Here is a 53,753-nt window from a genome sequence, read left to right on the forward strand (position 1 = left end):
CCTGGGCGGCGCCGTTCATCCTCTACAACGCCAAGCTGCTGATCTGGGACAAGGTTCTGGGCCTCGACGCCACCGACGCGCTGTCTGCCGACCTGCTGGACCTGCAGCTGCGGATCGTGACGTTCTATTTCGGTGGGGCCGCGGCCATCGGGGTGGTGCGGGCGCTGCGGAGGTGACGGCGCCGCCCCGGTGACGGAGCGGCAGCTTCTGGCGGCAGCGCTGGCCGAGCGGACGGAGCGGACTGGGCGCCTCAGGGCCAACGCAAAGCTCGTGGCTATCGAGAAGATCGCGGCTCAGGTGCGGCGATAGAGCCGTCAGTTGGTGGCTGTCTCGTCCTGCTCCCAACAGTCCAAGTCGTCATCGGCCAGCGCGCTCGGGTCGCCCATGATCTCTTCATGGCCGAACGGCACGCCGAGGCTGCGGACGTAATCCAGCGCGTGGTCGGTGGCTTCGTGTTCTGTCAGGCCGCGGCATCTGTACATGTAGCGTCTCGCCATTTCCATGATAAAGTCTTTCATCCTGACCCCGTCGCATTCGGCGAGTGGGGCACGCCACACGATGTCTTGCCGATAAGGGAGCCCAGCGCCCGGAACTAGACCTAGAGGGGCTTCAGCAAGCCCATATCTGTGCGGTCTTTCTCCGACTTTCCTCCAGCATTGCCCGCAGATCCAGACGTCAAGAATGTAGTCGCCTGGGTGTTCGTGGGTGCAATTCGATTTCGGCATCATCTGATCTTCCCTGGGCGGCGCCGATTGTCCCCGCGTCTTTCGGAACGGCAGCCCAAGGCGCTCGCAAATCCGGCGCAGTGACTTCGCTGCCCCTCGGCGGTGGCGTGGCGGCATCTTGCTCATATCTCGGCCCTCCTGCGGCCTCCGGTGTTAGCTGGTCGTCCCCGCCAGCAGGGTTTCCAGTTCTTCGATCCGTTGGCGCAGGCGCTTGTTCCGTCCCCAGATTCCGGCCTGCTCGTGAAGGCGGCGATCCCGCTCATCCATCAGCCGCAGAACATGAGCCTCTGCCTCAGCCCGGCCGCGCTCTGCCGCCTCGATCCGGCTCTCCGGCACATTGCAGGTGCATTCGGCTGGGCCGCCTATTGCCGCCCCGCAGCACATCTGGATCAGGATCTCGAGCCCGTCTTCGTCGCGCAGCCAGTGGCAGCGGGTGCGGGTGGGGGCGTCATCCATGGGGAGGAATTCCGCAGATGGAATCGCCGCCCGCAGTTGGGCTGGGAACTCCGTCCTCAAAAGGCAATGTGGACCACGCCTGTTCCATCGTGGTCCACAGTCGCGATTTTTCTTTTAAAATCAGCGCATTAATCTTTGGGTGGTAGGCCCGGAGGGACTCGAACCCCCAACCAAGGCGTTATGAGCGCCCTGCTCTGACCATTGAGCTACAGGCCCGAACCTGTGGTTTCCCTAGCATCCCGGCGAGAGGGGTCAAGACAGAACCGTGCCGCTAAAGGTCTTCGGCCCCGGAACGAGGCCGGACCTTGCCTCCGCCCAAGGCGTCTTCGCGTGCAACTCGGCCCTGTTGGACATGGCGGCGGCGCTGCCACGCCAAGGGCTTGCCGGTTCGGCAGGGGCTTGCGCCGCGCTGCAGCAGGGCGGATAAACCGGCCGCACATCATCAGGAGGACAAAGGATGATCGGCCGTCTCAATCATGTCGCCATCGCCGTGCCCGATCTCGAGGCCGCCTCGGCGCAATATGCCGATACCCTGGGGGCCAAGGTCGGCGCGCCGCAGGACGAGCCCGATCACGGCGTGACCGTGGTCTTCATCGAACTGCCCAACACCAAGATCGAGTTGCTGTACCCGCTGGGCGAGGCGAGCCCGATCCAGGGCTTCCTCGACAAGAACCCCTCGGGCGGGATCCATCATATCTGCTACGAGGTCGAGGATATCCTGGCCGCCCGCGACCGGCTGAAGGCGCAGGGCGCGCGGGTCCTCGGCGCGGGCGAGCCGAAGATCGGCGCCCATGGCAAGCCCGTGCTGTTCCTGCATCCCAAGGACTTCAACGGCACGCTGATCGAGCTGGAACAGGTCTGAACCCAAAGTCCGGACACCGAGAGGCCTGCGCCCGGGCGCGGGCCTCAGCCGGTCTTGCGGCCGATCCTCGGTTCGGTCCCGGCCAGAAGGCGGCGAATGTTGGCGTGATGGCGGATGAAGATCAGCACCGCCAGCACCGCCGTCAGCAGAACGACTTCGGCGCGGTTCAGCACGATGGCCCAGATCGGCGCGAGCGCCGCCGCGGCCAGCGCCGAGAGCGAGGAATAGCGCAGCGCCGCCGCGACCGCGGCCCAGGTGGCACAGGCCGCGATCCCGACCGGCCAGGCCAGCGCCAGCAGCGTGCCGAGGAAGGTCGCGACTCCCTTGCCGCCCTTGAAGCCCAGATAGACCGGGAAGAGGTGGCCAAGAAACGCCGCGCCGCCCGCGATCTGGGCCGCATCCTCGCCCGCCAGCGCCCGCGCGATCAGCACCGCGATCCCGCCCTTGCCCGCATCCAGCACCAGCGTCAGGAAGGCGGCCAGCTTGTTGCCGGTCCGCAGCACGTTGGTCGCGCCGATATTGCCCGATCCGATCTTGCGCAGATCGCCCAGCCCGAAGAGCCGGGCCATGACGAGGCCGAAGGGCACCGCCCCCAGCAGGTAGCCGCCAACCCCGAACAGCGCCAGCAGAAGAACGGAAGTGTCGAGCATCGGCATCGGGTCAGTCTCCGTCGTAGACGCGGGTCCCGGCGACCCAGGTGCCCAGCACACGGCCCTGCATCCGGGCGCCGTCGAAGGGCGTGTTCTTCGATTTCGATTTCAGCGCGAAGCGGTCCAGCACGAAGGGTGCGTCGGGATCGAACAGCACCAGATCGGCCGGGGCGCCCTTGGCGAGCCGCCCGGTCGAGAGGCCAAGCCGCCGCGACGGGTTCAGCGCCAGAGCGCGCCAAAGCTGGGGCAGGGAGATCGCGCCCGCATGCACCAGCCGCATCGCGGCCGGCAGGATGGTTTCCAGCCCGACCGCGCCCGAGGCGGCCTCTTCATAGGGCAGGCGCTTCGATTCCTCGTCCTGCGGCGTGTGCATCGACGAGATCACGTCGATCAGTCCCGAGGCCACCGCTTCGACCAGCGCCACGCGGTCGGTCTCGGCCCGAAGCGGCGGCTTGACCTTGAAGAAGGTGCGGTAATCGCCGACGTCGAACTCGTTCAGCGTCAGGTGATGGATCGAGACGCCCGCGGTCACGTCGCGGCCATTGGCCTTGGCGCGCTCCAGCGCGGGCAGGGCGCGGGCGGTGGTGATCTGGTCGGCATGGTAGCGCACGCCGGTCAGCTCGACGAGGCCCATGTCGCGGTCGAACCCCATCCGTTCGGCGAGCGCCGGCACCGAGGGCAGCCCGCGCAGCGAGGCGAACTTGCCCGAGGTCGCGGCGGCGCCGCCCGACAGCCCCGGGTCCTGCGGATGCGCCATCACCAGCGCGCTCAGCGACCGGGCATAGGTCATCGCCCGGCTCAGCACCTTGGTGTCGGTCACCACATGATCGCCATCGGTGAAGGCCACGGCGCCCGCATCCAGCAGAAAGCCGATCTCGACCATCTCGCGGCCCTCGCGGCCCTTGGTCAGGGCGGCCATCGGCTTGATCCGCACGGGGCTTGCCTCGCGCGCGCGGCGTGTGACGAATTCCAGCACCTCGGGCGTGTCGATGGCGGGCAGGGTATCGGGCCGGGTGACCATGGTGGTGACGCCGCCCGCCGCCGCCGCAAGCCCCGCGCTGCGGAAGCTTTCCTTGTGGCGCTCGCCCGGCTCGCAGATCTTGACGCCGATATCGACGATGCCGGGCGCAAGACAGGCACCCTTGCAGTCGATCACCCGGTCGCAATCGGGCGGTGCGTCGTGCCCCTGATCGAGGATCGTGCCGCCGCCCGTCAGCATCCAGCCGGGGGCGTCGGTGCCCGCCTCGGGGTCGATCAGGCGGGCGTTGGAAAAGACGGTTCTCATGCCTCGGCCCCTCCGGGGGCGGTTCTTGCCGCGTCGATCCGGGCCTTCACCCCGGCCGGATCGGCGAGGAACTTGATCAGATGCTTGTCGCCGCTCAGCGTGATCACCTGGGTCGCCGCGCCGATCACCCGGACCCTGGCGATGCTCGACAACCGCACGCGCCGCCCGCCCGGACCCAGAAGGGCGCGGTCGGTCAGGGTCCAGCTTGCGCCCAGCTCGTCGCCCATCAGGAAGGCGCCGCGCAGCCCGATGGCCAGCAGCGCGGCCACGATCCCGGCCCAGGGGTAGGGGTTGCCGGTCAGCGCCAGCAGCCCCGTCGCGCCGATCCCGGCCAGGACCGCGATCACCACATGCGCCTTGACATAGGCGGCACGGTCGCCCTGAAAGCGCAGGCGCACCGTCTCGCCCTCTTCCAGCGGCGTCTCGGCCTTCGGATCAAACATACGTGCCCTCCCCGGCGGCGCGGGCCGCGCGCAGGTTCCGCGCCAGCAGATCCATGCAGGCCATCCGGACCGCGACGCCCATCTCGACCTGGTCCTGGATGACCGACCGGTTGATGTCGTCGGCCAGCGTCCCGTCGATCTCGACGCCCCGGTTCATCGGTCCGGGATGCATCACGATGGCGTCGTCCTTCGCATAGGCCAGCTTTTCGGCATCAAGCCCGAAGCGGTGGTAATATTCGCGTTCCGAGGGGATGAAGCCGCCATCCATCCGCTCTTTCTGAAGGCGCAGCATCATCACGACATCGGCGCCGTCGAGGCCCTCTTTCATGTCGTCATAGACCTCGACCCCCATCTCGGCGGCCCCGGACGGGATCAGCGTCGGCGGCCCGATCAGCCGTACCCGGTTTTCCATCTTGCCCAGCAACAGGATGTTCGAGCGCGCCACCCGGCTATGGGCGATGTCGCCGCAGATCGCGACCGTCAGCCGCTGCAGCCGGCCCTTGGCACGGCGGATCGTCAGCCCGTCCAGCAGCGCCTGCGTCGGGTGTTCGTGCCGCCCGTCGCCCGCGTTCAGTACCGCGCAATTGACCTTCTGGGCCAGCAGATCGACCGCGCCCGAATGCGGATGGCGCACCACCAGCAGATCGGGATGCATCGCGTTCAGCGTCAGGGCGGTGTCGATCAGGGTCTCGCCCTTTTTGATCGAACTGGCCTGCATCGCCATGTTCATCACATCGGCGCCAAGCCGTTTGCCCGCGATCTCGAAGCTCGACTGGGTCCGGGTCGAGGCCTCGAAGAACATGTTGATCTGGGTCAGCCCCGCCAGCACATCGGCGTGCTTGGTCGCGCCGCGGCTGAGGTCGACATAGGTTTCGGCCAGATCGAGGATGATGCGAATATCCCAGGGGCTGAGATGTTCGATGCCAAGCAGGTGACGCGCGCGAAATTCCATGGGGCCTCCGACCTGAGTGGCCCGCTTATAGAAACGGGGGGGCGCGCGGGCAAGGGAGGCATTGCCGAAGCCCCCTGCGGCGGCATAGCCTAGGCGCCATGGAACCCGCATTGACCCCGCAGGACGCTCTGGCGCTTCTGGCCTGGCAGGTGGAACTCGGCGCGACCGAGGCCATCGGCGAGAGCCCGGTGAACCGCTATGAGGAAGTCCGGCCCGCCCCGGCGCCCAGGCCCGTGGCAGCCGCGGCCGCGCCAGCGGCCCGGCCCGCGGCGGTCGATCCGGTGGCGCTGGCGCGCGCGGCGGCGGCCGCGGCGCAGGATCTGGAAGGGCTGGCGGCGGCGATGGCCGCCTACGAGCAGTGCGACCTGAAGAAGGGCGCGCGGAACCTCGTCTTTTCCGATGGCCATCCGAAGGCCCGCGTGATGGTGATTGGCGAGGCCCCGGGCCGGGACGAGGACCTGCAGGGCAAGCCCTTCGTTGGCCGCGCCGGGCAGCTTCTCGACCGGATGTTTTTCCATATCGGGTTGGGGCGCGCCGACCCGGCGGCCGAGCGCGCGCTTTACATCACCAATGTCCTGCCCTGGCGCCCTCCGCAGAATCGCGACCCCGAGGCGCAGGAGGTGGCGATGATGCTGCCCTTCCTCGAACGCCATGTGGCGCTTGCCGATCCCGACATCCTGGTCCTGATGGGCAACCATTCCTGCGGCGCGCTTCTGGGGCGGAAGGGCATCACCCGGCTGCGCGGCCACTGGGTCGAGGCGCTGGGTCGGCCCGCGCTTCCGATGTTCCATCCGGCCTATCTGTTGCGCAATCCCCATGCCAAGCGCGATGCCTGGCACGATCTGCTGATGCTGCAGGCGCGGCTGAGGGGCGGATGATCGGGCCGGTCGATCCCCTGACGCTGGCGGCCTTCGTGCCGGCGGCGCTGGCGCTGAACCTGACGCCCGGCGCCGACATGATGTTCTGTCTGGGGCAGGGGCTGCGCGGCGGCCCGCGCGCGGCGCTGGCGGCCGATCTCGGCATCGCGCTGGGCTGTTTCGTTCATGTGACGCTGGCCGGGCTCGGGCTCGGCGCGGTGGTGGCCGCGGTCCCGGGCGCGTTCGAGGCGATCCGCTGGGCGGGCGTCGCCTATCTGCTCTGGCTGGCCTGGGGCGCGCTCCGGCACGGGGCGCTGGCGCCGGGGCTGCCCGCCGTCACGCCCCGCCGGGCCTTCCGCGAGGCGCTGGCGGTGAACCTCACCAATCCCAAGGTGATCCTCTTCGTCCTGGCCTTCCTGCCGCAATTCGTGGTGGCCGAGCGCGGCGCGGTGCTGGCGCAATTCCTGATCCTGGGCGGTGTGCTGTCGCTTGGGGGCTTCATCGTCAACGGCGCGGTCGGGGTCTTCGCCGGGCGGGCGCGGCAGGTCCTGAGCGGCTCGCGCACGGTCGAGCGCGGGCTTGGCGTCGTTTCGGCGGCGATCTTCACGGCGCTGGCGGTGCGGCTGGCGGTTCTGCAAAAGGGGTAGGCATGGCAGGTATCGACGGGGGCATCGACGGGACCAGAGAGTTCGTCCCGGTCAGGATCGCGGTCCTGACCGTGTCGGACACGCGCGGGCTGGCCGAGGACCGTTCTGGCCAGACGCTGGCCGACCGGATCGCGGCGGCGGGTCATATCCTGGCCGACCGCAAGATCCTGAGGGACGAGCGCGCCGAGATCGCGGACCAGCTGCGCGCCTGGTGCGCCGATCCCGAGATTGACGTGGTGATCTCGACCGGGGGCACCGGGCTGACCGGGCGCGACGTCACCGTCGAGGCCCATCGCGATGTCTATGAAAAAGAGATCGAGGCCTTTGCGACGCTCTTCACCCTCGTGTCCTTCGGCAAGATCGGCACCTCGGCGGTGCAAAGCCGGGCCACCGGGGGCGTCGCGCAGGGCACCTACCTGTTCGCGCTGCCGGGCAGCACCGGTGCCTGCAAGGATGCCTGGGACGAAATTCTGGTGCATCAGCTCGACTATCGCCACCCGCCCTGCAATTTCGTCGAGATCTTTCCGCGACTCGACGAACATCGCCGACGGAAATAGGTATATTCACCGTAATGAATGTGTGGCCCGTCGCGGCCGCCCGGGCGTCTCTGCCGGGCACTGCGACAGGCGGCCTTGCGACCCGATGCGACGGGAAAGGACGGTTCGATGCGTTTCCTCCGCCGCAGCCTCACGGGGCTGTTCCTGCTGGCCCTGACGCTTGGGCTTCTGGCCTATGCGGCGGCGACGCTGCGGTCTGCCATCGACGCGCGCCGGGCCGACCGGCCCAAGGCGCCGCCCGCCGCCGAGCGGGTCTTTTCCGTCAACGTGACCCCGATTCGCCCGCAGACCGTGACGCCCGAGCTGACCGCCTTCGGCGAGATCCGCTCGCGCCGCAGCCTCGAGCTTCGGGCCGAGGCCAGCGGCCGCGTGGTCTATCTGCATCCCGCCTTCGAGGAGGGCGGGCGGGTCGCGGCGGGCGAGGTGCTGTTGCGGGTCGATCCGGCCGACGCGACCTCGGCCCGGGATCTGGCGCGGGCCGACCTGACCCAGTCCGAGGCCGATCTGCGCGACGCCAGGCGGCGTCTCGATCTGGCCCATGACGAGCTGGCCGCCGCTGAGCTGCAGGCCGAATTGCGGCAAAAGGCGCTGGGGCGCCAGAAGGACCTGCGCGGGCGCGGTGTCGGCACCGATGCCGCGGTGGAAGAGGCCGAGCTGACGGCCGCCGCCGCCGATCAGGCGGTGGTGTCCCGGCGCCAGGCGCTGGCCCAGGCCGAGATCGGGCTTGAAACCGCGACCACGTCGCTTGCCCGCGCGCGGATCGCGTTGTGCGACGCCGAACGGGCGCTGGCCGATACCGAACTTGTCGCGGCCTTTTCCGGCACGCTGATCGACGTGAGCCTGGTCGAGGGCGGGCTGGTCGCCGGCAATGAACGGGTGGCCGACCTGATCGACGTCTCGGCGCTCGAGGCCGGGGTGCGGATCTCGACCGCCGAGTTCAGCCGGCTGCTGGACGACAGGGGCGCGTTGCGGCCGCTGCCGGTGACGGTCGCGCTCGATGTCTACGGGTCGAACCTGACCGCGCGGGGGGTGCTGTCGCGCGAAAGCGGGGCGGTGCCCGAGGGGCAGGTGGGTCGGCTGGTCTATGCCCGTCTCGACGACGCCCCGGGCTTCCGGCCGGGCGATTTCGTGACGCTCCGGATCGAGGAACCCGCGCTGGAGGATGTCGCGGTCCTGCCCGCCACCGCGCTGGACGCGTCGAACGAGATTCTGGTGCTGGACGCCGAGGATCGGCTGGAGGCGGTGCCGGTCACGCTTCTGCGCCGTCAGGGCGACCGGGTGATCCTGCGCGCGCCCGGGCTTGCGGGCCGCAAGGCGGTGGCCGAGCGTTCGCCGCTTCTGGGGGCGGGGATCAGGGTGCTGCCGCTGCGTCCCGGCGCCGCCGCCGAACCGGAGGACAAGACGGAGGCGACGGTCGAACTCAGCCCCGAACGCCGCGCCGCGCTGATCGCCTTCGTCGAGACCAGCCCGGCCCTGCCCCAAGAGGCGCGCGCCCGGATCCGCGCCCAGCTCGACCAGCCGCGCGTGCCCGCGCAACTGGTCGAACGGCTCGAAACCCGGATGGGGGGCTAGGCGGGTGCCGGGGCGGGTCGCAAGCGCCGCGGGCGGGCTTCTGTCCTATTTCACCCGCCACCGGACGGCGGCGAACCTGCTGCTGCTGCTTTTGATCGTAGCCGGGCTTTTTGCCGCGCCGCGGATGCGGGCGCAGTTCTTTCCCGACGTGATCGTCGAGACGGTCTCGGTTTCGGTGATCTGGGAGGGCGCGGGACCCGAAGAGGTCGATGCCGGGATCGTGCAACTGCTGGAACCGGAACTCCGCGCGGTCGAGGGGGTGGAAGAGACCACCTCGCAATCGATCGAGGGAATGGCCACCATCACGCTCGATTTCGAACCGGGCTGGGACATGGCCCGCGCCACCAACGATGTGCAGGCGGCCGTCGATGCCGAAACCGACCTGCCCGAGGAGGCCGAAGAGCCCGAGGTCACGCGCGGCGCCTGGCGCGACCGGGTGACCGACGTGGTGATCACCGGCCCGGTCGCGGTGGGCCAACTTGGGCGGCTTGCCGACGAGCTGGTCGACCGGCTGTTCGCCGCAGGCGTCACCCGCGCCACGATCCGCGGCCTCGCCGCGCCCGAAACGCTGGTCGAGGTGCCCTCGATCGAGCTGATGCGCCACGACATCACCATGGCCGAGATCGCGGCCGTGCTGGCCGCCGAGGCCGAGACCGCGCCCGCGGGCGATGTCTCGGGCGGCAATACTAGGGTCCGGACCGGGGTCGAAAAGCGCAGCGCGGCCAGCATCGCCGCCATCGTGCTGCGGTCCTACCCGGACGGGTCCAAGCTGACCGTGGGCGACCTGGCCGTGATCCGGGTCGAGGGCGCCGACCGCGAGCGCGCCTATTTCGTCGGTCCCGACCCGGCGATTTCGCTGCGGATCGACCGGTCCGACCGGGGCGACGCCATCGAGATGGAGGCCAAGGTCCGCGCCGTCGTGGCCGGGATGACGCCGTCGCTGCCGGCGGGCGTGCATATCGATCTGATCCAGACCCAGGCCGACTATATCGCGGGACGGCTCGACATCCTGCTTGGCAACGGGCTGATGGGGCTTGGGCTGGTGCTGGGGCTGCTGTTTCTCTTCCTGAACGCGCGCACCGCCTTCTGGGTGGCGGCGGGCATTCCGGTCGCGATGCTGGCCACCGCCGCGCTGATGTTCGCGGCCGGGCTGACCATCAACATGATCTCGCTTTTCGCGCTGATCATCACCCTCGGGATCGTTGTCGACGATGCCATCGTGGTGGGCGAACATGCCGATTTCCGCGCCCGCCATCTGGGCGAGCCGCCGGTTCTGGCCGCCGAGAATGCCGCCCGCCGGATGGCCGCGCCGGTCTTTTCGGCGACGCTGACCACCATCGTCGCCTTCTATGCGCTGGTGGTGATCGGCGGCCGCATGGGGCACATGATCGCCGACATTCCCTTCACCGTGATCGCGGTGCTGACCGCCTCGCTGCTGGAATGCTTCCTGATCCTGCCCAATCACATGGTCCATGCGCTGGCGCATTCGGCGAAAGAGCATTGGTACGACTGGCCGTCGCGCCAGTTCAACCGGGGCTTCCGGCGGTTCCGCGAAGGCCCGTTCCGGCGCCTGATGCGGCTGGTGATCCGGGGCCGCTATCCGGTGATGGCGGGCTGTCTGCTGCTGCTGGCGCTGCAGGTGGCGGCGGTGATCCGGGGCGACGTGCCCTGGCGCTTCTTCAACGCCCCCGAAGAGCGGTCGGTCACCGGCAATTTCATGATGCTTTCCGGCGCGGACCGGGCCGATACCGCCGCGATGATGGCCGAGCTGCAGCGCGCGGCCGAGGCGGTCGGCGCCCGCTATGCGGCGGAACATGGCATCAACCCCGTGACCTATGCGCTGGCCGAGATGGGCGGCAATGCCGGGCGCGGGCTGGCCGGGGCCGAGATCAAGGATGCGGACCTTCTGGGGGCGATCTCGCTCGAGCTGATCGACGCCGATGCCCGGCCCTATTCCTCCTTCGATTTCGTGCGCGCGCTGCAGGACGAGGTGCGCCCCCATCCCAAGGTGGAAAGCCTCAGCTTTCGCAGCTGGCGGGCCGGGCCGGGGGGCGATGCGCTTGATGTCCAGTTCTTCGGCGCCGAGGCGCGGGTGCTGAAAGCCGCGGCCGAGCGGCTGAAGACCGAGCTTGCGCGCTTTGGCGAGGTCTCGGCGCTGGAGGACAGCCTGGCCTATGACAAGCAGGAGGCGGTGCTGGAGCTGACCGCCCAGGGCGCGGCGCTGGGCTTCACCATCGAGGATCTGGGCCGGGTGCTGCGCCACCGCATCAACGGGATCGAGGCCGCGACCTATCCCGAGGGTCCGCGCTCGGCCACGATCCGGGTCGAGCTGCCCGAGGCCGAACTGACCGCCGATTTTCTCGACCGGATGCAGGTGCGCAGCCCCGAGGGCGTCTATCTGCCGCTGGCCGATCTGGTCACGGTCGAGCGCCGCACCGGCTTTTCCTCGGTCCGGCGCGAAAACGGGCTGCGGGTGGTCACGGTCACCGGCGATCTGTCCGAGGACGACCCGGCGCGTGCCGCCGAGATCTCGGCCGAGCTGAAAGGGACGATCCTGCCGGGGATCGAGCGCGATCTGGGCGTGTCCTGGCGGCTGGGCGGGCTGTCGGAACAGGAAAAGGACTTTCTTGCCGATGCGCGGCTGGGCTTCGGGCTGTGCCTGGTCGGGATCTATCTGGTGCTCGCCTGGATCTTCTCCAGCTGGACCCGGCCGGTCGTGGTGATGGCGATCATCCCCTTCGGGCTGGTCGGCGCGATCTGGGGCCATGCGCAATGGGACGTGCCGTTGTCGATGTTCACCGTGGTCGGGCTGATCGGCATGACCGGCATCATCATCAACGATTCCATCGTTCTGGTCAGTACGGTCGACGAATATGCCGACCGGCGCGGGCTGGTGCCCGCCATCGTCGATGCGACCGCCGACCGGCTGCGGCCGGTGCTGCTGACGACCCTGACCACCGTTCTGGGGCTCGCGCCGCTGCTGTTCGAGACCTCGCAGCAGGCGCAGTTCCTCAAGCCGACGGTGATCACGCTGGTCTATGGGCTCGGTTTCGGGGTCGGGCTGGTGCTTCTGGTGGTGCCGTCGCTGCTGGCGATCGGGCAGGATGTCGGGCTGTCGCTGCGGGCGCTGCGCCGCGCGCTGCGCGGGCGCAGACGCCGGGCGACGCCGGTCCCGGCGCTGGCCGCGTTCGGGATGGCGGGGATATTCGCGGCGACGCTTCTGCCCGAACTGCTGGGGGGCGGGGTGCCGGGGATCTGGCTGGCGCTGCTGCCGCCGCTGGCGGGCCTTCCGGCGCCGCTTGCGGCGTTTCTTCTGTTCCTCTGCGGAAGCGCTTTGATCCTGGCGCTGGCCATCGCCGTCGCGTTGGCCGAGGGCCGCAAGTCCTGAGATGGCCGGGCGCCTAGCGCGCTCCGCCGCAGCCCTGAATATCGACCGCGCGGTCCTGGCCCAGAAGGGTGATCCGCACCGACGAGCGGTCGAGCGCGAAGGGCGTCCCGTCCGCGGGCACGATGTCCGAGCGCGCGACCAGCATCCCGCCCTCGCGGTCCATGTCGGTCTCGGCGACCCAGATCGAGGGGTCGGGCAGTTCGAACACCGCGGTTTCCTCGCCGCCCAGCGGCGGCACCTCGATCCGCGCGGTCAGCCGCAGCCCGTCCGAGATCGGCTCGACCTCGCAGGCCACCCGCCCGACCCGGGCCGCGCGCGCATCCAGCGGCTGGGCCTCCAGCGCGGCCCGGATCGGCGCGGCGCGGCTTTCGCCCGGAAGCCGTTCGTCCAGCCTCAGTTCCATCGGCATGCAGATGTCGTGACAGACCCCCAGGTCGATCCGCGCCCGGATCTCCATCGGGCGCCCGGGCTCGCGGGCCGTCAGCTCGATCGGCAGGACCAGATCGTCGACATAGCCGATGGTGCGCATCCCGTTCGACGAGAACACGGTGGGCCGCGGCCAGTGCAGCCGCACCGCCGCGACATTCTTCGACCCCTGCCAGTCGAACCGGGGCGGGATGCCCGCATCGCCCGGCGCCCGCCAGTAGGTCTTCCAGCCCGGCGCGAGGGTCAGATGCAGCGCCGCCATGTAGGTGCCGCGCTCGGTCTGCCAGCCGGGCAGGATCTCGCCGCTGACCACGCTGTCCGGGGGCAGGGCGGTCTCTGCCGGGGCGGGGGAGGTCAGGGCCTGGGCCGCAAGGATCAGGGCGGCGGTGATCGGAACGAACAGATTTCTTGCCATGGCGCCCAAGATAGGCGCTCGGACGGCCGCGCGGAATCACAAAGCGGCGAGAGATCGCCACAATTGCGGAACCGTGCCCTTGCGTCCCGCCCGGCTCAGGCACATGCTTGAACCGAGCAGGCGACAGGACAGGGCAGAATGCAGCTTGGAGGCAAGCTTCTGATCGCGATGCCCGGCATGGGCGATCCCCGTTTCGAAAGAAGCGTGGTCTATCTGTGTGCCCATTCCGACGAGGGCGCGATGGGCCTGATCGTCAACAAGCCGCTCAGCGAGATTTCGTTTTCGGACCTTCTCGACCAGCTCGACATCACCCGCAGCCCCGGCGCGCGCGATATCCGGGTGCATTTCGGGGGGCCGGTCGAACATTCCCGGGGCTTCGTGCTGCATTCGGGCGACTACCGCACTGATCGCGACAGCACCCTTCGGGTCGATGCCCGGTTCGGAATGACCGCGACGCTCGATATCCTCGAGGACATCGCCCAGGGCGGCGGCCCGTCCAGTTCACTTCTGGCGCTGGGCTATGCGGGCTGGGGGCCGGGGCAGCTCGAGGACGAGATCCTGCAGAACGGCTGGCTGACCTGCGATGCCGACCCGGCGCTGGTCTTCGACGGGGCCGATGGCAGCAAATGGGAACGCGCCATGCGGCTGATGGGCATCGATCCGTTGCTGTTGTCGCCCGCCGCCGGGCGCGCCTGAAAACGACCCGCCGCCGGGCGCGCCTGAAAAATACCCGCCGCCAGACTGATCCGGTTCAGGGCCGGGGTGCGGCCGCGCGGCGCAGCCGGTCGTTGATCGCCCGGCCGAGCCCGTGGTCGGGGACCGGCGCCACGGCGATGACCTGTCCGGGCGCGGCCTGCGCGTCGAGCTGGCGCAGCGCATGGAACAGCGCGGCCGCCGCCTCGACCAGATCGCCCGAGGCCGACAGGTTCAGCGCGGCCCCCGCACAGCCCGGCCCGAAGCCCAGCCAGAGCGCCCCCGGCGGCGGCGCCTCGGCCTCCAGCACGACCCGCGCTCCGGGCGCGTAGTGCGACCCCAGCTGACCGGGCGCGGTGATCGCGGCGCCTTCGGCCCGCGCGGCGATCGCCATGCCAAGGCAGTCTTCCAGTGCCTCGGCGGGCAGCCCGCCCGGCCGCAGAAGAACCGGCCCGCCGCCCGCATCGAAGCCGAGGATGGTCGATTCCACCCCCACCGGGCAGGCGCCGCCATTGACGACGGCCGCGATCCGCGACCCGAGCCCCTCGATCACATGCTCGGGCCGGGTCGGGCTGACCGCGCCCGAGGGATTGGCCGAGGGCGCCGCGACCGGCCCGCCGAAGGCCGCCAGCACGCCCTGCGCGACCGGATGATCGGGCACGCGCAGCGCCACGGTGGGCAGACCCGCGCTGACCAGCGGCGACAGCCCGGCCCCGGGCAAAAGCGGCAGCACAAGCGTCAGCGCGCCGGGCCAGAACGCCTCGGCCAGCCGCAGCGCCGGGTCCGGGAAACTGGCCAGCCGTTCGGCCGCGGCAAGATCGGGCAGATGCACGATCAGCGGGTTGAAGCGCGGCCGCCCCTTGGCCTCGAAGATCCGCGCCACCGCGCGGTCGTCGCGGGCATCCGCGCCCAGCCCGTAGACGGTCTCGGTGGGCAGCGCCACCAGCTTGCCTGCGGCCAGCAATGCGGCGGCGCGGGCCAGCCCGTCGGCATCGGGTGTCAGCAATTCGGCGCTCATGGGACATTCCCTTACGTTGCGTTTGCGCTTGATGGGGCGGGGCGTTCCGTTACCTTCTGCCCGCGAAACGAGCGGTCAGATAAATCTGCCGGACGACCCCGACAAGCGGCGGCAATGGAGGCTTGCATGGCATATCGTGCTCCTGTGGCGGAATTCCAGTTCATTCTCGACCATGTGGTCGGGCTGGACGAGGTTGTGGCGACCGACCGATTTTCCGAGGCCACGCCCGATGTGACCCGGGCGATCCTCGATGGCGCGGGGCGGCTTTGCGACGATGTGCTGGCGCCGCTGCAACGGCCGGGCGACCTGCATCCGGCGCGGCTGGAAAACGGCGTGGTGCGCACCTCGCCGGGCTATGCCGAAGGCTATCGCGCCATTGCCGAGGGGGGCTGGGTGGCGCTGTCGGCGCCCGCCGAGCATGGCGGGATGGGCCTGCCCACGACGTTGTCGACTGCCGTCAACGACATGATGAGCGGCGCCTGCCTGTCGCTGCAGCTGAACCCGTTGCTGACCCAGGGCCAGATCGAGGCGCTCAGCCATCATGCCAGCGACGAGATACGGGCGCTTTACCTTCCGAAACTGATCGCGGGCGACTGGTCGGGCACGATGAACCTGACCGAGCCGCAGGCGGGGTCGGATGTGGGTGCCTTGAAGACCCGGGCGATGCCCAATGGGGACGGCACCTATGCGGTGACCGGCCAGAAGATCTACATCACCTGGGGCGATGCCGATTTCATGGAGAACGTCGTGCATCTGGTGTTGGCGCGCCTGCCCGATGCGCCCGCCGGCACGCGGGGCATCAGCCTTTTCCTGGTGCCGCGCAACCTGCCCGATGCCGAAAGCCGGCCGGGTGTGGCGAACCGCGTCAAGGTGGTCAGCCTCGAGCACAAGCTGGGGCTGCATGGCAGCCCGACCGCGGTGATGGATTTCGACGGCGCCACCGGCTGGATGGTGGGCGAGCCCAACAAGGGGATGGCGGCGATGTTCACGATGATGAACAACGCGCGCCTCGGCGTCGGCGTGCAGGGCGTGGGCGTGGCCGAGGCCGCGTTCCAGCAGGCGCTGGCCTATGCGGCCGACCGGCGCCAGGGGCCGACGCCGCTTGGCGATGGCGGCATCGTCGGCCATGCCGATGTGCGGCGGATGCTGGCCGGGATGAAGGCCGAGATCTTCGCCGCGCGCGCCATCGCGCTGTCCTGCGCGGTTGCGGCCGACATGGGCACCGCGACCGGCGAGGCCGACTGGACGGCGCGCGCGGCCTTCCTGACCCCGATCGCCAAGGCCTGGGGCACCGAGGTCGGCATGGAGGTCGCCCAGCAGGGCGTGCAGGTCCATGGCGGCATGGGCTTCATCGAGGAAACCGGCGCCGCGCAATACCTGCGCGACGTGCGGGTGACGGCGATCTACGAAGGCACCAACGGCATCCAGGCGATGGATCTGGTGGGGCGCAAGCTGGCCGATGGCGGCGATGTCGCCTGGCGGCTTCTCGAAGAGGTCGAGCAGACCGCCGAGGCGGCGCGCGGCGCCTTTCCTGACCTTGCGGTCGAGGTCTGGACCGCGGCCGAGGCGCTGCGCGACGCCACTGAATGGATGCTGACCCGCGAGATGACCGACCGCTTTGCCGGCGCGGTGCCGTTCCTGCGCGCTTGGGCGCGGGTGCTGGGCGCGCAGCTGCACCTGGCGGCGGCGCTGGCCGAGGGGGGCTCGGGGCCGCGCAGCGCGCTGGCCCGCGTCTTCATCCGGCGGCTCCTGCCCGAACATGTCTCGGCGCTGGCGGCGGCGCGGGCCGGGGCGGACGATCTGTACGCCCTGTCCGACGCTGATCTCGGCGCATGATGGACGGCAGCCTGGCCCCGATCCGCACCCCTTTCGAAGTTCCGCCCGCCGAGGGCGAGGCGGTCGAGATCGCCGGGGGTGTGCTGTGGCTGCGCCTGCCGCTGCCGCCGCCGCTCAAGCATGTCAACGTCTTCGCGCTGGACGAGGGGCAGGGCTGGACGCTGGTCGATACCGGGCTTGCCACCGGGAAAAGCCGCGAGATCTGGCAGGCGCTTCTGGCCGGGCCGCTCGGCGGGCGCCCGGTCCGCCGGGTGATCCTGACCCATCACCACCCTGACCATGTGGGGCTGGCGGGCTGGTTTCAGTCGGCGCATGGCGCCGAGCTCTGGACCAGCCGCACCGCCTGGCTGTTCGCGCGGATGCTGACGCTTGACGAACAGGCGCGACCGCGGCCCGAGACGCTCGATTTCTACCGCGGGGCCGGGATGGACGCAGCGCTTCTGGCCGAACGCGCGGCGGAACGCCCCTTCAACTTCGCCGATGTGGTGGCGCCGATGCCGCTGGGCTTTCGCGCGCTGGCCGAGGGCGACCGGATCGCCGCGGGCGGGCGCGACTGGGACGTGCGGCTGGGCGACGGGCACGCGCCCGATCACGTCACGCTCTGGAGCCGCGACGACGCGCTGGTGATCGGGGGCGACCAACTGCTGCCCTCGATCTCGCCCAATCTCGGGGTCTATGCGACCGAGCCGCTGAACGATCCGGTCGCGGGCTGGCTGGAAAGCTGCACCCGTTTCGCCACCCATGCGCGCGAGGATCATCTGGTCCTGCCGGGTCACAAGCTGCCCTTCACCGGCCTGCCGACCCGGCTGGTGCAGCTGATCGAGAACCATCACAGCGCGCTAAACCGGCTGATCGAGGCGCTGGGCGAGGAACGCACCGCCTGCGACTGCTTTCCGGTGCTGTACCGCCGCGAGATCGGTTCGGGCGAATACGGGCTGGCGCTGGCCGAGGCGGTCGGCCATCTGAACCACCTGTACCTCACCGGTCGCGCGACCCGGCGCCGCCGGTCGGACGGCGCCTGGCTGTTTCGCAGGGTCGGCGCAGCCTGACCCCGCGCCGGGATGCGCAAGCGTGGGCGGAATGCCACGCCCCGCGCTGCATCGCGGCATCGCGGGCGCTGGCGAGGTGACAGCCCCCGGGGCTTCGACTAGGGTACCGCCAGCGAACAGGCAGGGGATACCGCAGGCATGGCAGCTTTCCGCACCGGCGCGATGCGCCTGTCCGTGCCGCCGCGCCGCGCGCATACCCCCGCCCTCTTTCCGTCCTCCTGCCGCGCCGTCCGGCCGTTCCGGCCCGCCGCCGCCCATTTCCGGTCTGCCAAATGTTCCGTTTCCTGATTGCCTGCCTTCTGCCGCTGTTCCTGCTGGGCTGCGGCGCCGAATCCGTCTGGGCCCCCGACGAAGCCGTCGCCCGGGCGAAGTACCGGGACGCCGCGCCGCCCTCGATCACGCTTTACACCATGATCAACAACCGCTCGGGTTCGGGCGCGCATTCGGCGCTGATGATCAATGGCAGCGAACGGGTGATCTTCGATCCGGCCGGAAGCTGGTGGCACCGTGCCGCCCCCGAACGCAACGACGTGATCTACGGCATCACCCCGAAAATGCTGGACTTCTACATCGACTACCATGCCCGCGTGACCTATCACGTCGTCGCCCAGACGGTGCAGGTCTCGCCCGAGGTGGCCGAGCGCGCGCTGCGGCTGGTCGAGGGCTATGGCGCGGTGCCGAAGGCGATGTGCGCCCGGTCGACCAGCGATGTGCTGCACCAGCTTCCGGGCTTCGAGAGCATCCCCCGCAGCGTCCGTCCGAAAGCGGTGATGTCGGCCTTTGGCAAGCTGCAGGGCGTCACCACCCGGGAATATTACGACGACGATCCTGATGAACACGAGGACCTGCTGCGCGAACAGCAGCGCGCCCGGTTCAACGAACTGGTCCAGGGCATCGTCGAGGGCCAGTAGGCCTGGCCTCCGGAAAGGGGCGGCGGCAGGCCCGCCGCCTCAGCCCAGCAAGAACAAAAGCGTGTAAAGCGTGACTGCGCCCGCGCCGATGGCGGCCAGCACCGATTTGCGCCACCAGCCGACGGCCACGGTGACAATGGCCGCGGCCAGCCGGGCCGGGTCGGGGTCGCCGCCGGTTGCGGGCGGCCAGACCACGGCGGGCGCGACCAGCGCGGGCAGCACCGCCACCGGCGTATAGCGCAGGTGCCGCAGCAGCCAGTCGGGCAGCCGCCGCCCGCCCATTGCGCCGAGGAAGGAAAACCGCATCAGGAAGGTGCCGATCCCGAGCGTGACGATGATTGCCCAGATCCCTGCCGTGCTCCAGCTCATCTAGCGCGCTCCCATCCGGCGCTCGATCTCGGCGCCCACGACCATCGCCGCGACCGCTGCGATCATCAGCCCCAGATTGAAGGGCAGCCCGGCAAAGACCAGCGCCAGCGCGACCGAAGTGCCGGCCGCCGCGACATGGGCCGGGGTCCGAAGCGCGGGCGCGACCATCGCCAGAAAGGTGATGGGCAGCGCGAAGTCGAGCGCAAATTCCGGCGGGATGCTGCGGCCCGCGACCGCGCCGACCAGGGTCATGCCGTACCAGGCGGGCAGCATCGGCGTGACCGCGCCTGCGAAGAAGGCGATCCGCTCGGGCACGGTCATCTTGGGGCGCGCCTCGAAGCGGGCATGCGCGACCGCATAGGTCTGGTCGAAAAGCCCGTAGGCCACCAGCGCCCGCTGCCAGAGCGGGGCCGCGCCCAGATACGGCGTCAGCGAGGCCGAATACATCGCCATCCGCATGTTGACCGCCAGCGCCGTGGCGATCACCACCAGCGTATGCGCGTTCTCGGCCATCAGCTGCACCGCCGAGAATTGCGCGGCCCCCGCAAGCACCACCATCGAGAAGCCCATCACCTCAAGCAGCGAGAACCCGGCCTCGGTCGCCACCACCCCGAAGAGAAGCGCGAAGGGCACCAGGATCAGAAGGAATGGCGCGCCCTGGCGCAGGCCGGTCAGATAGGCGGATTTCCGGGTGGAGGCTGGCATGGCGGGGGGCTAGGTTTGCGGCAGGTCCGATGGGCGTAAGGCCCGCCGGAACCGGATGCAATCGCAAAACCGGAGGCGGCATGCGGATCTTCGGAACGATCCTCGCGGGCGGGCAGGGGCGGCGGCTGGGGGGCCGCGACAAGGCGCTGGTCGAACTTGGCGGGCAGACGCTGCTGGCGCGGATAACCGAGCGGCTGGAGCCTCAGGTCGAACGGCTGGCGCTCAGCGCGAACGGCCCGGCCGGGGCCTACCGGACGGCCGGGCTGGGCCCGGGCGCGGCGGTGCTGCCCGATCCGCCGCCGGGCGATCTGGGGCCGCTTGCGGGGGTGCTGGCCGGGCTCGACTGGGCCGCGGCGCATGGGGCCGACTGGCTGGTGACCGCGGCCATCGACACGCCGTTCCTGCCCTGCGATCTGGTGCCGCGCCTGCTGCTGGCGGCCGAGACCGCGGGCACCGGGCTTGCGATGGCGGCCAGCGGCGGGCGGCGCCATCCGACCGCATCGCTCTGGCCCGTGGGGTGTCGCGACGAGCTTGCCGCCGAGGTCGCGGGCGGGCTGCGCAAGCTTGGCGTCTTCGGGGCGGCGCGCGGTGCGGCCCTGGCCGATTTCGCGACCGTGCCCGGCCCTGACCCGTTCTTCAACGTCAACACGCCCGAGGATCTGGCGACGGCCGAGGCGGCACTGGCATGAGCGTTTTGGATACGGTCATCATGGCCGACTGGTCGGCCCGGTCCGGACCCTCGCCGGCCCGTCCCTCGGCCGATGCGATCTGGATCGCGGTCGCGCGCCGGGGCTGGACGACCGCCACGGCCTATTTCCGCACCCGCGCCACCGCCGAGGCGGCGCTTGCCGACCTTCTGGACGGCGAGCTCCATGCGGGGCGCCGGGCGCTTCTGGGGGCCGATTTCGCCTTCGGCTATCCGGCGGGCTTTGCCCCGGCGCTGACCGGCACCGCCTCGGCCCGCGCGGTCTGGGCCTGGGTCGCGGACCGGCTGGAGGACCGCCCGGACAACTGCAACAGCCGCTTCGAGCTGGCCGATGCGATCAATGCCGCCCTGCCCGGAGGTGGCCCCTTCTGGGGCTGTCCGGCGGCCCTCGGCACGCGGCTGACGGATCTCACGACCACGCGTCCGGCTAACATCGTCTTCGCACCGCATCGCCGGGTCGAGCGGCTGCTGCGTGATCGTGGCGGGCCGGGGCGGGCCGTCAAGAGCGTCTGGCAGCTTTACGGCGCGGGGGCGGTCGGTTCGCAGGTGCTGGTCGGGCTGCCGATGCTGCACCGGCTGGCCGGGCGGTTCGGGGCCGATCTGGCGGTCTGGCCGTTCGAGCCGACCGGAGCGACGGAGACGCCCCTGACCCTCGCCGAGATCTATCCCGCGATGATCGGCCCGGAGGTGGCCGAGGCGCTGGCAGAGCGGCCCGGACAGATCCTCGACGAGCTGCAGATGCGACTGATGGCCGAGGCGGTGCTGGCGGCCAGTGGCGCGGGCGGGCTCGGGGCGCTGCTGGACGTGCCGGCCGGCGCCGATCTGGCGGAAGAGGCCTGGATTCTCGGGGCGAGCGCCCCCGAGGCCTTGCGCGCCGGGGCGAAGGCGTCCCTCAGCCGAACATGCCGGTGACGCGGCCCAGCAGCATGAAGGCGCGCGCGGTGCGGGTTTCGGCCAGGTCGTTGAGCTCCTGATCGCTGGCCGCGGCCTCGAATTCGACCAGAACCCGGTCGAACTGGCGCAGGAAATGGTGCGCCACGTCGCGGAAGATCGGGTCCTTCTTCATGCGCGCGGCGGTCAGCGCCAGACAGGACCGGTCGCGCACGCCGCCCAGCGCCGAGACCGGCAGCCCGCGCTCGCCCTGCGCGAATCGGCGCCAGATCTCGGGACGCGCCCGGTCGGGATGCAGATCGTCCATGTAGATCCCCTCTTCGCTGAGAAGGGTCAGGATGTCCTGGGCCGAGCGCACCAGCTTGGACGCGGTGCGATCCTCGAGCGCCCGGCGCAGCGCGCGGAACCCGGCGCGGTCCGAGGTGTCCTCGGGGAAGTTCAGCGCCCGGACGAATTCCTCGGTGCTCAGCGGGCGGACCGAATCCTCGGGCACCGTGCCGAGGGCCAGCCGCGGCTGATCGTCCGGCGGGGTCTTCGACGGGGGGGCGGGGGGAGCTGCGCGGGGGGCGGACGCACGGGGCAGGGCCTTGGTCGACAGGCTCTGCGGCACCTGGACCTCGGCGATCTCGACGGCCCGGTCGCGCCGGGTTGCGAAGGTCGCGATCGCGTCCTGGGTTTCGCGCTGGGCGCGGGCCAGATCGTCGATCCGTTTTTCCATCGAGGGGCGGACATCCATTCCCGCGCCCTGCTGTTGCGCCAGATAGGCCTGGCGAAGCGAGTCGACCGTCGCCTGCAGCCGCGCCGATTCCTGGCGCAGCACCCGTGCCGAGCGCGCGCCCTGCGCCACCACCCAGATCAGCCCGACCGGCAGCGTCAGCGCCAGCACCGTGACCGCCGTGCCAAGCGCGCCACCCCCGGTGCCGGGAACCCCGTCCGCACTGGCCAGCAGCGCGCCCGAAAGCCCCAGCCAGGCGACGCTCAGCACGCCGGCGGCGATCTCGATCCGCGACAGGCCGCCCTCGCGGCGGTGCCCCGCGAAGGCGGCCAGATCGAACGGCTTGTCCTTGTCCCTTTCCGCCATGCCAGCGGTCCCGTCCGGTGATGTCAGATGTAGCGGATGCTCAGAACTTCGTAGCTGCGCTCGCCGCCCGGCGTGCGCACCTCGACGCTGTCGCCTTCCTCCTTGCCGATCAGCGCGCGGGCCAGAGGCGACTTGATGTTCAGCAGGCCCCGCTCGATATCGGCCTCGGCCTCGCCGACGATCTGGTAGGTCTTCTCTTCGTCGGTATCCTCGTCGACCAGCGTCACCGTCGCGCCGAACTTGATCGCGCCCGACAGCTTGGCCGGGTCGATCACATCGGCCCGCGACAGCAGGCCCTCGAGCTCCTTGATGCGGCCCTCGATGAAGCTCTGCTTTTCGCGCGCGGCGTGGTATTCGGCGTTCTCCGACAGGTCGCCATGCTCGCGTGCTTCGGCGATGGCCCGGATCACGGCGGGACGCTCGACGCTTTTCAGCGCCTTGAGTTCTTCGTCGAGCGCGGTGTAGCCCGCGCGGGTCATGGGTATCTTTTCCATAGGACTCTTCGGACAGTTCACGGAACGGAATGCAGACCCCGCGGGTCCGCTTTCACGAGTAGGTCGGTCTACCCTGACCGGAGTGCGGGAGCAATTGCAATAGGCGAAAGATCTGCGGTTGCGCAGAGCCCTGCGCAGGCATCGGGCCGCCGATGGAGGCCTCAATGGGGGCGCCGGGGCGACTATTCATTTTCTTGTGCCGCGCCGCCGCGAAATGATGTTGCCGAACAATTGAATTGACGGCCCGGCTGAGTTAACGGTTTGCGGACTGCATTCAGCCAGGGCGGCCGGTGCGCCGGCCGAGAAGGGTAATCGCATGGCCGAGATCGAACGGGAATCGATGGAATACGACGTGGTGATCGTGGGAGCCGGGCCCTCGGGGCTTTCGGCGGCGATCCGCCTGAAGGAACTCGATCCCGATCTGTCGGTCGTCGTGCTCGAGAAGGGGTCGGAGGTCGGCGCGCATATCCTGTCGGGCGCGGTGCTCGACCCGATCGGGCTGAAGGCGCTGTTTCCCGACTGGAAGGAGCGCGGTGCGCCGGTCTCGGTGCCGGTCAAGGAGGACAATTTCGTCTTTCTCGGCAAAAGCGGCAGCCTGCGCTTTCCCAACTGGCTGATGCCGCCCTTGATGTCGAACCACGGCAAGTACATCGTCTCGATGGGCAATGTCTGCCGCTGGCTGGCCGAACAGGCCGAGGCGCTGGGGGTCGAGATCTTCCCCGGCATGGCCTGTTCGGAACTGGTCTGGGGCGAGGACGGCGCGGTCAAGGGCGTCGTCGCGGGCGAATTCGGGAGGCAGGCCGACGGCACGCCGGGGCCGAGTTACGAGCCGGGGATGGAACTGCACGGCAAGTATGTCTTCATCGCCGAGGGCGTGCGCGGTTCGCTCGCCAAGCAGATCATCGCGAAATACGACCTCTCGAAGGGCCGCGACCCGCAGAAATACGGGCTCGGCATGAAAGAGGTCTGGGAAATCGACCCCAAGAAGCACAGGGAAGGCACCGTCACCCATACCATGGGCTGGCCGCTGAACGGCAATGGCGGCGGCGGGTCTTTCATCTACCACGCCGAGAACAACCAGATCTTCATCGGCTTCGTGGTGCACCTGAACTACCGGAACCCGCATCTTTTCCCCTACATGGAATTCCAGCGCTTCAAGCATCACCCGATGGTGGCCGAGCTTCTGGAGGGCGGCAAGCGCGTGGCCTATGGCGCGCGGGCGATCTCGGAGGGCGGCTATCAGTCGATCCCGCAGGCGGCCTTCCCGGGTGGGGTTCTGCTGGGCTGTTCGGCCGGGCTGGTGAACGTGCCGCGGATCAAGGGCAACCACAATGCCATGATGTCGGGGATCGAGGCCGCCAAGGCCGCGGTCGCCGCGATCAAGGCGGGGCGCGCGGGCGATGTGCTTGCCGACTATGACGACGCGCTGCATGCGGGCGACATCGCCAGGGACCTGAAGAAGGTGCGCAACGTCAAGCCGCTCTGGTCGAGATATGGCGGCTTCCTCGCGACGATGCTGGGCGGGTTCGACATGTGGGTCGCGCATCTGACCGGCTGGAACCCGCTTGGCACCATCCATCACGACAAGACCGATGCCGAGGCGACCGGCAAGGCCGCCGATTTCCCGAAGATCGACTACCCGAAACCCGACGGCAAGATCAGCTTCGACCGGCTGACCAACGTGGCCTTCTCCTTCACCAATCACGAGGAAAGCCAGCCCTGCCACCTGCGGCTGGCCGATCCCGCGATCCCGGTGCAGGTCAACCTGCCGCAATTCGCCGAACCCGCGCAGCGCTATTGCCCGGCCGGGGTCTACGAGGTGGTCGACGAGGGGCAGGACCCGCGCTTCGTGATCAATTTCCAGAACTGCGTGCATTGCAAGACCTGCGACATCAAGGACCCGAGCCAGAACATCACCTGGGTCACGCCGCAGGGCGGCGACGGGCCGAACTACCCCAACATGTGAGAATTTTACCGGGGCCCGACGCGGCCCCGGCATCGACGCGCGGCGCAGGGGTCGGATGGCTTCTGCGCCGTCGGTCTTTCGGGCCGGGCGCCCGCAGGGGACCGCGACTGTCACATCCGCGCGACGGCAGGGGCCTTTGCGCCGCGCCCTGGCGCCGGTCCATTGCCTTGGACGGTTCGCGGCTCTACCCTGCCGTCCAAACGAACAGGAGTGCATTCTTGGCCAAATCGCTGCCGCGCCTTGCCGCCCTGGCCATTCTGGGGCTTGCCGCGCTGAACACGGCGGCCCCCGCCCGGGCCGATCTGGGCGTGTCCGGTCCGTATCTGGCCGCCCGCCAGGCGAGCTTCCTCAGCGACTACCGTGCTGCGGCGGCCTATTACACCGAGGCGCTGGTCAGCGATCCGTCGAACCCGCGGCTACTGGAAAACGCCATGACAGCCCTCGTCGGGCTTGGCGAGGTCGAGAAGGCGGTGCCCATCGCCCACCGGATCGAGACGCTGGGCAATCCCGACCAGCTGGCCAATCTGGTGCTGATGGCCGATCAGATGAAGCAGGGGCAGTTCGACCGCGTGATCGCCGATCTCGATGCCGGGCGGCAGACCGCGCCGCTGGTCGACGGGCTGATCCGTGCCTGGGCCGAGTTCGGGCAGGGCCGCATGACCGACGCGCTGGCGGCCTTCGACGCGGCCTCGGCGCAGTCGGGCATCAAGGCCTTCGGGCTGTATCACAAGGCGCTGGCGCTGGCCGCTGTCGGCGATTTCGAAGGCGCCGACACCATCTTTTCGGGCGAGGCCGAGGGGCCGCTCCGCGCCACGCGGCGGGGCGTTCTGGCCCATGCCGAGGTGCTGAGCCAGCTTGAACGCAACGACGACGCCATCGAGCTGATCGATGCGGCCTTCGGCACCGAGGTCGATCCGGGCGTCGCCGCGCTGCGCGCCCGTCTGGCCAGGGGCGATGCACTGCCCTTCGACGTGATCGACGGCGCGGCCCAGGGCGCGGCCGAGGTGTTCTTCACCGTCGCCAGCGCGCTGAACGGCGATGCGCTGGACGGCTATACCCTGCTTTACGCGCGGCTGGCCCAGTTCCTTGCACCGAAGAATGCCGATGCGATCCTGCTGTCGGCGGGGCTGCTCGAGGCGCAGGATCGCTACGAGCTGGCGACCGAGGCTTATGCCGCCGTGCCGAAGGACGACCCGGCCTTCTATGCCGCCGAGTTGGGGCGCGCCGAGGCGATGCGCCATGCGGGCGATGTCGACGGCGCCATCGAGACCCTGCGCGGTCTGGCGGCGACCTATCCCGATGTGGCCATCGTCCATGTCACGCTGGGCGACGCGCTGCGCAGCCAGGAACGCTTCGGCGACGCGCTCAAGGCCTATGACGCGGCCATCGCGTTGTTCGACGAACCGGCACGCGGGCAGTGGATCGTCTATTACGCCCGGGGCATCTCGCATGAGCGGCTGGACCAGTGGCCCGAGGCCGAGGCCGATTTCCGCAAGGCGCTGGAGCTTGAACCCGACCAGCCGCAGGTGCTGAACTATCTGGGCTATTCCTATGTCGAGATGAACACCAATCTCGACGAGGCCATGTCGATGATCGAGCGCGCGGTCGCTGCCCGGCCCGATGACGGCTATATCACCGACAGTCTGGGCTGGGGGCTTTACAAGCTGGGCCGGTATCAGGAGGCCGTCCCGCATATGGAGCGTGCGGCCGCGCTGATGCCGGTCGATCCCGTCGTCAACGACCATCTGGGCGATGTCTACTGGGCGGTGGGCCGGAAGGTCGAGGCGCAGTTCCAGTGGCACCGGGCGCTCTCTTTCGGCCCCGATGAGGCGGAGGCCGAGCGCATCCGCAAGAAGCTCGAGGTCGGGCTCGACAAGGTCCTGAAGGACGAGGGCGCGCCGCCGCTTCGGGCTGCCAATGACGGTTGAGGCCTTCGCGCCCGCCAAGATCAACCTGACCCTGCATGTCACCGGACAGCGGGAGGATGGCTATCATCTGCTCGACAGTCTGGTGGTCTTCGCCGATATCGGCGACCGGCTGACGCTGGAGCGGGCCGAAGACCTCAGCCTTTCGGTCAGCGGCCCGCGCGCCGGCGGCGTGCCGGTGGACGGGCGCAATCTGGTGCTGAAGGCGGCGGCGCTGTTTGGTCCCGGGCCGGGCGCTGCGATCCGGCTCGACAAGCGGCTGCCGGCGGCGGCGGGCATCGGCGGCGGGTCCTCCGACGCGGCGGCGGCGCTGCGCGGTCTGGCCGCGCTCTGGGGCCGCGATCTGCCCGGGCCCGAGGCGGTTCTGTCGCTGGGCGCCGATGTGCCGGTCTGTCTGGCGCCGGGGCCGGTCCGGATGCGTGGGGTCGGCGAAGAGATCCTGCCCGCGCCCGCCTTGCCCGATTTCGGTCTGATGCTGGTCAATCCCGGCGTCGAGGTGCCAACGCCCGCCGTCTTCAAGGGCCTCGTCCGCAAGGACAACGCGCCGATGCCCGACCTGCCCAACTGGACCTCGGCCGCCGTGCTTGCCGAATGGCTTGCAGGCCAGCGCAACGATCTGGAGCCGCCCGCCCGGGCCGAGGCGCCGGTGATCGGCGAGGTGCTGGCGGCGATCGCGGCGAGCCCGGGATGCCTTCTGGCGCGGATGTCGGGGTCGGGTGCGACCTGCTTCGGGATCTACCCCGACCGCGCCGCCGCCGAGCACGCAGCCATCCTGCTGCGCGAGTCCCGGCCCGGCTGGTGGGTCGAGGCCGGAGCGCCCTATACGCTGTAGCGGCGGGTTTCCCGCGAAAGCTCCCGGCGCGCGCCCCCAGGGCGGGCGCCTCGCTTGTCGATCCGGACTGACGGGGCGATCCAGACTGACGGGGCGCCGAAAAGCAAAACGGCGCGGGCCGGACCAGCGCGCGCCGTATCGTCAAGCCCTGTCGGGCCCGGTCAGCTGATCCGGGCCACCACGTAATCGGCCAGATCCGACAGCATGTCGCGGATCTCGTGTTCGGGTAGCAGGCTCAGCGCCTCCTTGGCGCGCGCGGTCCAGGCCAGCGCCTCCTGCCGGGTCGCCTCGATGGCGCCGTGTTTCGCCATCAGCCCCAGCGCATGCTCCAGATCGCCCTCGCGCTGGTCGCCCTTCTCGATGGTGCGCGCCCAGAAGGCGCGCTCTTCGGCATCGGCGGCGGCGATGGTCTTGATGATCGGCAGCGTCAGCTTCCGTTCGCGGAAATCGTCGCCGACATTCTTGCCGGTCGAGGCCGCGTCGCCCGCCACATCCAGCAGGTCGTCGACGATCTGGAAGCCCACGCCCAGCGCGTCGCCATAGGTGTACAGCGCCTTGACCTGTTCCTCGGGCATGCCCGCGATCACGCCGCCGACCTCGGTCGCCGCCGCGAACAGTGCTGCGGTCTTGCCGCGCACGACCTTCAGATAGATCTCCTCGGTGGTCGACAGATCCCGCGCGGCGGTCAGCTGCAGCACCTCGCCCTCGGCGATCACCGCGGCCGCGTTCGACAGGATGTCGAGCACCTGCAGATTGCCCGGCGCCACCATCAGCTGGAACGAGCGGGCGAAAAGATAATCGCCGACCAGAACCGAGGACTTGTTGTCCCACAGCAGGTTGGCGGTCGGACGGCCGCGGCGCTGGCCGCTTTCGTCGACGACGTCGTCATGCAGAAGCGTCGCGGTATGGATGAACTCGACCGTGCTGGCCAGATAGATGTGATAGGGCCCGTCATAGCCGCACATCCGGGCCGCCGCGATGGTCAGCATCGGCCGCAGCCGCTTGCCGCCCGCGCCCACCAGATGCGCCGCGACCTCGTCGATGCGGGGCGCGTATTCCGAGGTCATCCGCTCGCGGATCAGACGGTCGACGGCGGCCATCTCTTCGGACAGCACGGCGGCCAGACGTTCGTGCGGTTTGGTAACGGCGTTGTCCAAGCCCATGGCGGCCTCGTCTCTTGCTCGACAACGGGGCGGCTGTGCCCTTAATTCGCTGTCATGAAAGAACTCGTTCGCACCAACGACCCGACACTCGTGGCCTTTGTCTCGGCGCTTCTTCAGGGCGAGGAGATAGACTGCTTTCATATGGATGTCCACATGAGCGTGCTGGAGGGATCGCTAGGCGTTTTGCCGCGCCGGATCATGGTGGCCGACCGCGACCTGTTCCGCGCCCGCGCCGTGCTGCGCGACAACGGCATCGCGCTGGCCGACGAAAGCTGATCCGGTGACGGCGCTGCGGCAGGACGGAATCCTGGGCGGACGGCTCTGCCTGTGGCAGCCGGCCGCGGGCTACCGTGCCGGGATCGACGCGGTGCTGCTGGCGGCCGCGACGCCCGCAGAGGCGGGCCAAAGCGTTCTGGAACTCGGCTGCGGCGCGGGCGTCGCCAGCCTGTGCCTTGCGGCGCGGGTGCCGGGGCTTGCGCTGACCGGGGTGGAACTGCAGCCCGCCTATGCCGCGCTCGCCCGGCGAAACGCCGCCGAGACCGGCCTGCCGCTGGAGGTGGTCGAGGCCGATCTGACTGCCCTTCCGGCCGAGGTGAAGGCGCAAAGCTACGATCACGCGATCTTGAATCCCCCGTATTTCCGGCGCGACCGCGGCAGCGCCGCCCCCGATCCCGGGCGCGAGAGGGCGATGGGCGAGACCACGCCGCTGGCCGACTGGCTCGCGGCGGCGGCGCGGCGGCTGCGGCCCGGCGGGCGGCTGACCGCCATCCAGCGCGCCGAGCGGCTGCCCGACATGCTGGCGGCGCTCCTGCCGCTGCTAGGATCTGTAGAGGTTCTGCCGCTTTCCCCTAGGGATGGGCGCGCCGCCAAGCTGGTCCTTCTGCGCGCGCAGAAGGGGCGGCAGGGACCGTTCCGGCTGCATGCTCCGCTGACCCTGCATGAGGGCGTGGCGCATCTGAAAGACGGCGACAGTTATACCCCGGAAGTCGCGGCCATTCTGCGGGATGGCGCGGCATTGTCCTGGCCCGGTTGACGCCGCCAGTTATGCACGAACTCTTTTATTTCAAGGAGGTGACACGACTCGGATTTCGTGCTGGACTGTAAGCGTTTCATGACAGCTAGAGAGGAGCACCGGCCATGAATCTGAGTTCGCATCTGCAAGAACTGCGCAAGAAACACAAGGCTCTCTCTGACCAGGTCGAACGGGCCCAGCAGACCCCCGCCTCGGACACTCTTCAGGTGGCAGAACTCAAGAAACAGAAGCTGAAGCTCAAGGAACAGATCGAACGCCTGTCTCAGGCCTGATCGGTCGCCCGGCGGCTGGCGCGCGCGGCCAGGGCCGCGCCGCCGGTGATGAGGATCGCCGCCGCGAACAGGGTGGGCGTCGGGACCGCAACCCCGGCGCCGACCAGGACCAGGGTAGACAGCAGGGGCGCGGCATAGCTCGCCACTCCCAGAAGCTGGATGTCTCCCTTCTTCACCCCGATATCCCAGACATAGAAGGCCAGCCCCACCGGGCCCAGCCCCAGCGCCAGCACGCTGCTCCAGCCGAGCGCGCTCTCGGGCCAGACGGTCGGTTCCAGCGCCAGATGCAGCGGCAGCGACAGGGCGGCGGTGGCCAGGCAGAACACGGCGACGCTGGCGGTCGGGACGGTGCCCAGCCGCCGCGACAGCACCGAATAGCTTGACCAGGTCAGCGCACAAAGCAGCGCAAGCCCGTAGCCGGGCAGGGCTGCGGCGTCGAACCCGCCGATCGCGCCCTCGGCCACGATCAGCGCCGCGCCCGCGAAGGCGGCCAGCGCGCCCAGCACATGGGTCGCGCGCAGCCGCTCGCCGGGCAGCAGGCCCGACATCAGCACGATCAGGAGCGGCCAGAGATAGGCGATCAGCCCGGCCTCGGCCGCGGGGGCCAGCCGCAGCGCCGAGAAGTAAAGCGCGTGATAGCCGAAAAGCCCCGCCGTGCCGAAGGCATAGACCTTCCAGGAAATCCGCAGCAGGGTGCCCGCCTCGCCCCGCGCGATCACCCAGATCAGGCCGAGCGTTCCCCCGATGGCAAAGCAGAGCGCGTTCAGTTGAAGCGGCGGCACCGGGGCCGAGCCGACGGTGAAAAGCGCAAGCAACGCCCAGAGCAGGACGGCGACGAATCCGGTAGCAGTGGCACGGGTGCGGGTCATGACCGAAGGCTTATCCGCGCCGGCGCGCTCCGGCCAGAGCATTGCGCCGGGGGCCGACGTTGCGTCATGGGTATTTTTGCCAAGAAGAAGACGCCGTCCGTTTCTTCTTGGCAAAAATACCCGGCGCGTAGCGCGTCCGCGACAGCGGACCCGGAAACGGAAAGGGGCGGCCCATCAGGGCCGCCCCGGATCGCCCGCGGGCGGACTGGATCAGACGAAGAACTGCGCGCCGTTGGCCGAGATCGTCGAGCCGTTGACGAAGGTCGCATCGTCGGAGGCAAGGAAGACCACGCAGCGCGCGATTTCCTCGGGCTCGCCCAAGCGGCCGGTGGGGATCTGCGAGATGATCGCCTCGCGCACCTTTTCCGGCACCGCCATCACCATTTCGGTGGCGATGTAGCCCGGGCAGATCGCGTTGGCGGTGATGCCGAACCGCGCGCCTTCCTGGGCCAGCGACTTGACGATGCCGAGATCGCCCGCCTTGGTCGCGGCATAGTTCACCTGACCGAACTGCCCCTTCTGCCCGTTGATCGAGCTGATCACGATCACCCGGCCGAACTTGCGTTCGCGCATGCCGGGCCAGACCGGATGCACGGTGTTGAAGACGCCGGTCAGGTTGGTGTCGATCACCTCCTGCCATTGTTCGGGTGTCATCTTGTGGAAGGGCGCGTCGCGGGTGATGCCGGCATTGGCGACCACCACGTCGATCGGCCCCAGATCGGCCTCGACCTTTGCCAGCCCTTCCTTCGAGGCCGCGTAATCGGCCACCGACCATTTGTAGGTGGCGATGCCGGTCTCGTCGGTGAATTTCTTCGCCGCCTCGTCATTGCCGCCATAGGTGGCCGCCACGGTATAGCCCGCGGCCTTGAGAGCCTTGCTGATCGCCTCGCCGATCCCGCGCGTGCCGCCCGTGACCAATGCAACTCGTGCCATGATTCCTCCAGATGGGGTTTTGTTCTTGTAATCCTGTTACGAAATGAATGAAGGGCGCGCAAGAATGTTGCGCGCCCCTTGTCATTTCGCCGCGATCAGGCGCGTTCCAGGCACATGGCGACGCCCATGCCGCCGCCAATGCAGAGGGTCGCAAGGCCCTTCTTGGCGTCCCGGCGCTTCATTTCGAAGAGCAGGGTGTTGAGGATCCGCGCGCCCGAGGCGCCGATCGGGTGGCCGATGGCGATGGCACCGCCGTTCACGTTGACGATGGCCGGGTCCCAGCCCATGTCCTTGTTGACAGCGCAGGCCTGGGCGGCGAAGGCCTCGTTGGCCTCGACCAGGTCGAGATCCTCGACCTTCCAGCCGGCTTTCTCCAGTGCCTTGCGCGAGGCCGGGATCGGGCCGGTGCCCATGATCGAGGGATCGAGACCGGCGGTCGCATAGGAGGCGATCCGTGCCAGCGGTTCCAGCCCGCGCTTCTCGGCCTCGTCAGCCGACATCAGGAGCACGCCCGCGGCGCCGTCGTTGATGCCGCTGGCATTGCCCGCGGTGACCGAGCCGTCCTTGGCGAAGGCCGGGCGCAGCTTCTGCATCGACTCGAGCGTGGCGCCGTAGCGGATGTACTCGTCGGCCTCGACGATGGTGTCACCCTTGCGGCCCTTGACCGTGACCGGCACGATCTCGTCCGCGAACTTGCCGTCCTTCTGCGCGGCCTCGGCCTTGTTCTGGCTGGCCAGGGCGAATTCGTCCTGCATGTCGCGGCTGATCTGCCATTGTTCGGCCACGTTCTCGGCGGTCTGGCCCATGTGATAGCCGTTGAAGGCGTCCCACAGCCCGTCCTTGATCATCGAATCGATGAACTTGACGTCGCCCATCTTGTGGCCCGCGCGCAGATGCGCGACGTGGGGGCTGAGCGTCATGTTCTCCTGCCCGCCGGCGGCGACGATGGCGGCATCGCCCAGCAGGATGTGCTGCGCGGCCAGCGCCACCGAGCGCAGGCCCGAGCCGCAGACCTGGTTGATCGACCAGGCCGCCGCCTCGACCGGGAAGCCGGCATTGACATGGGCCTGACGGGCCGGGTTCTGGCCCTGACCCGCGGTCAGCACCTGGCCGAGAATCGTCTCGGAAACCTCCGATTTTTCGATGCCGGCCCGCGCGACGAGCGCTTCGAGCATCGTCTTGCCGAGCTCGTGGGCCGGAACGGTAGCGAACGCGCCGTTGAAGCTGCCGACCGCGGTACGGGCGGCAGAAACGATGACGACATTGGTCATGGGTAGGTCCTTCTCCCCTGGGTGCCTGACGGGGCGACTATAGGGGATGCACGCGCAGAATTGCACCCCCCGCCAGCGGCTCGCCTCACGCGTTCACGCGGGAACTCGCGCGGCGCCGCGCCGCAGCATCGGCCCTGCCGGAGGGGCAGCAGGCGTCAAGGGGGCGGATTGCGGAAAACCGGCGCTGGAATCGGTTCCGGGGTGCCGCGCAGGGCAGGGGTCAGCGAGGAGGGTGGATTGGCCAGAGGCGGCAGCGGCTGGCCCGGACAAGGTCGGCGCTGTCGGGCCATGCGCCGCGTGCGTCCCCCGAGGGGCGGGCCGGTCGGCCTGATCGTTGGCGGCGTTCCCCGGTCGCGGAGCGGCGGGCGAGGGATCTGCCCGGGCGGTCAGGCGCTGCGGCGTTCGCCGGGGTCGCCGGTGCCGCTGCGCCAGGGCGGAACGATGGTCGGGGCGCCGAAGGCATAGCCCTGCATGCAGTCGATTCCCGCCGAGGCAAGCCAGGCGGCATCGCGCGCGGTTTCGACATTCTCGGCCACGGTGAACATGTCGAAATGCTGGGCGATGGCGATCAGCGCCGAGGTCAGCACCTGATTGTCCGGGTCGTCGGCGATGCCGCGAATGAACTGGCCGTCGATCTTGAGGATGTCGAAGTAGAAATCGCGCAGATAGCGGATCGCGGTATAGCCCGCGCCGAAATCGTCCAGCGCGAAGGCGATGCCCTTGGCCTGCAGGTCGCGCATGAAGACGGTGACGAGGTCGGGCATCACCATGGCCGAGCTTTCGGTGATTTCCAGGATCAGCCGTTCGGCCAGGGTGGCGTCATCCTCGATCGCGCGGTTGAGGGTGCGCGTCCAGCGCGGATAGCCGATCGAGCGGGCGGACATGTTGATCGCAAGTCGCAGGTCGGGGCAATCGGCCAGCGCGGCCAGCCCCAGTTCAAGTGCGGTGCAATCCAGCATCCGGCCGAGTTCGGTGGTTTCCACCGTCTCGATGAAGTCGCCCGCCGGAATGGTCCGGCCGCTGCGGTCGATGACGCGGATCAGACCTTCGTAGAAGGCGATCCTGCCGTTTTCCATGCTTTGGACGACGGGCTGAAAGGCCAGCACCACATCGCGCCGGTCCAGCGCGTCCTGCACCATCGCGATGACGTTCCGGTCCCGTTCCGCGACGGCCGCGGACAGCGGACTGTCCGATCCTCGGGGCGCGGCGCCGCCTTTTTCATAGCTGCCGTCCGGCATTCTGACCTCCGCTTCGCTCCCTGTTCTCATGGCGCGAGAACGGTTAAGGTCAGGTGAAGGTTCGCTTTTGGTTCCAAATTTAGGAAATCCGGGAAGTTTTGGGCAACTCTCGGCATGAAAAGGAAAATTCTATGGCGGAAAGGTGCGGTTGGTGTGGAAGTGAGCCAATTTACGTGACGTATCATGACACGGAGTGGGGTGTGCCCGAGCGCGACTCGCGCGCACTGTTCGAAAAGCTGATCCTCGACGGGTTCCAGGCCGGGCTGTCCTGGCTGACGATTCTGCGCAAGCGCGAGGGGTTCCGGGCTGCCTTTGCGGGCTTCGATCCCGAGGTCATCGCGGGCTGGGGCGAGGCCGAGGTCGCCCGGCTGCTGGCCGATCCGGGGATCGTGCGGCATCGCGGCAAGATCGAGGCCACCATCGGCAATGCCCGCGCCTGGTGCGAGATCGAGGCGCGCGAGGGGTTTTCGGACTATCTGTGGCGGTTCGTCGACGGTGCGCCGCTGCAGAACGACTTTGCCAGCATGGCCGAGGTCCCGGCCCAGACGCCGCGGTCGCAGGCGATGTCAAAGGCGCTGAAGGCGGACGGCTTCAAGTTCTGCGGGCCGACCATCACCTATGCGTTCATGCAGGCGGTGGGCATGGTCAACGACCATGTCCTGACCTGCCCGCGCCATGCCGAGGTGGCGGCGCTGGGGTGAGCGATCAGGACCCTTCGGCCAGGCTGTCCAGAAGCGCCCGGGCCTCGGGGCTGTTCCAGTCGGCCTCGCCCATCAGGCGGCCGATCTCGCGGCCCTCGGGGTCGAGGATCACCGTCACCGGCAAGGCCAGGATGCCCATCGAGCGCGCCAGCCAGGAGGACTGGTCGCGCCATTTCGGCAGATGCGCGATCTGCTTCTCGGAAAACCACCGGTCGATGGCCTGGGGCGGGTTGCGCCCGGTGGCCACGGTGACCACGGCAAGCCGGTCGCTGTCCGCCGTCGTGGCCAGCGCCTCGAGCGTCGGCATCTCGGCCAGGCAGGGCGGGCACCAGGTGCCCCAGAAGTTCAGCACCACCCAGCGGCCGCGATACTCGCCGAGGCTGCGTTCGGCATCGGTCTCGTCCAGCAGCACCGCATCGGGCACCGCTTGCGGTTCGGCGTGGAACACCATTTTCTTCATGGTGCCCTCGCGCATCGCCTCGAGCGTGGCGATGTCGGCGGCAGGAGCCGCGTTTGCACAGAGCCCGAGGGCGATGTAGAGGACGAGCGACCTTAAGACCATGTTTCCCTCCGAAGGGGGCCAGCCGATGACCAAAGACCAGACCCAGACCCGTTCCAACGCCATGTGGGGCGGGCGTTTCGCCGCCGGGCCGGACGCGATCATGGAGGCGATAAACGCCTCGATCTCGTTCGACAAGCGCCTTGCCCCGCAGGATATCGCAGGCTCGCGCGCCCATGCCGCCATGCTGGCGGAAACCGGCATCCTCACGGTTAAGGATGCCGAGGCGATCCGGGAAGGCCTGCTCACGGTCTTGTCAGAGATCGAGGCCGGGTCCTTTGCGTTCTCGACCGCGCTCGAGGACATTCACATGAATGTCGAGGCCCGGCTGAAAGAGATCATCGGCGAGCCGGCGGGGCGGCTGCACACCGCGCGGTCCCGGAACGACCAGGTGGCGACCGATTTCCGGCTGTGGGTGCGCGACCAGATCGACGCCGCCATGGACGGGCTTCGGGCGCTGATCCGGGCGCTGCTGGCGCAGGCCGAGGCGGGCGCGGACTGGGTGATGCCGGGCTTCACCCATCTGCAGACGGCCCAGCCGGTGACCTGGGGCCATCACATGATGGCCTATGTCGAGATGTTCGCCCGCGACCTGTCGCGATTCGGCGATGCGCGCGCGCGGATGAACGAAAGCCCGCTGGGGGCCGCGGCGCTGGCGGGCACCTCTTTCCCGATCGACCGGCACATGACCGCACAGGCGCTGGGCTTCGACCGGCCGATGGCCAATTCGCTCGATGCGGTCAGCGACCGCGACTTCGCGCTGGAATTCCTGGGCGCGGCCTCGATCTGCGCAATGCACCTGTCGCGCTTCGCCGAAGAACTGGTGATCTGGTCCTCGGCGCAGTTCCGTTTCGTTGCATTGTCGGACCGGTTCTCGACCGGCTCCTCGATCATGCCGCAGAAGAAGAACCCCGACGCGGCCGAGCTGATCCGGGCCAAGATCGGCCGGATCTTCGGCGCGAATGTCGCGCTGATGACGGTGATGAAGGGTCTGCCCTTGGCCTATTCCAAGGACATGCAGGAGGACAAGGAACAGGTCTTCGACGCGGCCGACAGCTTGATGCTGGCTTTGGCCGCGATGGAGGGCATGGTCCGCGACATGACCGCGAACCGCCCGGCGCTGGAAGCGGCCGCCGCCAGCGGCTTTTCGACCGCGACCGATCTGGCCGACTGGCTGGTGCGCGAACTGGGCCTGCCGTTCCGCGAGGCCCATCACGTCACCGGCACGCTTGTCGCGATGGCCGAGAAGAAGGGCTGCGATCTGCCGGATCTGAGCCTTGCCGAGATGCAGTCGGTGCATGAGGGCATCCGCGAGGACGTGTTCGGGGTGCTGGGCGTGCATAATTCGGTGGCGAGCCGGATGAGTTATGGCGGCACAGCACCCGAACAGGTCCGCGCCCAGATCGCCCGCTGGACGGAACGGCTGGGATGAGACGCGGCGCGACCCTCGCGGCGGGCCTTGCGCTTCTGGCGCTGGCGGGCTGCGCCCGGCCGCATGGCGGGGTCGCGGTCTCGAATGCGGGCGATGTCAGTGGCGGGGTGTCGGCGGGCCGGGTCGCGGTCGGCGCGGGGCCGAATGGGGCCCGCGCCTCGGCCCGGGTCGTGGACACCGGCAGCACGGCTGTTACGGTGGGCACCGATGGCGCCTCGGTCGGGCTGCGCCCGCGCGGCGCCCCGGTGCGGCTGATCCTTGGGACGGGAGGAGTGGGAATTGGCTTCTGATCGGATGTTTCGGCCGGGGCGCAGTGCGGCCCTGGCGGCGGTGCTGGCCCTGACGCTTGCGGGCTGCGGCCTCGACGGCCCGCCCGAGCCGCCCAAATCCGAAGCCGGGACCGGCTTTTCGGTCAGCGGCACCGCGGAAATGGGCGTCGTCGGAGGCAACCGGCCATGAAATACCTGCGCTATCTCTTCCTCGGGCTGGCGATCTGGGGCTCGATCCACCCGATGTTCTATTTCATGCGCTGGATCCTCGCCAATGACTGGGACTGGGGCGGCATGATCGACGCCTGGTATGTCAATGACAGCGCCACCGGCCTGACCTGGGACCTGACGATCAGCGCCATCGCGCTGACGCTGTGGATCCTGATCGACAGCGCCCGGCGCCGCGATGCGCTGGGGCTCGTTTGCATCCCGCTGACCTTCGGCATCGGCCTGTCCTGCGGGCTGCCGCTTTACATCTTCCTGCGCTCGCGTCCCTCGAAAGCCGCCTGAGCCCTCCCGGAGACCCGAATGGACCATTTCCTGTATCGGAGCGGTGTGCTCCATGCCGAGGACGTGTCGCTGGCCGACATCGCGGCAACGGTCGGCACGCCCTTCTACTGCTATTCCGTGGCCACGCTGACCCGGCATTTCCGGCTGTTCGACGAGGCGCTGGCGGGCACCGACCATCTGGTCTGCTACGCGATGAAGGCCAATTCGAACCTCGCGGTGCTCAAGCTGATGGGCGATCTCGGCGCGGGGATCGACGTCGTGTCGGGCGGCGAATACCGCAAGGCGCGCGCGGCGGGCGTGCCGGGCGACAGGATCGTCTTTTCCGGCGTCGGCAAGACCCGCGAGGAAATGCGGCTGGCGCTGGAAGGCGGCATCCGCCAGTTCAACGTCGAATCCGAACCCGAGATGGCGGCGCTTGACGAGGTCGCGCGGTCCATGGGGCGGGTCGCGCCCATCGCCGTCCGGGTGAACCCCGATGTCGATGCGAAAACCCATGAGAAGATCGCGACCGGCAAGTCCGAGAACAAGTTCGGCATCCCGATCGCCCGCGCGAAGGACGTCTATGCCCGCGCCGCCGCGATGCCGGGGCTTCAGGTGATGGGGATCGACGTGCATATCGGCAGCCAGTTGACCCAGCTCGAGCCCTTCGAGCAGGCCTATGGCAAGGTGGCCGAGCTGACAAAGGTCCTGCGCGCCGAGGGCCACGACATCCGCCGTCTCGATCTGGGCGGGGGGCTTGGCATTCCCTACGAACGCTCGAACGCCGCGCCGCCGCTGCCGGTCGAATATGGCGCCATGGTCAAGCGCGTGCTGGGCGATCTGGAGGTCGAGATCGAGATCGAGCCCGGGCGGCTCATCGCCGGGAATGCGGGCGTGCTGGTCAGCCGGGTGATCTATGTGAAAGAGGGCGAGGGGCGGACCTTCCTCATTCTCGATGCGGCGATGAACGATCTGGTCCGGCCCTCGATGTATGGCGCCTATCACGACATCGTGCCGCTGACCGAGCCCGCCGCCGGAACCGACTATGCCCCCCATGACGTCGTGGGCCCGGTCTGCGAAACCGGCGACACCTTCGCCAAGGCGCGCGATCTGCCGCCGCTGGTCGAGGGCGATCTGGTCGCGTTCCGCTCGGCTGGGGCCTACGGCGCGGTGATGGCGTCGGAATACAACACCCGCCCGCTGGTGCCCGAGGTGCTGGTCAGCGGGGATCACTTCGCCGTCATTCGCCAGAGGCCGTCCTTTGACGAGATCATAAACCGCGATACCATCCCGGAATGGTTGTGACCCGGCACCCCGCCCGGGTCCGCCGCCGGATGGGAGCATGACCGAGAGCACGCCGATCCCCGACGACGCCCTCACCCACCTGCGCTGGCCGCTGCGCCTGACCTGGGCGGGCCTTTTGGCCGAGCGCCTGTGCCGGGCCTTCTGGCCGCTGGCTAGCCTTCTTCTGCTGATCGCCGCGGCCCTTGCCTTCGGGCTTCACGACCTGCTGACCCGCGGGGCCGCGCTGGGGCTGGGGGGCGCGCTTCTGGCCGCGCTTCTGGCGACGCTCGTCTACGGGGTCCGCGGCTTTCACCGGCCAAGCCGGGCCGAGGCGCTCGACCGGCTCGACCGGACGCTGCCGGGCCGGCCCATCGCGGCGCTCTCTGACAGTCAGGCCATCGGCGCGGGTGATCCGGCCTCCGAGGCGGTCTGGCGCGCCCATATCGCGCGCATGGCGGCCCGGGTGCAACGCGCGCGCGCGGTTCCCCCCGATCTGCGGCTTTCGTCGCGCGACCCCTACGGGCTGCGCCATGTGGCGTTGATCGCCTTTACCGTGGCGCTGGTCTTCGGGTCCTTCCTGCGCGTGGCCAGCGTCACCGATCTGGGGCAGGGCGGCCCGGCGCTGGCCGCCGGACCCACCTGGGAAGGATGGATCGAACCGCCCGCCTATACCGGCAAGCCCAGCCTTTATCTCAATGACATCGCCGAAGACGCATTGGCCGTGCCCCAGGGCAGCCGGATCACCCTAAGGCTTTACGGTGCGGTGGGCGCGCTTGGCGTGACCGAGACCGTCTCGGGCCGCGAGGAGGGGGCCGAGGCGCCGCCGCCCGAGGGCACCGACGCCATGGCGCAAAGCTTCGAGGTGGTGAAGGACGGCCGCGTCGAGATCGAGGGCCCCGGCGGCCGCGCCTGGCAGATCGTGCTGAGCCCCGACATTCGTCCGGAAATCCGGCTGACCGGTGCGCTCGATGTTTCGGCCGATGGCGAGATGAAGCAACCCTTCTCGGCCAGCGACGATTACGGCGTGACCCGGGGCGAGGCGACGATCACGCTCGATCTTGCGGCGGTCGACCGCCGCTACGGGCTGGCCGTCGATCCCGACCCGCGCGAGCCGCTGGTGCTGGACCTGCCGATGCCGATTTCCGGCGACCGGCAGCAATTCACCGAAACCCTGGTCGAGAACCTGTCCGAACACCCCTGGGCCGGGCTCCCGGTCCGGATCGAGCTGGCCGCGGAAGATGCGCTGGGCCAGCGGGGCGTGTCGGCCCCCGCTGCGATGGTGCTGCCAGGGCGGCGCTTCTTCGACCCGCTGGCGCGCGCGGTGATCGAACAACGCCAGGCGCTGCTCTGGGCGCGGGCGAACGCCCCTGAGGTCGCGCAGATCCTGCGCGCGGTCAGCTACCGGCCCGACGAGATCTTCCGCAACGAAAGCGCCTATCTGCAGCTTCGCGTGGCGATCCGGCGGCTCGAGGCCTCGGCCGCCGCGCTGACCGCCGAGACCCAGACCGAACTGGCCAAGGCGCTTTGGGACATCGCCGTGCTGATCGAGGACGGCGACCTGTCGGATGCCGCCGAACGGCTGCGCCGGGCGCAGGAGCGGCTGGCCGAGGCGATGAAGAACGGTGCCAGCGATGCCGAAATCGCCCAGCTGATGGACGAGTTGCGCGAGGCGATGCAGGACTACATGCGCCAGCTGGCCCAGCAACAGCAGCAGGACGGCCAGGAGCAGGCCCAGAACGGCGAGACGCAGGAAATCACCGGCGATCAGCTGCAGCAGATGCTGGACCGGTTGCAGCAGCTGATGGAAGAGGGCCGGATGGACGAGGCCCAGCAGCTTTTGCAGATGCTTCAGCAGATGATGGAGAACATGCAGGTCACGCAAGGGCCGGGCGGGTCGTCTCCGGGCCAGCAGGCGATGGAGGGGCTGGCCGAAACCCTACGCGATCAGCAGGGCCTGTCCGACGATGCCTTCCGCGACCTGCAGGACCAGTTCAACCCCGGCGGCCAGCAGGGCCAGCAGGGCGAGGGCCAGCAGGGGCAGGGTGAGGGCATGCCGGGCCAGGGCCAGGACGGTCAGCAAAGCCTCGCCGACCGTCAGGACGCGCTGCGCCGCGAACTGGACCGCCAGCAGCAGAACCTGCCCGGGCTGGGCGCCTCGCCCGAAAGCGAGGCCACGCGCGAGGCGCTGGACCGGGCCGGGCGGGCGATGGACGAGGCCGAGCGGGCGCTGCGCGACAACGATCTGGCCGGGGCGCTGGACGATCAGGCCGAGGCGATGGAGGCGCTCCGCGAGGGCATGCGCAACCTCGGCGACGCGCTGGCCCAGAACCGGCAGGAGGGCGGCGAGGACGGTCAGGGCATGGGCCGGGCCGATGCAGGCGGCGAACGCCGCGACCCGCTGGGCCGCGCGCCGGGCTCGACCGGGCAGGTCGGCACCGAGGACAGCATGCTGCAGGGCGACGATGTCTATCGCCGCGCCCGCGACCTGCTGGACGAGATCCGCCGCCGGTCGGGCGAACAGAACCGCCCCGATCTTGAACTCGACTACCTGCGGCGCCTGCTCGACCGGTTCTGATCGCGTCACCCGCAAGTTGCGCGGCTGTGCTAGGCTTTCCTTGGGGCATCGGCCGCAGGGGAGGCGCGCATGAAGATCGTCGACTGGAATCTCGAATGGATGAACAAGTGGTTTTCGGGCAATGCCCGGCCGCGCTGGGGCTCGAACGAGCTGTCGGCGGACGAGGCGCGGACCTGTGCACGCAAGGCCGCCGCGGTGATCGACGCGCTGGCGCCAGATCTTCTGTGTCTGCAGGAAGGCCCCAGCGCCGAGGCCGAGATGGCGCTGTTTCTCGACGCGTTTCTGTCGGATGCCGACGGGCCGCGCTATGAGGCGCTGATCGGTTCCGACGGGGGCGCGCAGAAGCTATACGTGCTGCGCCGCCGGGACGGGCTGGTGCGCGCGGTCGAGCGGGCGACCGATGCGGCGACCTTGGCGCTGACCGAGCCCTGGGCGGCAGACGTGAATGGCGACATGCTGCTGGAGGGCTATGATTTCTCCCGGCTGCCGCTGGTGGTCGACATCGACCCGGTGGGCGGCGCGCCGGTGCGGGTCGTGGTGCTGCATACCAAGTCGAAATACGTTCATGGCGGCGAGGCGCTCTGGCGCGATCCGGTGCGGCGGCAGGAATTCGTGGTGGCGGCCCTGCTGGCGCGGCGGCGTATTTCGGCCGAGGGGTTTCGGCTGCGCGCCTATCTCGACACGCTGGTCGCGGCGGACCCGGCCGCGCGGATCGTGGTCACCGGCGACTGGAATGACGGGCCGGGGACCGATTTCTTCGAGCGGAGCTACCTGACCCATAACGTGGCCGATATCGTGCTGGGGTCCACCTTCACGCCCGAGCTGATCTTCCGCCATCCGCTGCTGGCCCATGTGCCGCCCGCGGCCCTGTTCACCGCGCGGTTCGACGATTTCGTCGACGAGGTGCCCGACCGGCCGCTGCTGCTGGATCATTTCGCGATCTCGCCCGGGCTTGCGCCCTGGGTGCGGGCGGCCGGGATCGCCCATGACGCCTATGACGCGGAACTGGACGGATCGGGGGCCGCGCGGCCCCAGAGGCCGAGCGATCACCGCCCGATCTGGGTTGAACTGGGCAAGCCGCTGACGGGATAGAGCCCGGCCCCTGCAGGATCGGCGAGCCCGCAGGGGCTCGCGGTCAGGCCAGCATGGCCAGCGGGTTTTCCAGATTGTCCCGGATCGCCTGCAGCAACTCGGCGCCAAGCGCCCCGTCGATCACCCGATGATCGACGCTGAGCGTGACCGACATGACCGTCGCGACCTCGATCTCTCCGGCATCGTTCACGACCGGTTTCTTCACACCCGCGCCGACCGCGAGGATCGCGCCATGGGGCGGGTTGATCACCGCGTCGAAATTGTCGATCCCGAACATCCCGAGATTCGAGATCGCGAAGCTGCCGCCCTGATATTCCTGCGGCGCGAGCTTGCGGTCGCGGGCGCGGGTGGCCAGGTCCTTCATCTCTTTCGACAGCTGGCTGAGCGACTTGGTCTCGGCATCCTTCAGGACGGGGGTGAAGAGCCCGCCCTCGATGGCGACGGCGACCGCCACATCGGAAGGCTTGAGCTGCAGGATGCGGTCGCCCGCCCAGACCGCATTGGCCTTGGGCACCTGCTGGAGCGCCAGCGCGCAGGCCTTGATGATGAAGTCGTTGACCGAAAGCTTGACGCCCCGGGCGCCGAGCTGGGCATTGAGCGTGCCGCGGAACTCGAGCAGCGCGTCGAGCCGGATGTCGCGGCGCAGGTAGAAGTGCGGGATGGTCTGCTTGGCCTCGGTCAGGCGGGCGGCGATGGTCTTGCGCATGCCATCGAGGGTGACGACCTCGTAGGCACGCCCGTCGTACATCCGCGCGACCGCGTCCGGCGATAGCCCGGCGGGCTGGGCGGCGGCGGCCTGTGGGGCGGCGGCGGTCTGGGGAGCCTCGGCCTTTGCGGGTTTTGCGGCGGGGGCGGTCGCGGCCTCGACATCGGCCTTGACGATACGCCCGCGCGGGCCCGAGCCCTGTATGGCGGTCAGGTCGAGACCCTTTTCGGTCGCGATCCGGCGCGCGAGCGGCGAGGCGAAGATCCGTTGGCCATCGGTGGCGCTGGGCGCGGGCGGGGCGGCGGCCGGCGCGGGACCCCCGTCGGGGGCCGCCTTGCCGCCCGCGTCGGCTGCGGGCGCAGCCTCCGGGGCCGGTTTCGACGGGGCCGCGCTGTCGTCGATGTCGTCTTCGCTTTCGCCCTCTTCCAGCAGCACGGCGATGGGCGTGTTGACCTTCACGCCCTCGGTTCCGGCCGCGACCAGCAACTTGCCGATCCGGCCGTCATCGACGGCCTCGAATTCCATCGTGGCCTTGTCGGTCTCGATCTCGGCGATGAGGTCTCCGGACGACACGGTGTCGCCTTCCTTGACCAGCCATTTCGCGAGCGTGCCTTCCTCCATGGTCGGAGAAAGGGCGGGCATCAGGATTTCCGTGGGCATGCCGGTCTCCTCAGCGGTAGGTCACAGCGCGGGCGGCTTCGACGACCTCTTTCGCGGTCACCAGCGCCAGCTTTTCCAGGTTCGCCGCATAGGGCATCGGCACGTCCTTGCCGGTACAGTTGATCACCGGCGCGTCGAGCCAGTCGAAGGCCTCCTGCATCAGCACGGCCGAGATGTGGTTGCCGATCGAGCAGACCGGGAAGCCTTCCTCGACGGTGACGCAGCGGTTGGTCTTCTTGACACTTTCGATCACCGTCGCGGTGTCGAGCGGGCGCAATGTGCGCAGGTCGATCACCTCGGCCTCGATGCCTTCCTTGGCCAGCGCGTCGGCAGCCTCGAGCGTATGGGCCATGCCTATGCCGAAGCTGACCAGCGTCACATCCTTGCCCTCGCGCCAGATCCGGGCCTTGCCGAAGGGGATGGTGAAGTCGTCCAGCACCGGGACCTCGAAGCTGCGGCCATAGAGGATCTCGTTCTCGAGGAAGATCACCGGGTTCGGGTCGCGGATCGCGGTTTTCAGCAGGCCCTTGGCATCGGCGGCCGAATAGGGCTGGACCACCTTGAGGCCGGGGATATGGGCGTACCAGGCGGCGTAGTCCTGGCTGTGCTGGGCGGCGACGCGGGCGGCGGCGCCGTTCGGGCCGCGGAAGACGATGGGGCAGCCCATCTGGCCTCCCGACATGTAGAGCGTCTTGGCGGCCGAGTTGATGATCTGGTCGACGGCCTGCATGGCGAAGTTGAAGGTCATGAACTCGACGATGGGGCGCAGGCCGCCGAAGGCCGCGCCGACGCCGAGACCCGCGAAGCCATGTTCGGTGATCGGGGTGTCGATCACGCGCTTCGCGCCGAATTCGTCGAGCAGGCCCTGGCTGATCTTGTAGGCGCCCTGATATTCGGCGACTTCCTCGCCCATCAGGAAGACGTCGCCGTCGCGGCGCATCTCTTCGGCCATGGCATCGCGCAGTGCCTCGCGGACCGTGGTCGATTTCATCTTCGTGCCTTCTGGGATCTCGGGCTCGGCCACCGGCGCGGGGCGTTTCGGTTTGGCGGGGGCGGCGGGGGCGGACGGCGCGGAGCCTCCGCCGGAGGCCGCCTTGCCGTCCGCGTCGGCCGCGGGTGCGGCCTCCTGCGCCGCCTTGACGGCGGCGTCGGCATCTTCGCCTTCTTCGACCAGCACGGCGATGGGGGTGTTGACCTTCACGCCTTCGGTGCCCGCCTCGATCAGGATCTTCCCGAGCACGCCCTCATCGACGGCCTCGAATTCCATCGTCGCCTTGTCGGTCTCGATCTCGGCCAGGATGTCGCCCGCCGAGACGGTGTCGCCTTCCTTGACCAGCCATTTCGCCAGGGTCCCTTCCTCCATCGTCGGGGAAAGCGCGGGCATCAGGATTTCCGTTGCCATGTCTGTCTCTCCTCGCTCAGGCGTTCTGCGGCGCCGTGTCGGCGTAGATGTCGGTGTAAAGCTCGTCGAGCGCCGGCTCGGGGCTTTCCTTGGCGAACTCGGCAGCCTCGTTCACGACGGCCTTGATCTCCTTGTCGATCTCTTTCAGCTCGTCCTCGGTCGCGTGCTTGCCCTGCAGGATCAGCTCGCGCACATGCTCGATGGCGTCGCGTTCCTCACGGATCTTCTGCACCTCCTCGCGCGAGCGGTACTTGGCCGGGTCCGACATCGAGTGGCCGCGATAGCGGTAGGTCATGATTTCCAGGATATAGGGCCCCTTGCCCGCCCGGCAGTGGGCGACGGCCTTTTCGCCCGCGGCCTTGACCGCCAGCACGTCCATCCCGTCGACCGCCTCGCCCGCGATGCCGTAGGAGGCGCCGCGTTCCCAGAAATCGGGGCTCATGGTCGAGCGCTTGACCGAGGTGCCCATCGCGTACTGGTTGTTCTCGATCACGAAGATCACCGGCAGCGACCAGAGTTGGGCCATGTTGTAGGTTTCGGCGACCTGACCCTGGTTGGCGGCGCCGTCGCCGAAATAGGTGAAGGTGACGCGGCCATTGTCCTTGTACTTGTCCGAGAAGGCCAGCCCCGCGCCGATCGGCACCTGGGCGCCGACGATCCCGTGGCCGCCATAGAAGTGGCGCTCCTTCGAGAACATGTGCATCGAGCCGCCCTTGCCCTTGGAATAGCCGCCCTCGCGCCCGGTCAGTTCGGCCATCACTCCCTTGGGGTCCATGCCGCAGGCCAGCATGTGGCCGTGGTCGCGGTACGAGGTGACGCGCTTGTCGCCCTCTTCTGCCGCGGCCTCAAGCCCGACGACGACCGCTTCCTGGCCGATGTAAAGGTGGCAGAACCCGCCGATCAGCCCCATGCCGTAAAGCTGGCCGGCCTTCTCCTCGAAGCGCCGGATCAGCAGCATCTCGCGGTAAAAGGTCAGCAGTTCTTCCTTGGAGGTGTTCGGTTTTGCGGGCGGTTTTCGCGTGGCCATCGGGCGGCGCCTCCCATGCGCAGAAATGGTTTAACGTTAAACGAAAATATATCAGAGCGGTTCCAAGATTGCGAGGGCTTTTTGCCCGCGCCCGGCGGGCGGGCCGGTTTCGGCCCGAGGTGAAGGCCCGAGGAAAAGGCCGGAACAACAGGCCAGACCAAAAGGCCGGAGTAAGCGGGCGGGGATAAGGCGCGCGGCCGCTCAGCGCACGACGATTTCGTCGGCGCGGATCAGGCCCAGGACGCTGCGGGCGCGTTCGTCGAGAAGGTCGAGGTCGAGATAGCCATCCGACAGCCGCCGGGTCTTGTTCGAGACGGAGTCGAGTTCGGCCTCGAGCGCGGCCTTCTGGGCTTCGAGTGCGGCGGCATCGGCCTCGATCTGGATCCGGCGGAACAGGCCATAATCGCCCTGCACCGCGGCGAAGGTGAAATACATCGCCAGCGAGAAACTGATCCCGATATAGACGAGCGCCCCCCAGGCGGGGCGCAGACGCGCCGCGGTCATGACCCTGCCCCTGCTTGCCGCGCGACAGGCGCGGTCCGCCGCAGTCTAGGGCAAGCGAATCGGCTTGTGAAACGAAAAGTCGGCGCCGCCCATCACAATGACGGCGGCCCGGGCGGGCCGCCGTTCAAGGCTGTCGATCAAACGGGGCGGCCCTGCGCCCGCAGGTCAATCCTCAAGCGCGGCGACGCCCGGCAGGGTCTTGCCTTCCATCCATTCGAGGAAGGCGCCACCCGCGGTCGAGATATAGCTGAACTTCTCGGCCGCGCCCGCGCCGTTCAGCGCCGCGACCGTGTCGCCACCACCCGCGACCGACACCAGCAGTCCGGCTTCGGTCAACTCGGCCGCCTTGGCCGCCGCCGCGTTGGTGGCGGCATCGAACGGGTCGATCTCGAAGGCGCCGAGCGGGCCGTTCCAGATCAGCGTCTTGCACTTGGCGAAGACCTCTTCGATCTGCTCGACCGACTGCGGCCCGGCATCCAGGATCATCGCATCCGCCGGGCAGGCATCGGCCGGAACCGTCTCGTTCACCGCGCCCGCGCGGAATTCGCGCGCCACCACCACATCGACCGGCAGCACGATCCGACAGCCCGCGGCATCGGCCTTGTCCTTGATGTCGCGTGCGGTGCCGGCCATGTCATGCTCGCAAAGCGACTTGCCGACATTGATGCCCTGGGCAGCAAGGAAGGTGTTGGCCATGCCGCCGCCGATCACAAGAAAGTCGACCTTTCCGACGAGATTGCCCAGCAGGTCGAGCTTGGTCGAGACCTTGGCCCCGCCCACCACGGCGACGAGCGGCCGCGCCGGGTTGCCCAGCGCGCCTTCCAGCGCGGTCAACTCGGCCTCCATCAGCCGTCCCGCGCAGGAGGGCAGCAGCTTGGCGATGCCTTCGGTCGAGGCATGCGCCCGGTGCGCGGCCGAGAAGGCGTCGTTCACATAGATGTCGCCAAGGGCGGCCATCGCGGCAGCCAGCGCCGGGTCGTTCTTTTCCTCGCCCTCGTGGAACCGGGTGTTTTCCAGCAGCAGGATATCGCCCTCGCTCAGCGCGGCGACGGCCTGCTTGGCGGGCAGCCCGATGCAGTCATCGGCGAAGATCACGCCGCGGCCGAACGCCTCTTCCAGCGCGGGCAGGGTGATCTTGAGGCTCATCTCGGGCACGACCTTGCCTTTGGGCCGGCCGAAATGGGCCAGCAGCACGGGCTTGCCGCCCGCCTTCAGGATGTCCTCGACGGTCGGCTTGATCCGCTCGATCCGCGTCGCGTCGGTCACCCGGCCATCCTCGACCGGTACGTTGATGTCCACCCGGACCAGGACCACCTTGCCGGCAAGGTCCATGTCGTCGAGGGTCTTCCAGGGCATGCGTCGTCCTCCCGAAGGGCTCACGTTGGCGTTAATTCGCCCGAAGTGCCGGAAAGGTCAATGGCCGGTCCCCTCGGCGCCTCTTTTCATCGCCTTTCCGCCGCACTAGTGTCTCGGCCCGACAGAGATCCCGAGGAGGAACCGGCGATGACCGAGATCAAGGACCCCGAGAACACCATCATCATGGAACTGAAGGGGGGCCGCGTCGTGATCGCGCTTCTGCCCGAGGTCGCTCCGAAACATGTCGAGCGGATGAAGGCGCTTGCCCGGGCCGGGGACTATGACAATGTCGTGTTCCACCGCGTGATCGAGGGCTTCATGGCCCAGACCGGCGATGTCGAGCACGGTAATGCCGAAAAGGACTACAACCCCGGCCGTGCCGGGACCGGCGGGTCCGAAATGCCCGACCTGCCCGCCGAATTCTCCAAGCTGCCCCATGACCGCGGCACGCTGGGCGCGGCGCGGTCCTCGAACCCGAACTCGGCCAACTCGCAGTTCTTCATCAACTTCGCCGACAACCATTTCCTGAACGGCCAGTACACCGTCTATGGCCGCGTCATCGAGGGCATGGAACATGTCGACGCCATCACCCGGGGCGAGCCGCCGGCCAATCCCGACCGCATGATCAGCGTTAAGGTCGCCGCCGATGCGTAACCTTCTGGTCGCGCTGCTCTGCACCCTGGCGGGACCGGCGCTGGCGACCGGTCTCGACATCCAGGTGGCGGGAGAGGGGGCGAACGGCACCGTCCATGTCGAGCTGCTGGACGATGTGGCGCCCAACCACGTCCAGCGGATCGTCGAGCTGGCCCGCGAGGGCGCCTATGACGATGTCGTCTTTCATCGGGTGATCGACGGCTTCATGGCGCAGACCGGCGATGTCGAATTCGGCAAGCTCGGCATGGACATGCGGCGCGCGGGCACCGGCGGGTCGACCCGTCCCGACCTCAAGGCCGAATTCTCGGACGTGCCCTTCGAGAGGGGCACGGTCGGCATGGCGCGCTCGGCCAACCCGGATTCGGCCAATTCGCAATTCTTCATCATGTTCGCCCCGGCGCCGCATCTGAACGGTCAGTACACGGTCGTCGGCCGGGTGACGAAGGGCATGGACGTGGTCGACGCGATCAAGCGCGGCTCGGGCCGGAACGGCGAGGTCATGGGACAGCCCGATCGCATGGTCAAGGTGAGCGTGACCGACTAAGCTCTTCTTCCGCGTGCGAAAACAGGGGCGGGGCCTGCGGGCTCCGCCTTTTTTGCGACCGAGAGGCCAAATCCGGCTTCCGGCTCGCCGGGCTGTCACGGATCTGTTAACTCTGCCGGGTAGCGGGAAGGCATTTGAGACCTTGCCGGGGGGCCACCAATGAAACGGATTCTTCTTCTGACGACGATGGGCGTGCTGGCGGGGCCGGGACTGGCCCTGGCCAACTGTACGCCGGACAAGCCGGATGCGGGCGATGTCGTGTTCTGCATGGGCGCCGATACCGACGGCTTTTCCGACGGCTCGGACGATCTGACCGTCTATGTCCAGGCCGGGGCGTCGGTCGCGCCCGCGGCGGCCGACACGGACGCCGTCAAGATCAAGGGCGACGGCAACACGCTGCTGAACAGCGGCACCATCGACGGCAGCGATGACGCGGTCGTGGCGGGCGACGATCTGACCCTGAACAATGACGGCACGATCCGCGCGGCCGATGACGGTGTCGATACCGAGGGCCATGACGGGCTGACCCTGACCAATACCGGGCTGATCGAAACCCCCGGCAAGGCGGTCAAGGCGGGGCCCGACGACGACGACGCGGGCGGCAACGGCCTGACGCTGGTCAACACGGCCGGGGCGGTGATCCGCTCGACCGGCAACGAGGGGATCGAGACCGGCAACGGTGCCGACATCACCAACAAGGGCACGATCGAGGGCTTCGACGACGCCATTCAGGTCGGCGAGAACGCGACCATCGTCAATTCGGGGCTCATCGCCAATATCCAGAACCCCGGCGACAGCGACGATCCGCAGGACGCCATCGACATCGATTCAGGCTATATCCGCAACGAGGCGACCGGGGTGATCCGCTCGACCGTCGATGCCGCCATCGACTTCGACCCGGGCACCGGGGCGGGGGTCATCGACAATTTCGGGCTGATCTCGGGCACCGTCGCGGTCGAGACCGACGAGGCCGTGACCCAGGACATCGCGGTCTACAACTCGGGTACGCTGATGAGCACGCGCGACGGTGCGGCCAACCCGACCGGGCTCGCACTGCAGCTGCGTGCGGGCAACGATGTCTTCGTCAGCCTCGAGGGCAGCAGCGTGATCGGCGGGGCCGAATTCGGCGCGGGCGACGATGCCTTCGATCTGATCGGCCCCTTCTCGGGCGTCTTCGGCGGCGCGGGGGCGCTGTTCGACGGCGGCGAGGGGCAGGACCAGTTCTCGGCGCTCGACTATGCCTTCGACATGCTGACCGCGACGCTCAAGGGCTCGATCCTCGGGCTGAGCTTCGAGAACGGGGCCGACAGCTTCTCGGTCGCGCTGACCGGGTTCGAGATCTTCAACTTCAAGGACGCGTCCTATGGCTATGACGCCATCGCCGCCATTGCCCAGCCGGCGCCGGTGCCGCTTCCGGCCGGCGGCGTGCTGATCGTCAGCGCGCTGGCGGGGCTGGGGCTGCTGCGCCGCCGCCGCTAAGCGGGCAGGGGCCGAAACGAAAAGCGCCGCGCGGACAGTCCCCGCGCGGCGCCTTTTTTCGGGACGGGCCTCCGGCTCAGTCGCCGAGCCGCACCAGTGCATGACGCTTCTTGCCCGCCGACAGCTTGATCGGCTCGGCCAGCATCGCGGCATCGACCATCAGCCCGGCATCGGTCAGCGGTTCGTCGTTCAGGCGGGCGCCGCCTTCGGCGATCAGCCGCTTGGCCTCCTTGCCCGATTTCGCAAGGCCCGCCCGGGTGATGAGCTGCACGACCGAAATACCCTCGGCCAGTTCGCCCGCGCTCAGCGCGACCGTCGGCAGGTCCTCGCCCACGCCGCCCTTCTCGAAGACCTCGCGCGCGGTCGCCTCGGCGGCTTCGGCCGCCGCCCGGCCATGGGCCAGCGCCGTGACCTCGTTTGCCAGCACGATCTTGGCATCGTTGATGGCGTTGCCTTCCAGCGCCCCCAGGCGTTCGCATTCCCTGAGGGGAAGTTCGGTGTAAAGCTTCAGGAACCGTCCGACATCGGCATCGGTGGTGTTGCGCCAGTACTGCCAGAACTCGTAGGGGCTCAGCATGTCGGCATTCAGCCAGACCGCGCCCGACTGGCTCTTGCCCATCTTCTTGCCGTCCGAGGTGGTCAGCAGCGGCGAGGTCAGTCCGAAGATTTCGGCATCCAGCACCCGGCGCGTCAGGTCGATCCCGTTGACGATGTTGCCCCACTGGTCCGACCCGCCCATCTGCAGAAGGCAGCCGTAGCGGCGGTTCAGCTCGAGAAAGTCGTAGGCCTGCAGGATCATGTAGTTGAACTCGAGAAAGCTCAGCGACTGTTCCCGGTCGAGCCGCGATTTCACGGACTCGAAGCTGAGCATCCGGTTGACCGAGAAATGCCGCCCGATATCGCGCAGGAAATCGAGGTAGTTCAGGCCGTCCAGCCATTCGGCATTGTTCAGCATCAGCGCGTCGGTCGCGCCCTCGCCGAAGGTGACATAGCTGGCAAAGACCCGTTTGATGCCCGCGATGTTGGCGTCGATCTGCTCGGGCGTCAGCAGCGGGCGTTCGTCGGCCCGGAAGGACGGATCGCCCACCTTGGTTGTGCCGCCGCCCATCAGGACCAGCGGCTTGTGGCCGGTCTTCTGCAGCCAGCGCAGCATCATGATCTGGATCAGGCCGCCCACATGCAACGACTTGGCCGTTGCATCGAAGCCGATATAGGCGGGCACCACTCCGGCAACCAGAGCCTCGTCCAGGCCCTGATAATCGGTGCAGTCGGCCAGAAAGCCGCGCTCGATCATCACGCGCAGGAAGTCCGATTTCGGGTGGTAGGTCATCGCCTCTTGTCCCTTGGGTTAAAGTTTCGCCGTGGTATATCGGCGGCAGACCGGGAGGGAAAGACCATGATCGACGGCGGGACGGTGCGGGTGCTGGGGACCATGTCGGGCACGTCGCTCGACGGGGTCGATGCGGCGCTGATCGAGACCGATGGCGAGACCCTCTTCGGCTTCGGTCCCAGCGCCTATCGCGCCTATGCGCCGGAAGAACGGGCGGTGCTGGCGGCGGCGCTGGGGCGCTGGCCGGGCGATCCGGGGGTGGCCGAGGCGGCGGGCGTGGTCGAGGCCGCGCATGCCGAGGTCATGGCGCGGATTGCGGGTGCCGATCTGGCAGGGGTGCATGGCCAGACGCTGGCCCATGATCCGGGCGGGCGCGGCACCCATCAGGCGGGCGATGGCGCGGTGCTGGCACGCGCGCTGGGCCTGCCCGTGGTCTGGGATTTCCGCAGCGCCGATGTCGCCGCGGGCGGGCAGGGGGCGCCGCTGGCGCCGTTCTACCATTTCGCCTGCGCGCGCCGGGCCGGGCTGACCGAACCGGTGGCCTTCCTCAATCTGGGCGGCGTCGGCAACCTGACCTGGGTCGATCCAGGCCGCGCGCGCCCCGAGGACGAGGGCGCGTTGCTGGCCTTCGACACCGGCCCCGCCAACGCGCCGATCGACGATCTGATGCGGGCGCGGCTGGGCCAGAGCTGTGATCGCGACGGCGCGCTGGCCGCCGCCGGGCGGGTGGACGAGGCGGTGTTGGCCTGGCTGCTGGAGCAACCCTATTTCCGCGCGCCGCCGCCCAAGTCTCTGGACCGGAACGCCTTTGCGGGGCTCTCGGACCGGGTCGCGGGGCTGAACGACGCCGATGCCGCCGCTACGCTTGTGGCCGTCGTCGCGGCCTCGGTCGCGGTCGGGCTCGAGGCGTGCCCGGTCCGTCCGACGCGGCTGCTGGTCACCGGCGGCGGGCGGCGGAACCCGGTCCTGATGCGGATGATCGCCGAACGCACGGGCCTTGCGGCCGAACCCGTCGAGGCGCTGGGGCTCGATGGCGACATGCTCGAGGCGCAGGCCTTCGCCTATCTCGCAGTGCGGGTGGCGCGCGGCCTGCCGACCTCCTGCCCTGGCACGACCGGGGTTGACCGGCCGGTCTCGGGCGGGCGGATCTCGACGCCCTGAGGGCGGCCGAAGCTCAGGCCCGCGGGATGTCGAAGCCGG

The 53,753-nt window shown here is 68.9% G+C and carries 54 protein-coding genes, 1 tRNA gene and 1 pseudogene (1 of these 56 running past the window's edge); 30 read left to right on the forward strand and 26 right to left on the reverse strand.

What is annotated here, in order from left to right; translation table 11 throughout:
* Window positions 1-314 precede the first annotated feature (314 nt).
* From BYZ73_RS04040 to BYZ73_RS04050, 3 genes are all read right to left on the reverse strand, one after another.
* Window positions 315-518 (reverse strand): hypothetical protein, encoded by a 204-nt coding sequence (locus tag BYZ73_RS04040; RefSeq protein ID WP_146746254.1) that lies wholly within the window; start codon window positions 516-518, stop codon window positions 315-317.
* A 360-nt stretch (window positions 519-878) separates the two neighbouring features.
* Entirely contained in the window at window positions 879-1,181 is a 303-nt protein-coding gene (locus tag BYZ73_RS04045; RefSeq protein ID WP_112314993.1) for a hypothetical protein, read from the reverse strand.
* 140 nt (window positions 1,182-1,321) lie between these two features.
* A tRNA-Ile gene (locus tag BYZ73_RS04050) sits at window positions 1,322-1,397 on the reverse strand.
* Between the two features lie 241 nt (window positions 1,398-1,638).
* Between BYZ73_RS04050 and mce the strand changes: the two genes are divergently transcribed.
* Window positions 1,639-2,043, forward strand: coding sequence for a methylmalonyl-CoA epimerase (mce, locus tag BYZ73_RS04055; protein ID WP_112314994.1), 405 nt, complete (start codon window positions 1,639-1,641; stop codon window positions 2,041-2,043).
* Window positions 2,044-2,087: 44 nt separating this feature from the next.
* Here mce and plsY read toward each other — a convergent pair whose 3' ends face one another.
* Genes plsY through BYZ73_RS04075 form a run of 4 tightly spaced genes read right to left on the reverse strand, consistent with a single transcriptional unit; the run spans window position 2,088 to window position 5,373 of the window.
* Window positions 2,088-2,699 (reverse strand): glycerol-3-phosphate 1-O-acyltransferase PlsY, encoded by a 612-nt coding sequence (plsY, locus tag BYZ73_RS04060; RefSeq protein WP_112314995.1) that lies wholly within the window; start codon window positions 2,697-2,699, stop codon window positions 2,088-2,090.
* A gap of 4 nt (window positions 2,700-2,703) precedes the next feature.
* The gene (gene pyrC / locus BYZ73_RS04065; RefSeq protein ID WP_112314996.1) at window positions 2,704-3,978 is read right to left on the reverse strand and encodes a dihydroorotase; all 1,275 of its coding nucleotides are present in this window, start codon (window positions 3,976-3,978) and stop codon (window positions 2,704-2,706) included.
* Entirely contained in the window at window positions 3,975-4,421 is a 447-nt protein-coding gene (locus BYZ73_RS04070; RefSeq protein WP_108025992.1) for a hypothetical protein, read from the reverse strand. Before BYZ73_RS04070 ends, pyrC begins: the two co-directional genes overlap by 4 nt.
* On the reverse strand, window positions 4,414-5,373 hold the full coding sequence (locus BYZ73_RS04075; protein WP_112314997.1) for an aspartate carbamoyltransferase catalytic subunit: 960 nt from the start codon (window positions 5,371-5,373) through the stop codon (window positions 4,414-4,416). The genes BYZ73_RS04070 and BYZ73_RS04075 overlap by 8 nt, the downstream gene beginning before the upstream one ends.
* A 98-nt stretch (window positions 5,374-5,471) precedes the next feature.
* On the opposite strand from BYZ73_RS04075, the gene BYZ73_RS04080 reads away from it, so the two are divergent.
* The 5 genes from BYZ73_RS04080 (at window position 5,472) to BYZ73_RS04100 (ending at window position 12,394) form a co-directional block, all read left to right on the forward strand.
* Complete coding sequence (locus tag BYZ73_RS04080; RefSeq protein WP_112314998.1) at window positions 5,472-6,251, forward strand: uracil-DNA glycosylase; 780 nt, start codon at window positions 5,472-5,474, stop codon at window positions 6,249-6,251.
* Window positions 6,248-6,877 carry a LysE family translocator gene (locus tag BYZ73_RS04085; protein WP_112314999.1) on the forward strand — a complete coding sequence of 210 codons (630 nt, stop codon included), beginning with the start codon at window positions 6,248-6,250 and terminating at the stop codon, window positions 6,875-6,877. Before BYZ73_RS04080 ends, BYZ73_RS04085 begins: the two co-directional genes overlap by 4 nt.
* A 2-nt stretch (window positions 6,878-6,879) precedes the next feature.
* Window positions 6,880-7,434 carry a molybdenum cofactor biosynthesis protein B gene (gene moaB, locus BYZ73_RS04090; protein ID WP_112315000.1) on the forward strand — a complete coding sequence of 185 codons (555 nt, stop codon included), beginning with the start codon at window positions 6,880-6,882 and terminating at the stop codon, window positions 7,432-7,434.
* A 108-nt stretch (window positions 7,435-7,542) separates the two neighbouring features.
* Entirely contained in the window at window positions 7,543-9,006 is a 1,464-nt protein-coding gene (locus BYZ73_RS04095) for an efflux RND transporter periplasmic adaptor subunit (RefSeq protein WP_112315001.1), read from the forward strand.
* Window positions 9,007-9,010: 4 nt separating this feature from the next.
* Entirely contained in the window at window positions 9,011-12,394 is a 3,384-nt protein-coding gene (locus BYZ73_RS04100; RefSeq protein WP_112315002.1) for an efflux RND transporter permease subunit, read from the forward strand.
* A 13-nt stretch (window positions 12,395-12,407) separates the two neighbouring features.
* Here the strand turns inward: BYZ73_RS04100 and BYZ73_RS04105 are convergent, their stop codons facing one another.
* The gene (locus tag BYZ73_RS04105) at window positions 12,408-13,235 is read right to left on the reverse strand and encodes a protein-disulfide reductase DsbD domain-containing protein (protein WP_112315003.1); all 828 of its coding nucleotides are present in this window, start codon (window positions 13,233-13,235) and stop codon (window positions 12,408-12,410) included.
* Between the two features lie 129 nt (window positions 13,236-13,364).
* Here BYZ73_RS04105 and BYZ73_RS04110 point away from each other — a divergent pair.
* Window positions 13,365-13,931 (forward strand): annotated as a pseudogene (locus tag BYZ73_RS04110) (YqgE/AlgH family protein); the annotation flags it as partial.
* 55 nt (window positions 13,932-13,986) lie between these two features.
* Here the strand turns inward: BYZ73_RS04110 and BYZ73_RS04115 are convergent.
* Complete coding sequence (locus tag BYZ73_RS04115; RefSeq protein ID WP_112315005.1) at window positions 13,987-14,946, reverse strand: L-threonylcarbamoyladenylate synthase; 960 nt, start codon at window positions 14,944-14,946, stop codon at window positions 13,987-13,989.
* Window positions 14,947-15,072: 126 nt separating this feature from the next.
* Between BYZ73_RS04115 and BYZ73_RS04120 the strand changes: the two genes are divergently transcribed.
* From BYZ73_RS04120 to BYZ73_RS04130, 3 genes are all read left to right on the forward strand, one after another.
* Window positions 15,073-16,782, forward strand: coding sequence for an acyl-CoA dehydrogenase (locus BYZ73_RS04120; protein ID WP_112315006.1), 1,710 nt, complete (start codon window positions 15,073-15,075; stop codon window positions 16,780-16,782).
* Complete coding sequence (locus tag BYZ73_RS04125) at window positions 16,779-17,831, forward strand: MBL fold metallo-hydrolase (protein WP_425451061.1); 1,053 nt, start codon at window positions 16,779-16,781, stop codon at window positions 17,829-17,831. Before BYZ73_RS04120 ends, BYZ73_RS04125 begins: the two co-directional genes overlap by 4 nt.
* A gap of 272 nt (window positions 17,832-18,103) precedes the next feature.
* Entirely contained in the window at window positions 18,104-18,742 is a 639-nt protein-coding gene (locus tag BYZ73_RS04130) for a hypothetical protein (RefSeq protein WP_108026013.1), read from the forward strand.
* Window positions 18,743-18,781: 39 nt separating this feature from the next.
* Here BYZ73_RS04130 and BYZ73_RS04135 read toward each other — a convergent pair whose 3' ends face one another.
* Window positions 18,782-19,111: an AzlD domain-containing protein gene (locus BYZ73_RS04135; protein ID WP_112315007.1), complete on the reverse strand. Its 330-nt coding sequence runs from the start codon at window positions 19,109-19,111 to the stop codon at window positions 18,782-18,784.
* Window positions 19,112-19,816 (reverse strand): AzlC family ABC transporter permease, encoded by a 705-nt coding sequence (locus BYZ73_RS04140; protein WP_112315008.1) that lies wholly within the window; start codon window positions 19,814-19,816, stop codon window positions 19,112-19,114.
* Between the two features lie 80 nt (window positions 19,817-19,896).
* On the opposite strand from BYZ73_RS04140, the gene mobA reads away from it, so the two are divergent.
* Entirely contained in the window at window positions 19,897-20,505 is a 609-nt protein-coding gene (gene mobA, locus BYZ73_RS04145; protein ID WP_112315009.1) for a molybdenum cofactor guanylyltransferase MobA, read from the forward strand.
* The gene (locus BYZ73_RS04150) at window positions 20,502-21,434 is read left to right on the forward strand and encodes a molybdopterin guanine dinucleotide synthesis (protein WP_112315010.1); all 933 of its coding nucleotides are present in this window, start codon (window positions 20,502-20,504) and stop codon (window positions 21,432-21,434) included. Before mobA ends, BYZ73_RS04150 begins: the two co-directional genes overlap by 4 nt.
* Here BYZ73_RS04150 and BYZ73_RS04155 read toward each other — a convergent pair.
* Both BYZ73_RS04155 and greA read right to left on the reverse strand, forming a co-directional pair.
* Window positions 21,415-22,494: a hypothetical protein gene (locus BYZ73_RS04155; RefSeq protein WP_112315011.1), complete on the reverse strand. Its 1,080-nt coding sequence runs from the start codon at window positions 22,492-22,494 to the stop codon at window positions 21,415-21,417. The two genes, BYZ73_RS04150 and BYZ73_RS04155, sit on opposite strands and share 20 nt — an antisense overlap.
* Before the next feature lie 23 nt (window positions 22,495-22,517).
* Entirely contained in the window at window positions 22,518-22,988 is a 471-nt protein-coding gene (gene greA / locus BYZ73_RS04160; RefSeq protein WP_108026024.1) for a transcription elongation factor GreA, read from the reverse strand.
* A 316-nt stretch (window positions 22,989-23,304) separates the two neighbouring features.
* On the opposite strand from greA, the gene BYZ73_RS04165 reads away from it, so the two are divergent.
* From BYZ73_RS04165 to BYZ73_RS04175, 3 genes are all read left to right on the forward strand, one after another.
* On the forward strand, window positions 23,305-24,954 hold the full coding sequence (locus BYZ73_RS04165) for an electron transfer flavoprotein-ubiquinone oxidoreductase (protein ID WP_112315012.1): 1,650 nt from the start codon (window positions 23,305-23,307) through the stop codon (window positions 24,952-24,954).
* Window positions 24,955-25,172: 218 nt separating this feature from the next.
* Window positions 25,173-26,882 carry a tetratricopeptide repeat protein gene (locus BYZ73_RS04170; protein WP_245943045.1) on the forward strand — a complete coding sequence of 570 codons (1,710 nt, stop codon included), beginning with the start codon at window positions 25,173-25,175 and terminating at the stop codon, window positions 26,880-26,882.
* Window positions 26,872-27,711 carry a 4-(cytidine 5'-diphospho)-2-C-methyl-D-erythritol kinase gene (locus tag BYZ73_RS04175; RefSeq protein WP_112315013.1) on the forward strand — a complete coding sequence of 280 codons (840 nt, stop codon included), beginning with the start codon at window positions 26,872-26,874 and terminating at the stop codon, window positions 27,709-27,711. The genes BYZ73_RS04170 and BYZ73_RS04175 overlap by 11 nt, the downstream gene beginning before the upstream one ends.
* A gap of 161 nt (window positions 27,712-27,872) precedes the next feature.
* Here the strand turns inward: BYZ73_RS04175 and BYZ73_RS04180 are convergent, their stop codons facing one another.
* Entirely contained in the window at window positions 27,873-28,874 is a 1,002-nt protein-coding gene (locus BYZ73_RS04180; RefSeq protein ID WP_108026030.1) for a polyprenyl synthetase family protein, read from the reverse strand.
* Window positions 28,875-28,928: 54 nt separating this feature from the next.
* On the opposite strand from BYZ73_RS04180, the gene BYZ73_RS04185 reads away from it, so the two are divergent.
* The 3 genes from BYZ73_RS04185 to BYZ73_RS04195 all read left to right on the forward strand — a co-directional run bounded on the left by BYZ73_RS04185 (window position 28,929) and on the right by BYZ73_RS04195 (window position 30,179).
* On the forward strand, window positions 28,929-29,150 hold the full coding sequence (locus BYZ73_RS04185) for a putative signal transducing protein (protein WP_112315014.1): 222 nt from the start codon (window positions 28,929-28,931) through the stop codon (window positions 29,148-29,150).
* Window positions 29,151-29,154: 4 nt separating this feature from the next.
* Window positions 29,155-29,907 (forward strand): tRNA1(Val) (adenine(37)-N6)-methyltransferase, encoded by a 753-nt coding sequence (locus BYZ73_RS04190; RefSeq protein WP_112315015.1) that lies wholly within the window; start codon window positions 29,155-29,157, stop codon window positions 29,905-29,907.
* A 104-nt stretch (window positions 29,908-30,011) separates the two neighbouring features.
* A complete protein-coding gene (locus BYZ73_RS04195; protein ID WP_075785329.1) occupies window positions 30,012-30,179 on the forward strand; it encodes a YdcH family protein in 168 nt (55 codons plus the stop codon).
* Here the strand turns inward: BYZ73_RS04195 and yddG are convergent.
* The 4 genes from yddG to BYZ73_RS04215 form a co-directional block, all read right to left on the reverse strand.
* Entirely contained in the window at window positions 30,170-31,048 is an 879-nt protein-coding gene (gene yddG / locus BYZ73_RS04200) for an aromatic amino acid exporter YddG (protein ID WP_112315160.1), read from the reverse strand. The genes BYZ73_RS04195 and yddG overlap by 10 nt on opposite strands.
* A 210-nt stretch (window positions 31,049-31,258) precedes the next feature.
* Window positions 31,259-31,981: an acetoacetyl-CoA reductase gene (gene phbB, locus BYZ73_RS04205; RefSeq protein WP_112315016.1), complete on the reverse strand. Its 723-nt coding sequence runs from the start codon at window positions 31,979-31,981 to the stop codon at window positions 31,259-31,261.
* 95 nt (window positions 31,982-32,076) lie between these two features.
* Window positions 32,077-33,252 carry an acetyl-CoA C-acetyltransferase gene (locus BYZ73_RS04210; RefSeq protein WP_112315017.1) on the reverse strand — a complete coding sequence of 392 codons (1,176 nt, stop codon included), beginning with the start codon at window positions 33,250-33,252 and terminating at the stop codon, window positions 32,077-32,079.
* Between the two features lie 386 nt (window positions 33,253-33,638).
* Window positions 33,639-34,490, reverse strand: a complete 852-nt coding sequence (locus BYZ73_RS04215) for an EAL domain-containing protein (protein WP_108026039.1) — start codon at window positions 34,488-34,490, stop codon at window positions 33,639-33,641.
* A gap of 131 nt (window positions 34,491-34,621) precedes the next feature.
* On the opposite strand from BYZ73_RS04215, the gene BYZ73_RS04220 reads away from it, so the two are divergent.
* A complete protein-coding gene (locus BYZ73_RS04220; RefSeq protein ID WP_112315018.1) occupies window positions 34,622-35,191 on the forward strand; it encodes a DNA-3-methyladenine glycosylase I in 570 nt (189 codons plus the stop codon).
* Between the two features lie 4 nt (window positions 35,192-35,195).
* Here BYZ73_RS04220 and BYZ73_RS04225 read toward each other — a convergent pair whose 3' ends face one another.
* Entirely contained in the window at window positions 35,196-35,753 is a 558-nt protein-coding gene (locus tag BYZ73_RS04225; RefSeq protein ID WP_245943046.1) for a TlpA family protein disulfide reductase, read from the reverse strand.
* A gap of 25 nt (window positions 35,754-35,778) precedes the next feature.
* Here BYZ73_RS04225 and argH point away from each other — a divergent pair, with 25 nt between their 5' ends.
* From argH to BYZ73_RS04260, 7 genes are all read left to right on the forward strand, one after another.
* Entirely contained in the window at window positions 35,779-37,182 is a 1,404-nt protein-coding gene (argH, locus tag BYZ73_RS04230; protein WP_245943047.1) for an argininosuccinate lyase, read from the forward strand.
* Window positions 37,179-37,472, forward strand: a complete 294-nt coding sequence (locus BYZ73_RS04235) for a hypothetical protein (RefSeq protein WP_112315021.1) — start codon at window positions 37,179-37,181, stop codon at window positions 37,470-37,472. The genes argH and BYZ73_RS04235 overlap by 4 nt, the downstream gene beginning before the upstream one ends.
* Window positions 37,462-37,641 (forward strand): argininosuccinate lyase, encoded by a 180-nt coding sequence (locus BYZ73_RS04240; protein ID WP_245943048.1) that lies wholly within the window; start codon window positions 37,462-37,464, stop codon window positions 37,639-37,641. Before BYZ73_RS04235 ends, BYZ73_RS04240 begins: the two co-directional genes overlap by 11 nt.
* The gene (locus BYZ73_RS04245) at window positions 37,638-37,961 is read left to right on the forward strand and encodes a DUF2834 domain-containing protein (protein WP_112315023.1); all 324 of its coding nucleotides are present in this window, start codon (window positions 37,638-37,640) and stop codon (window positions 37,959-37,961) included. Before BYZ73_RS04240 ends, BYZ73_RS04245 begins: the two co-directional genes overlap by 4 nt.
* A gap of 18 nt (window positions 37,962-37,979) precedes the next feature.
* On the forward strand, window positions 37,980-39,245 hold the full coding sequence (gene lysA, locus BYZ73_RS04250; protein WP_112315024.1) for a diaminopimelate decarboxylase: 1,266 nt from the start codon (window positions 37,980-37,982) through the stop codon (window positions 39,243-39,245).
* Between the two features lie 37 nt (window positions 39,246-39,282).
* Entirely contained in the window at window positions 39,283-41,799 is a 2,517-nt protein-coding gene (locus BYZ73_RS04255; protein ID WP_112315025.1) for a TIGR02302 family protein, read from the forward strand.
* A gap of 69 nt (window positions 41,800-41,868) precedes the next feature.
* The gene (locus tag BYZ73_RS04260; protein ID WP_112315026.1) at window positions 41,869-42,891 is read left to right on the forward strand and encodes an endonuclease/exonuclease/phosphatase family protein; all 1,023 of its coding nucleotides are present in this window, start codon (window positions 41,869-41,871) and stop codon (window positions 42,889-42,891) included.
* 43 nt (window positions 42,892-42,934) lie between these two features.
* Here BYZ73_RS04260 and BYZ73_RS04265 read toward each other — a convergent pair whose 3' ends face one another.
* The 5 genes from BYZ73_RS04265 to BYZ73_RS04285 all read right to left on the reverse strand — a co-directional run bounded on the left by BYZ73_RS04265 (window position 42,935) and on the right by BYZ73_RS04285 (window position 48,546).
* Window positions 42,935-44,257, reverse strand: coding sequence for a pyruvate dehydrogenase complex dihydrolipoamide acetyltransferase (locus tag BYZ73_RS04265; protein ID WP_112315027.1), 1,323 nt, complete (start codon window positions 44,255-44,257; stop codon window positions 42,935-42,937).
* Window positions 44,258-44,267: 10 nt separating this feature from the next.
* Entirely contained in the window at window positions 44,268-45,659 is a 1,392-nt protein-coding gene (locus BYZ73_RS04270) for a pyruvate dehydrogenase complex E1 component subunit beta (protein WP_112315028.1), read from the reverse strand.
* Window positions 45,660-45,675: 16 nt separating this feature from the next.
* Complete coding sequence (gene pdhA, locus BYZ73_RS04275; RefSeq protein ID WP_112315029.1) at window positions 45,676-46,686, reverse strand: pyruvate dehydrogenase (acetyl-transferring) E1 component subunit alpha; 1,011 nt, start codon at window positions 46,684-46,686, stop codon at window positions 45,676-45,678.
* Between the two features lie 201 nt (window positions 46,687-46,887).
* A complete protein-coding gene (locus tag BYZ73_RS04280; protein WP_108026063.1) occupies window positions 46,888-47,190 on the reverse strand; it encodes an FtsB family cell division protein in 303 nt (100 codons plus the stop codon).
* 165 nt (window positions 47,191-47,355) lie between these two features.
* On the reverse strand, window positions 47,356-48,546 hold the full coding sequence (locus tag BYZ73_RS04285) for a phosphoglycerate kinase (RefSeq protein WP_108026065.1): 1,191 nt from the start codon (window positions 48,544-48,546) through the stop codon (window positions 47,356-47,358).
* A gap of 147 nt (window positions 48,547-48,693) precedes the next feature.
* Between BYZ73_RS04285 and BYZ73_RS04290 the strand changes: the two genes are divergently transcribed.
* From BYZ73_RS04290 to BYZ73_RS04300, 3 genes are all read left to right on the forward strand, one after another.
* Complete coding sequence (locus BYZ73_RS04290) at window positions 48,694-49,200, forward strand: peptidylprolyl isomerase (protein ID WP_108026067.1); 507 nt, start codon at window positions 48,694-48,696, stop codon at window positions 49,198-49,200.
* Window positions 49,193-49,744 (forward strand): peptidylprolyl isomerase, encoded by a 552-nt coding sequence (locus tag BYZ73_RS04295; RefSeq protein WP_112315030.1) that lies wholly within the window; start codon window positions 49,193-49,195, stop codon window positions 49,742-49,744. Before BYZ73_RS04290 ends, BYZ73_RS04295 begins: the two co-directional genes overlap by 8 nt.
* Before the next feature lie 159 nt (window positions 49,745-49,903).
* On the forward strand, window positions 49,904-51,223 hold the full coding sequence (locus tag BYZ73_RS04300) for a VPLPA-CTERM sorting domain-containing protein (RefSeq protein WP_108026071.1): 1,320 nt from the start codon (window positions 49,904-49,906) through the stop codon (window positions 51,221-51,223).
* A gap of 76 nt (window positions 51,224-51,299) precedes the next feature.
* Here BYZ73_RS04300 and tyrS read toward each other — a convergent pair whose 3' ends face one another.
* The gene (tyrS, locus tag BYZ73_RS04305; RefSeq protein ID WP_112315031.1) at window positions 51,300-52,553 is read right to left on the reverse strand and encodes a tyrosine--tRNA ligase; all 1,254 of its coding nucleotides are present in this window, start codon (window positions 52,551-52,553) and stop codon (window positions 51,300-51,302) included.
* Window positions 52,554-52,619: 66 nt separating this feature from the next.
* Between tyrS and BYZ73_RS04310 the strand changes: the two genes are divergently transcribed.
* Entirely contained in the window at window positions 52,620-53,714 is a 1,095-nt protein-coding gene (locus BYZ73_RS04310; protein WP_112315032.1) for an anhydro-N-acetylmuramic acid kinase, read from the forward strand.
* A 13-nt stretch (window positions 53,715-53,727) separates the two neighbouring features.
* On the opposite strand, the gene BYZ73_RS04315 is transcribed toward BYZ73_RS04310, so the two are convergent.
* On the reverse strand, window positions 53,728-53,753 hold the 3' portion of the coding sequence (locus BYZ73_RS04315; protein WP_112315033.1) for a cupin domain-containing protein. Its footprint extends 403 nt past the window's final position; only the last 26 of its 429 coding nucleotides appear in the window; the start codon falls outside the window, past its right edge; the stop codon is at window positions 53,728-53,730.

Source organism: Rhodovulum viride (assembly GCF_003265965.1).
GTDB classification, from domain to species: Bacteria; Pseudomonadota; Alphaproteobacteria; order Rhodobacterales; family Rhodobacteraceae; genus Rhodovulum; species Rhodovulum kholense.

What these genes read in the sequence shown, in the direction of transcription:
- BYZ73_RS04040 (WP_146746254.1), bottom strand. Translation starts at nt 518, where the DNA reads ATGAAAGACTTTATCATGGAAATGGCGAGACGCTACATGTACAGATGC.
- BYZ73_RS04045 (WP_112314993.1), bottom strand. Translation starts at nt 1,181, where the DNA reads ATGGATGACGCCCCCACCCGCACCCGCTGCCACTGGCTGCGCGACGAA.
- mce (WP_112314994.1), top strand. Translation starts at nt 1,639, where the DNA reads ATGATCGGCCGTCTCAATCATGTCGCCATCGCCGTGCCCGATCTCGAG.
- plsY (WP_112314995.1), bottom strand. Translation starts at nt 2,699, where the DNA reads ATGCCGATGCTCGACACTTCCGTTCTTCTGCTGGCGCTGTTCGGGGTT.
- pyrC (WP_112314996.1), bottom strand. Translation starts at nt 3,978, where the DNA reads ATGAGAACCGTCTTTTCCAACGCCCGCCTGATCGACCCCGAGGCGGGC.
- BYZ73_RS04070 (WP_108025992.1), bottom strand. Translation starts at nt 4,421, where the DNA reads ATGTTTGATCCGAAGGCCGAGACGCCGCTGGAAGAGGGCGAGACGGTG.
- BYZ73_RS04075 (WP_112314997.1), bottom strand. Translation starts at nt 5,373, where the DNA reads ATGGAATTTCGCGCGCGTCACCTGCTTGGCATCGAACATCTCAGCCCC.
- BYZ73_RS04080 (WP_112314998.1), top strand. Translation starts at nt 5,472, where the DNA reads ATGGAACCCGCATTGACCCCGCAGGACGCTCTGGCGCTTCTGGCCTGG.
- BYZ73_RS04085 (WP_112314999.1), top strand. Translation starts at nt 6,248, where the DNA reads ATGATCGGGCCGGTCGATCCCCTGACGCTGGCGGCCTTCGTGCCGGCG.
- moaB (WP_112315000.1), top strand. Translation starts at nt 6,880, where the DNA reads ATGGCAGGTATCGACGGGGGCATCGACGGGACCAGAGAGTTCGTCCCG.
- BYZ73_RS04095 (WP_112315001.1), top strand. Translation starts at nt 7,543, where the DNA reads ATGCGTTTCCTCCGCCGCAGCCTCACGGGGCTGTTCCTGCTGGCCCTG.
- BYZ73_RS04105 (WP_112315003.1), bottom strand. Translation starts at nt 13,235, where the DNA reads ATGGCAAGAAATCTGTTCGTTCCGATCACCGCCGCCCTGATCCTTGCG.
- BYZ73_RS04115 (WP_112315005.1), bottom strand. Translation starts at nt 14,946, where the DNA reads ATGAGCGCCGAATTGCTGACACCCGATGCCGACGGGCTGGCCCGCGCC.
- BYZ73_RS04120 (WP_112315006.1), top strand. Translation starts at nt 15,073, where the DNA reads ATGGCATATCGTGCTCCTGTGGCGGAATTCCAGTTCATTCTCGACCAT.
- BYZ73_RS04125 (WP_425451061.1), top strand. Translation starts at nt 16,779, where the DNA reads ATGATGGACGGCAGCCTGGCCCCGATCCGCACCCCTTTCGAAGTTCCG.
- BYZ73_RS04130 (WP_108026013.1), top strand. Translation starts at nt 18,104, where the DNA reads ATGTTCCGTTTCCTGATTGCCTGCCTTCTGCCGCTGTTCCTGCTGGGC.
- BYZ73_RS04135 (WP_112315007.1), bottom strand. Translation starts at nt 19,111, where the DNA reads ATGAGCTGGAGCACGGCAGGGATCTGGGCAATCATCGTCACGCTCGGG.
- BYZ73_RS04140 (WP_112315008.1), bottom strand. Translation starts at nt 19,816, where the DNA reads ATGCCAGCCTCCACCCGGAAATCCGCCTATCTGACCGGCCTGCGCCAG.
- mobA (WP_112315009.1), top strand. Translation starts at nt 19,897, where the DNA reads ATGCGGATCTTCGGAACGATCCTCGCGGGCGGGCAGGGGCGGCGGCTG.
- BYZ73_RS04150 (WP_112315010.1), top strand. Translation starts at nt 20,502, where the DNA reads ATGAGCGTTTTGGATACGGTCATCATGGCCGACTGGTCGGCCCGGTCC.
- BYZ73_RS04155 (WP_112315011.1), bottom strand. Translation starts at nt 22,494, where the DNA reads ATGGCGGAAAGGGACAAGGACAAGCCGTTCGATCTGGCCGCCTTCGCG.
- greA (WP_108026024.1), bottom strand. Translation starts at nt 22,988, where the DNA reads ATGGAAAAGATACCCATGACCCGCGCGGGCTACACCGCGCTCGACGAA.
- BYZ73_RS04165 (WP_112315012.1), top strand. Translation starts at nt 23,305, where the DNA reads ATGGCCGAGATCGAACGGGAATCGATGGAATACGACGTGGTGATCGTG.
- BYZ73_RS04175 (WP_112315013.1), top strand. Translation starts at nt 26,872, where the DNA reads ATGACGGTTGAGGCCTTCGCGCCCGCCAAGATCAACCTGACCCTGCAT.
- BYZ73_RS04180 (WP_108026030.1), bottom strand. Translation starts at nt 28,874, where the DNA reads ATGGGCTTGGACAACGCCGTTACCAAACCGCACGAACGTCTGGCCGCC.
- BYZ73_RS04185 (WP_112315014.1), top strand. Translation starts at nt 28,929, where the DNA reads ATGAAAGAACTCGTTCGCACCAACGACCCGACACTCGTGGCCTTTGTC.
- BYZ73_RS04195 (WP_075785329.1), top strand. Translation starts at nt 30,012, where the DNA reads ATGAATCTGAGTTCGCATCTGCAAGAACTGCGCAAGAAACACAAGGCT.
- yddG (WP_112315160.1), bottom strand. Translation starts at nt 31,048, where the DNA reads ATGACCCGCACCCGTGCCACTGCTACCGGATTCGTCGCCGTCCTGCTC.
- phbB (WP_112315016.1), bottom strand. Translation starts at nt 31,981, where the DNA reads ATGGCACGAGTTGCATTGGTCACGGGCGGCACGCGCGGGATCGGCGAG.
- BYZ73_RS04210 (WP_112315017.1), bottom strand. Translation starts at nt 33,252, where the DNA reads ATGACCAATGTCGTCATCGTTTCTGCCGCCCGTACCGCGGTCGGCAGC.
- BYZ73_RS04215 (WP_108026039.1), bottom strand. Translation starts at nt 34,490, where the DNA reads ATGCCGGACGGCAGCTATGAAAAAGGCGGCGCCGCGCCCCGAGGATCG.
- BYZ73_RS04220 (WP_112315018.1), top strand. Translation starts at nt 34,622, where the DNA reads ATGGCGGAAAGGTGCGGTTGGTGTGGAAGTGAGCCAATTTACGTGACG.
- BYZ73_RS04225 (WP_245943046.1), bottom strand. Translation starts at nt 35,753, where the DNA reads ATGGTCTTAAGGTCGCTCGTCCTCTACATCGCCCTCGGGCTCTGTGCA.
- argH (WP_245943047.1), top strand. Translation starts at nt 35,779, where the DNA reads ATGACCAAAGACCAGACCCAGACCCGTTCCAACGCCATGTGGGGCGGG.
- BYZ73_RS04235 (WP_112315021.1), top strand. Translation starts at nt 37,179, where the DNA reads ATGAGACGCGGCGCGACCCTCGCGGCGGGCCTTGCGCTTCTGGCGCTG.
- BYZ73_RS04245 (WP_112315023.1), top strand. Translation starts at nt 37,638, where the DNA reads ATGAAATACCTGCGCTATCTCTTCCTCGGGCTGGCGATCTGGGGCTCG.
- lysA (WP_112315024.1), top strand. Translation starts at nt 37,980, where the DNA reads ATGGACCATTTCCTGTATCGGAGCGGTGTGCTCCATGCCGAGGACGTG.
- BYZ73_RS04255 (WP_112315025.1), top strand. Translation starts at nt 39,283, where the DNA reads ATGACCGAGAGCACGCCGATCCCCGACGACGCCCTCACCCACCTGCGC.
- BYZ73_RS04260 (WP_112315026.1), top strand. Translation starts at nt 41,869, where the DNA reads ATGAAGATCGTCGACTGGAATCTCGAATGGATGAACAAGTGGTTTTCG.
- BYZ73_RS04265 (WP_112315027.1), bottom strand. Translation starts at nt 44,257, where the DNA reads ATGCCCACGGAAATCCTGATGCCCGCCCTTTCTCCGACCATGGAGGAA.
- BYZ73_RS04270 (WP_112315028.1), bottom strand. Translation starts at nt 45,659, where the DNA reads ATGGCAACGGAAATCCTGATGCCCGCGCTTTCCCCGACGATGGAGGAA.
- pdhA (WP_112315029.1), bottom strand. Translation starts at nt 46,686, where the DNA reads ATGGCCACGCGAAAACCGCCCGCAAAACCGAACACCTCCAAGGAAGAA.
- BYZ73_RS04280 (WP_108026063.1), bottom strand. Translation starts at nt 47,190, where the DNA reads ATGACCGCGGCGCGTCTGCGCCCCGCCTGGGGGGCGCTCGTCTATATC.
- BYZ73_RS04285 (WP_108026065.1), bottom strand. Translation starts at nt 48,546, where the DNA reads ATGCCCTGGAAGACCCTCGACGACATGGACCTTGCCGGCAAGGTGGTC.
- BYZ73_RS04290 (WP_108026067.1), top strand. Translation starts at nt 48,694, where the DNA reads ATGACCGAGATCAAGGACCCCGAGAACACCATCATCATGGAACTGAAG.
- BYZ73_RS04295 (WP_112315030.1), top strand. Translation starts at nt 49,193, where the DNA reads ATGCGTAACCTTCTGGTCGCGCTGCTCTGCACCCTGGCGGGACCGGCG.
- BYZ73_RS04300 (WP_108026071.1), top strand. Translation starts at nt 49,904, where the DNA reads ATGAAACGGATTCTTCTTCTGACGACGATGGGCGTGCTGGCGGGGCCG.
- tyrS (WP_112315031.1), bottom strand. Translation starts at nt 52,553, where the DNA reads ATGACCTACCACCCGAAATCGGACTTCCTGCGCGTGATGATCGAGCGC.
- BYZ73_RS04310 (WP_112315032.1), top strand. Translation starts at nt 52,620, where the DNA reads ATGATCGACGGCGGGACGGTGCGGGTGCTGGGGACCATGTCGGGCACG.